Origin of the sequence: Nocardioides sp. Bht2 (assembly GCF_047308515.1) — a bacterium.
Lineage (GTDB): Bacteria > Actinomycetota > Actinomycetes > Propionibacteriales > Nocardioidaceae > Nocardioides.
Map to the genome: position 1 here is coordinate 110,987 of NZ_JBLBWI010000008.1, position 41,055 is coordinate 152,041.

The 41,055-nt window shown below is 69.3% G+C and carries 46 protein-coding genes and 1 riboswitch (1 of these 47 running past the window's edge); of the genes, 41 read left to right on the plus strand and 5 right to left on the minus strand.

The genetic code is table 11. The annotated features are described in order from the left end of the window. The 16 genes from ACLM5J_RS12305 to rpe form a co-directional block, all read left to right on the plus strand. Nucleotides 1-249: the end of a quinone-dependent dihydroorotate dehydrogenase gene (locus ACLM5J_RS12305; RefSeq protein WP_413656703.1), read on the plus strand. It extends 834 nt beyond the left edge of the window; only the last 249 of its 1,083 coding nucleotides appear in the window; the start codon falls outside the window, past its left edge; it ends in the stop codon at nucleotides 247-249. After that, nucleotides 246-1,058, plus strand: coding sequence for a hypothetical protein (locus ACLM5J_RS12310; protein WP_413656704.1), 813 nt, complete (start codon nucleotides 246-248; stop codon nucleotides 1,056-1,058). The genes ACLM5J_RS12305 and ACLM5J_RS12310 overlap by 4 nt, the downstream gene beginning before the upstream one ends. Continuing rightward, nucleotides 1,055-1,852 carry a tRNA-dihydrouridine synthase gene (locus tag ACLM5J_RS12315; protein WP_413656705.1) on the plus strand — a complete coding sequence of 266 codons (798 nt, stop codon included), beginning with the start codon at nucleotides 1,055-1,057 and terminating at the stop codon, nucleotides 1,850-1,852. Before ACLM5J_RS12310 ends, ACLM5J_RS12315 begins: the two co-directional genes overlap by 4 nt. Next, nucleotides 1,849-2,676: an orotidine-5'-phosphate decarboxylase gene (gene pyrF / locus ACLM5J_RS12320; protein ID WP_413656706.1), complete on the plus strand. Its 828-nt coding sequence runs from the start codon at nucleotides 1,849-1,851 to the stop codon at nucleotides 2,674-2,676. The genes ACLM5J_RS12315 and pyrF overlap by 4 nt, the downstream gene beginning before the upstream one ends. 6 nt (nucleotides 2,677-2,682) lie before the next feature. After that, entirely contained in the window at nucleotides 2,683-3,123 is a 441-nt protein-coding gene (locus ACLM5J_RS12325; RefSeq protein ID WP_413656707.1) for a hypothetical protein, read from the plus strand. Nucleotides 3,124-3,217: 94 nt separating this feature from the next. Further along, the gene (gene mihF, locus ACLM5J_RS12330; protein ID WP_413656708.1) at nucleotides 3,218-3,538 is read left to right on the plus strand and encodes an integration host factor, actinobacterial type; all 321 of its coding nucleotides are present in this window, start codon (nucleotides 3,218-3,220) and stop codon (nucleotides 3,536-3,538) included. A 22-nt stretch (nucleotides 3,539-3,560) separates the two neighbouring features. Beyond that, the gene (gene gmk, locus ACLM5J_RS12335) at nucleotides 3,561-4,115 is read left to right on the plus strand and encodes a guanylate kinase (protein WP_413656709.1); all 555 of its coding nucleotides are present in this window, start codon (nucleotides 3,561-3,563) and stop codon (nucleotides 4,113-4,115) included. A 40-nt stretch (nucleotides 4,116-4,155) separates the two neighbouring features. Then, nucleotides 4,156-4,503 carry a DNA-directed RNA polymerase subunit omega gene (gene rpoZ, locus ACLM5J_RS12340; protein ID WP_413656710.1) on the plus strand — a complete coding sequence of 116 codons (348 nt, stop codon included), beginning with the start codon at nucleotides 4,156-4,158 and terminating at the stop codon, nucleotides 4,501-4,503. A 16-nt stretch (nucleotides 4,504-4,519) separates the two neighbouring features. Next, nucleotides 4,520-5,749 (plus strand): bifunctional phosphopantothenoylcysteine decarboxylase/phosphopantothenate--cysteine ligase CoaBC, encoded by a 1,230-nt coding sequence (coaBC, locus tag ACLM5J_RS12345; protein WP_413656711.1) that lies wholly within the window; start codon nucleotides 4,520-4,522, stop codon nucleotides 5,747-5,749. A 59-nt stretch (nucleotides 5,750-5,808) separates the two neighbouring features. After that, nucleotides 5,809-7,011, plus strand: a complete 1,203-nt coding sequence (metK, locus tag ACLM5J_RS12350) for a methionine adenosyltransferase (RefSeq protein ID WP_413656712.1) — start codon at nucleotides 5,809-5,811, stop codon at nucleotides 7,009-7,011. A 151-nt stretch (nucleotides 7,012-7,162) separates the two neighbouring features. Next, nucleotides 7,163-9,178, plus strand: a complete 2,016-nt coding sequence (locus ACLM5J_RS12355; protein WP_413656713.1) for a primosomal protein N' — start codon at nucleotides 7,163-7,165, stop codon at nucleotides 9,176-9,178. A gap of 63 nt (nucleotides 9,179-9,241) precedes the next feature. After that, complete coding sequence (gene def, locus ACLM5J_RS12360; protein WP_413656714.1) at nucleotides 9,242-9,787, plus strand: peptide deformylase; 546 nt, start codon at nucleotides 9,242-9,244, stop codon at nucleotides 9,785-9,787. Then, a complete protein-coding gene (gene fmt, locus ACLM5J_RS12365) occupies nucleotides 9,787-10,719 on the plus strand; it encodes a methionyl-tRNA formyltransferase (RefSeq protein ID WP_413656715.1) in 933 nt (310 codons plus the stop codon). The genes def and fmt overlap by 1 nt, the downstream gene beginning before the upstream one ends. Before the next feature lie 3 nt (nucleotides 10,720-10,722). Then, nucleotides 10,723-12,117 carry an RsmB/NOP family class I SAM-dependent RNA methyltransferase gene (locus ACLM5J_RS12370; protein ID WP_413656716.1) on the plus strand — a complete coding sequence of 465 codons (1,395 nt, stop codon included), beginning with the start codon at nucleotides 10,723-10,725 and terminating at the stop codon, nucleotides 12,115-12,117. Between the two features lie 103 nt (nucleotides 12,118-12,220). Beyond that, nucleotides 12,221-13,186 carry a non-homologous end-joining DNA ligase gene (gene ligD / locus ACLM5J_RS12375; RefSeq protein WP_413656717.1) on the plus strand — a complete coding sequence of 322 codons (966 nt, stop codon included), beginning with the start codon at nucleotides 12,221-12,223 and terminating at the stop codon, nucleotides 13,184-13,186. Between the two features lie 20 nt (nucleotides 13,187-13,206). Beyond that, nucleotides 13,207-13,866 carry a ribulose-phosphate 3-epimerase gene (rpe, locus tag ACLM5J_RS12380; RefSeq protein WP_413656747.1) on the plus strand — a complete coding sequence of 220 codons (660 nt, stop codon included), beginning with the start codon at nucleotides 13,207-13,209 and terminating at the stop codon, nucleotides 13,864-13,866. Here the strand turns inward: rpe and ACLM5J_RS12385 are convergent. After that, nucleotides 13,863-14,999: an MBL fold metallo-hydrolase gene (locus ACLM5J_RS12385; protein WP_413656718.1), complete on the minus strand. Its 1,137-nt coding sequence runs from the start codon at nucleotides 14,997-14,999 to the stop codon at nucleotides 13,863-13,865. The two genes, rpe and ACLM5J_RS12385, sit on opposite strands and share 4 nt — an antisense overlap. Nucleotides 15,000-15,115: 116 nt before the next feature. After that, nucleotides 15,116-15,246, plus strand: a riboswitch (FMN riboswitch). Between the two features lie 107 nt (nucleotides 15,247-15,353). On the opposite strand from ACLM5J_RS12385, the gene ribD reads away from it, so the two are divergent. The 7 genes from ribD to ACLM5J_RS12420 all read left to right on the plus strand — a co-directional run bounded on the left by ribD (nucleotide 15,354) and on the right by ACLM5J_RS12420 (nucleotide 20,352). Beyond that, the gene (gene ribD / locus ACLM5J_RS12390) at nucleotides 15,354-16,370 is read left to right on the plus strand and encodes a bifunctional diaminohydroxyphosphoribosylaminopyrimidine deaminase/5-amino-6-(5-phosphoribosylamino)uracil reductase RibD (RefSeq protein WP_413656748.1); all 1,017 of its coding nucleotides are present in this window, start codon (nucleotides 15,354-15,356) and stop codon (nucleotides 16,368-16,370) included. A gap of 1 nt (nucleotide 16,371) precedes the next feature. After that, nucleotides 16,372-16,986, plus strand: a complete 615-nt coding sequence (locus ACLM5J_RS12395) for a riboflavin synthase (protein WP_413656719.1) — start codon at nucleotides 16,372-16,374, stop codon at nucleotides 16,984-16,986. Then, nucleotides 16,983-18,254: a bifunctional 3,4-dihydroxy-2-butanone-4-phosphate synthase/GTP cyclohydrolase II gene (locus tag ACLM5J_RS12400; protein WP_413656720.1), complete on the plus strand. Its 1,272-nt coding sequence runs from the start codon at nucleotides 16,983-16,985 to the stop codon at nucleotides 18,252-18,254. The genes ACLM5J_RS12395 and ACLM5J_RS12400 overlap by 4 nt, the downstream gene beginning before the upstream one ends. Then, nucleotides 18,251-18,736, plus strand: coding sequence for a 6,7-dimethyl-8-ribityllumazine synthase (gene ribH / locus ACLM5J_RS12405; protein WP_413656721.1), 486 nt, complete (start codon nucleotides 18,251-18,253; stop codon nucleotides 18,734-18,736). The genes ACLM5J_RS12400 and ribH overlap by 4 nt, the downstream gene beginning before the upstream one ends. Before the next feature lie 70 nt (nucleotides 18,737-18,806). Then, a complete protein-coding gene (locus tag ACLM5J_RS12410; protein WP_343992439.1) occupies nucleotides 18,807-19,070 on the plus strand; it encodes a phosphoribosyl-ATP diphosphatase in 264 nt (87 codons plus the stop codon). 12 nt (nucleotides 19,071-19,082) lie between these two features. After that, the gene (gene hisG, locus ACLM5J_RS12415; protein WP_413656722.1) at nucleotides 19,083-19,943 is read left to right on the plus strand and encodes an ATP phosphoribosyltransferase; all 861 of its coding nucleotides are present in this window, start codon (nucleotides 19,083-19,085) and stop codon (nucleotides 19,941-19,943) included. Further along, nucleotides 19,927-20,352: a PH domain-containing protein gene (locus ACLM5J_RS12420; protein WP_413656723.1), complete on the plus strand. Its 426-nt coding sequence runs from the start codon at nucleotides 19,927-19,929 to the stop codon at nucleotides 20,350-20,352. The genes hisG and ACLM5J_RS12420 overlap by 17 nt, the downstream gene beginning before the upstream one ends. Here the strand turns inward: ACLM5J_RS12420 and ACLM5J_RS12425 are convergent. Genes ACLM5J_RS12425 through ACLM5J_RS12435 form a run of 3 tightly spaced genes read right to left on the minus strand, consistent with a single transcriptional unit; the run spans nucleotide 20,345 to nucleotide 22,588 of the window. Beyond that, nucleotides 20,345-20,941, minus strand: a complete 597-nt coding sequence (locus ACLM5J_RS12425) for a 4-amino-4-deoxy-L-arabinose transferase (protein WP_413656724.1) — start codon at nucleotides 20,939-20,941, stop codon at nucleotides 20,345-20,347. The two genes, ACLM5J_RS12420 and ACLM5J_RS12425, sit on opposite strands and share 8 nt — an antisense overlap. A gap of 7 nt (nucleotides 20,942-20,948) precedes the next feature. Further along, entirely contained in the window at nucleotides 20,949-22,166 is a 1,218-nt protein-coding gene (locus tag ACLM5J_RS12430; RefSeq protein WP_413656725.1) for an amino acid deaminase/aldolase, read from the minus strand. Continuing rightward, a complete protein-coding gene (locus ACLM5J_RS12435; protein WP_413656726.1) occupies nucleotides 22,163-22,588 on the minus strand; it encodes a hypothetical protein in 426 nt (141 codons plus the stop codon). Before ACLM5J_RS12435 ends, ACLM5J_RS12430 begins: the two co-directional genes overlap by 4 nt. 51 nt (nucleotides 22,589-22,639) lie before the next feature. Between ACLM5J_RS12435 and ACLM5J_RS12440 the strand changes: the two genes are divergently transcribed. The 8 genes from ACLM5J_RS12440 to pheT all read left to right on the plus strand — a co-directional run bounded on the left by ACLM5J_RS12440 (nucleotide 22,640) and on the right by pheT (nucleotide 30,364). Further along, nucleotides 22,640-23,176: an SseB family protein gene (locus tag ACLM5J_RS12440; RefSeq protein WP_413656727.1), complete on the plus strand. Its 537-nt coding sequence runs from the start codon at nucleotides 22,640-22,642 to the stop codon at nucleotides 23,174-23,176. Nucleotides 23,177-23,456: 280 nt separating this feature from the next. Beyond that, a complete protein-coding gene (infC, locus tag ACLM5J_RS12445; protein WP_413656728.1) occupies nucleotides 23,457-24,125 on the plus strand; it encodes a translation initiation factor IF-3 in 669 nt (222 codons plus the stop codon). Nucleotides 24,126-24,174: 49 nt separating this feature from the next. Continuing rightward, nucleotides 24,175-24,369 carry a 50S ribosomal protein L35 gene (gene rpmI, locus ACLM5J_RS12450; protein ID WP_413656729.1) on the plus strand — a complete coding sequence of 65 codons (195 nt, stop codon included), beginning with the start codon at nucleotides 24,175-24,177 and terminating at the stop codon, nucleotides 24,367-24,369. 37 nt (nucleotides 24,370-24,406) lie between these two features. Further along, entirely contained in the window at nucleotides 24,407-24,799 is a 393-nt protein-coding gene (rplT, locus tag ACLM5J_RS12455; protein WP_413656730.1) for a 50S ribosomal protein L20, read from the plus strand. Nucleotides 24,800-24,859: 60 nt separating this feature from the next. Beyond that, entirely contained in the window at nucleotides 24,860-25,654 is a 795-nt protein-coding gene (locus ACLM5J_RS12460; protein ID WP_413656731.1) for a TrmH family RNA methyltransferase, read from the plus strand. A 10-nt stretch (nucleotides 25,655-25,664) separates the two neighbouring features. Next, complete coding sequence (locus tag ACLM5J_RS12465; protein WP_413656732.1) at nucleotides 25,665-26,672, plus strand: sensor histidine kinase; 1,008 nt, start codon at nucleotides 25,665-25,667, stop codon at nucleotides 26,670-26,672. A gap of 84 nt (nucleotides 26,673-26,756) precedes the next feature. Beyond that, complete coding sequence (gene pheS / locus ACLM5J_RS12470) at nucleotides 26,757-27,854, plus strand: phenylalanine--tRNA ligase subunit alpha (RefSeq protein WP_413656749.1); 1,098 nt, start codon at nucleotides 26,757-26,759, stop codon at nucleotides 27,852-27,854. Between the two features lie 14 nt (nucleotides 27,855-27,868). Continuing rightward, nucleotides 27,869-30,364, plus strand: coding sequence for a phenylalanine--tRNA ligase subunit beta (gene pheT / locus ACLM5J_RS12475; protein ID WP_413656733.1), 2,496 nt, complete (start codon nucleotides 27,869-27,871; stop codon nucleotides 30,362-30,364). A 4-nt stretch (nucleotides 30,365-30,368) separates the two neighbouring features. On the opposite strand, the gene ACLM5J_RS12480 is transcribed toward pheT, so the two are convergent. Continuing rightward, complete coding sequence (locus tag ACLM5J_RS12480; protein ID WP_413656734.1) at nucleotides 30,369-31,178, minus strand: maleylpyruvate isomerase family mycothiol-dependent enzyme; 810 nt, start codon at nucleotides 31,176-31,178, stop codon at nucleotides 30,369-30,371. Nucleotides 31,179-31,249: 71 nt separating this feature from the next. On the opposite strand from ACLM5J_RS12480, the gene argC reads away from it, so the two are divergent. The 10 genes from argC to tyrS all read left to right on the plus strand — a co-directional run bounded on the left by argC (nucleotide 31,250) and on the right by tyrS (nucleotide 40,814). Beyond that, complete coding sequence (gene argC, locus ACLM5J_RS12485; RefSeq protein WP_413656735.1) at nucleotides 31,250-32,290, plus strand: N-acetyl-gamma-glutamyl-phosphate reductase; 1,041 nt, start codon at nucleotides 31,250-31,252, stop codon at nucleotides 32,288-32,290. Beyond that, nucleotides 32,287-32,700: an ACT domain-containing protein gene (locus ACLM5J_RS12490; protein ID WP_413656736.1), complete on the plus strand. Its 414-nt coding sequence runs from the start codon at nucleotides 32,287-32,289 to the stop codon at nucleotides 32,698-32,700. The genes argC and ACLM5J_RS12490 overlap by 4 nt, the downstream gene beginning before the upstream one ends. Continuing rightward, nucleotides 32,697-33,848: a bifunctional glutamate N-acetyltransferase/amino-acid acetyltransferase ArgJ gene (gene argJ / locus ACLM5J_RS12495; protein WP_413656737.1), complete on the plus strand. Its 1,152-nt coding sequence runs from the start codon at nucleotides 32,697-32,699 to the stop codon at nucleotides 33,846-33,848. Before ACLM5J_RS12490 ends, argJ begins: the two co-directional genes overlap by 4 nt. Continuing rightward, nucleotides 33,845-34,786 (plus strand): acetylglutamate kinase, encoded by a 942-nt coding sequence (argB, locus tag ACLM5J_RS12500; protein WP_413656738.1) that lies wholly within the window; start codon nucleotides 33,845-33,847, stop codon nucleotides 34,784-34,786. Before argJ ends, argB begins: the two co-directional genes overlap by 4 nt. After that, nucleotides 34,783-35,967: an acetylornithine transaminase gene (locus tag ACLM5J_RS12505; RefSeq protein WP_413656739.1), complete on the plus strand. Its 1,185-nt coding sequence runs from the start codon at nucleotides 34,783-34,785 to the stop codon at nucleotides 35,965-35,967. Before argB ends, ACLM5J_RS12505 begins: the two co-directional genes overlap by 4 nt. After that, entirely contained in the window at nucleotides 35,967-36,890 is a 924-nt protein-coding gene (gene argF / locus ACLM5J_RS12510) for an ornithine carbamoyltransferase (RefSeq protein WP_413656740.1), read from the plus strand. Before ACLM5J_RS12505 ends, argF begins: the two co-directional genes overlap by 1 nt. A gap of 13 nt (nucleotides 36,891-36,903) precedes the next feature. Continuing rightward, nucleotides 36,904-37,431: an arginine repressor gene (locus ACLM5J_RS12515; protein WP_413656741.1), complete on the plus strand. Its 528-nt coding sequence runs from the start codon at nucleotides 36,904-36,906 to the stop codon at nucleotides 37,429-37,431. Continuing rightward, nucleotides 37,406-38,875 carry an argininosuccinate lyase gene (gene argH, locus ACLM5J_RS12520; protein WP_413656742.1) on the plus strand — a complete coding sequence of 490 codons (1,470 nt, stop codon included), beginning with the start codon at nucleotides 37,406-37,408 and terminating at the stop codon, nucleotides 38,873-38,875. Before ACLM5J_RS12515 ends, argH begins: the two co-directional genes overlap by 26 nt. Then, nucleotides 38,859-39,467, plus strand: coding sequence for a DNA-3-methyladenine glycosylase (locus ACLM5J_RS12525; protein ID WP_413656743.1), 609 nt, complete (start codon nucleotides 38,859-38,861; stop codon nucleotides 39,465-39,467). Before argH ends, ACLM5J_RS12525 begins: the two co-directional genes overlap by 17 nt. Nucleotides 39,468-39,542: 75 nt before the next feature. After that, nucleotides 39,543-40,814, plus strand: a complete 1,272-nt coding sequence (gene tyrS, locus ACLM5J_RS12530; protein ID WP_413656744.1) for a tyrosine--tRNA ligase — start codon at nucleotides 39,543-39,545, stop codon at nucleotides 40,812-40,814. Nucleotides 40,815-41,055 lie beyond the last annotated feature (241 nt).

Sequence of the window (41,055 nt, forward strand, 5' to 3'; positions counted from 1 at the left end):
GTCGAGGCGACGGGCGCCGGCGGGCTTTCGGGGGCGCCGCTCACCGAGCGGTCGCTCGAGGTGCTGCGCCAGCTCAAGGCCGTGGTCGGCGATCAGTTGACGCTGGTCTCGGTCGGTGGCATCACCACGCCGGCCGACGCGGTAGCGCGGATCGACGCAGGCGCGACCCTGATCCAGGGCTACACCGCTTTCATCTACGAGGGCGCGCTGTGGCCGCGCCGGATCCTCAAGGGGATCGCCGGACGATGACCGCCACCGACCCGATCCAGCTCGTCGCCGAGGTCGTCTCGGTGAAGCGGGTCGGGGCGTTGCGGCAACTCACGTTGACCGCGCCGGGACTGCCTGAGCGGTTCCGGCCGGGCAACGTGGTCTCGATCGCGCTACCCGGCGGTACCAGCCTGGCGCGGCGCAGCTACTGGATCCACAAAGTCAGCCCGGTCGGGCCGCGGGGCGCCAACCTCGAGTTGATCGTCGAGCCGCAGGGCACCTCCGGGAGCTGGCTCGGCGGCGTCGAGCCAGGCGCTCGGATCGACCTGATCGGGCCGCTGGGACGACCGTTCGCGCAACCTCGCGACCCGGTGACCTGCCTGCTGGTGGGCGAGGGTGTCGACGCCGCCGCGTTGATCCCGCTCGCCGAACGGCTCCGCGAACGTGGCTGCGTGGTCCATGTCCTGCTGACGGCGGCCACCGAGTCCGAACTGGCCGGGGTCCTCGACGTCCGTCGGTACGCCCGCGCGGTCCATGTGGCGACCCGTGACGGATCGCTGGGTGCCACCGGAGGGATCGCCGACGTCCTGGGCGACCTGCTCACCCGGACCGAGGCGGACGTCGTCTACGCGGCGGGGCCGCCCGCCGCGATGCACCAGGTGGCCCGGTTGGCCGAGGATGCCGGCGTGTGGAGCCAGGTCGGGGTCCGGGTCGATCAGCCGTGCGGCACCGGCCTCTGCAACGGCTGCCCCGTACCGGTAGCCGGTGAGGACGGCGCCGCCCGCGTGGTGCGGGCCTGCATCGAGGGCCCGATCTTCCGCGGCGACCGGGTCCGGTGGGCAGAGCTGTGAGCCTGGAGTTCGCCACCCCGATCCTGGTTGCCGCGGGCTGCGGCGGAACCGGTCGCGAGCTCGCTCGTTTCGGTGGCTTGGACGGCGTCGGTGGCTTCGTGACGCGCACCATCACCCTGACCGCGCGCCTCGGTGCGCCGATGCCACGCTTCGAGGAGTCGCCTGCCGGCTGGGTCCATGCGGTCGGCCTGGCCAACCCCGGCCTCGATCAGTTCCTCGCCCTTGAGCTGCCCTGGTTGGTCGCACGCGGGACGCCCACGGTGGTCTCGATCGCAGCCTCCACGACGAGTGAACTCAGCGAGTTGGCTCGTCGGGTCGGCCAGGCGCCGGGAGTACGCGCGGTCGAGGTGAACCTGATCTCCGGACTCGGCGCACCCGCCACTGGCCGGTCTGCCACCGACCAGATGGCGACGGTCCTCGACCAACTCCCGGCCGGCGTGCCCGCGGTGGCGAAGGTCGGAATCGGTACCGACGCCGTCGAGCTCGCGGTCGGTGCCGCCGGCGCTGGTGTCGATGCGATCACCGTCGGCGGCTCCGCACGCGCTGCCCTCCGGGACGGACGCTGGGCAGAGCTGAGTGGCCCGGCGCTGGGACCGATCGCCCTGGGGGCGCTGGCCCAGGTACGTGCCGCGTTGCCGGATACTCCCTTGCTGGCAGGTGGTGGTGTGCTCACCATCGATGATCTTCGGCTCCGGCTCGCTGCCGGCGCCAGTGCGGTGCAGATCGGTGCCGCGCTCCTCCACGACCCCACCACAGCGGCCAGGTTGGCCGTTCAGATCGGAGAACCACGATGACCTCCTTCGGTGCCCGGCTCCACCAGGCGATGCAGGCCCGCGGTCCTCTCTGCGTGGGTATCGACCCGCACGCCTCGCTGTTGGCCGGGTGGGGCCTGGGCGACGACATCGCCGGACTGGAGACCTTCGCCCGGGTGGCGGGCGAGGCGCTGGGTCCGGAGGTCTCGGTGGTCAAGCCGCAGTCCGCCTTCTTCGAGCGGTTCGGTAGCCGTGGTCTCGCGGTCCTCGAACAGCTGTGCGCCGACCTTCGCGCCGCCGGCACGTTGGTCCTTCTCGACGTCAAGCGTGGCGACATCGGCTCGACGTCGCAGGCCTACGCCGATGCCTACTTCGGCGCCACCTCGACGCTCGCAGTCGATGCGATCACGGTCAGCCCCTACCTCGGATTCGGCTCGATCCAGCCGATGATCGACACCGCGCTGGCGAACAACGCCGGCCTCTTCGTGCTAGCGATGACCAGTAACCCCGAAGGCCCCCAGTTTCAGCTGGCCCGGACCGAGAGCGGCCGCACCGTCGGCGGCACCGTCCTCGACGAGCTGGCCGCCCTGAACGCGGATGCCGCGCCGCTCGGATCGCTCGGCGCGGTGGTCGGTGCCACCCTGGCCGACACGGGGGAGTCCTTCGACTTCAACGGCCCGATCCTGGCGCCCGGCGTCGGCGCCCAGGGCGGCACCCCGGCCGATGTGCGGCGGATCTTCGGCGCCGCTGCCGCGAACGTGCTGCCGAGTAGCTCGCGTGACATCCTGCGCGCCGGTCCCGACGTCGCCGCACTCCGGGAGGCGGCCCGTCGGGTCAACGGTGCCTTCGCCGAAGCCCTGAGCTGACCTGGCATGCGGTTGCTCAGCCTCGTCCTGGTGGCGGCCCTCGGCGTCTCCGGCTGCTCCGAGCCGACCAAGGAGCAGCAGCGCGCGGAGTACTGCGGGATGGTCAAGGACGCCTCCGGCGAGCTGACCCGGATCGCCGACGAAGGCGGGACCGGTGCCTTCCTCGACGCACTACCGACCCTGCGCAAGCTGGCCGACGCCGCCCCGGCGGATCTCGCCGACGAGTGGGCGAGCTACCTCGGTGCGCTGGAGGGGCTTGACCGGGCCCTGGACCGGGCCGGCCTGGCGCCGTCCGCGCTGGCTGCGCCGTTCGGTGCCGACGTCAGCGAGAAGGACCGGGCGGCGATCACTGACGCCGTCCGGACCATCGGTTCCGCCGAGGTTCGCGGCGCTGCCACCGGGATCACCCAGCAGGCGTTGGACGTCTGCAACACCCAGATCCTGTAGCCGTCTCACCCCTGCGTTGCCCTCGGCGACGGGGTGTGGCTAGATTGGCCCGACACCCGCCCACCCGCGACGGAAACGACGAGGACCCGCACCCGTGGCACTGCCCCCGCTTACTCCCGAGCAACGCCAGGCCGCCCTGGACAAGGCCGCTGCCTCCCGACGGGAACGTGCCGAGGTCAAGAACCGCCTGAAGAACTCGGGTGCCCAGTTGATCGACGTGGTCCACGAGGGTCAGAGCAACGAGGTGATCGGCAAGATGCGGGTCATCGACCTGCTGCAGTCGGTGCCCGGCCTGGGCAAGGTCCGTGCCCGTCAGGTGATGGAGCGTCTCGGCATCGCCGAGAGCCGGCGGGTCCGTGGTTTGGGTATCAAGCAGGTCGCGGCCCTCGAGGCCGAGTTCGCCTCGCGCGGCTGACCGGCAAAGGGAGATTTCTGGAATGGCGTCACGCCTTGTTGTGCTCGCAGGACCGACCGCGGTCGGTAAGGGCACTGTCGCTGCGGTGATCCGCGAGGAACACCCCGACGTATGGATCTCGGTCTCTGCCACGACGCGGGCTCCGCGTCCGGGCGAGGTCAACGGGGTCCACTACTGGTTCGTCTCCGACGAGGAGTTCGACACCATGATCGCCGAGAACGACCTGCTCGAGTGGGCCGTGGTGCACAAGGCAGCCCGTTACGGGACGCCGCGCCGCGCCGTCGAAGAGGCGTTGGCAGCAGGGCGCCCGGCACTGTTGGAGATCGACCTCCAGGGTGCCCGCCAGGTGAAGACCACCATGCCGGAGGCGCTCTTCGTCTTTCTCAAGCCACCGTCCTGGGAAGAATTGGTCCGACGCCTGGTCGGTCGGGGGACCGAGGACGAGGCGGAACGTGAGCGGCGTTTGGAGACTGCGCGGGTCGAATTGGACGCCGAGTCCGAGTTCGATGTGAGCATCGTCAACCACGAAGTTCACGATGCCGCTCAGGAGTTGGTAAACTTGATGAGGCCCGAGTGAACCCTGCCCAAGTGGCGTGCTCGGCCCTTCCTAACCATCGATGATCGTGAGGCCTGTCCAAGTGTCTGCTCCTACCGGTGAGGGTGTTACCCACCCGTCGATCGACGAACTGCTCACCAAGACGGACTCCAAGTACAAGCTGGTCCTCTACAGCGCCAAGCGTGCGCGTCAGATCAACGCCTACTACTCCCAGCTCGGCGAAGGCCTGCTGGAGTACGTCGGTCCGTTGGTCGACACCCACGTGCAGGAGAAGCCGCTGTCGATCGCGCTGCGCGAGATCAACCAGGACCTGCTGACCTGCGAGGACGTCGACCCCGCCGAGCTGGCTGCCGAAGAGGCCGCTGCCAAGGCTGCCGCGGCTGACGCTGCGCTCGCCGCTTCCGAGTGATCCGGCTCGGCGCCTGATGAAGGTCGTCCTCGGCGTCGCTGGCGGCATCGCCGCCTACAAGGCCTGTGAGCTGCTGCGCCGATTCACCGAGTCGGGGCACGACGTCACCGTCGTGCCCACGGCTTCGGCGTTGCAGTTCGTCGGCGCCCCCACCTGGGCCGCCCTCTCCGGAAAGCCGGTCTCGGCCGAGGTCTGGGACGGCGTCCACCAGGTGCCACACGTCCGGATCGGCCAGGAGGCAGATCTGGTCGTGGTCGCTCCGGCCACCGCCGATCTGATGGCGAAGGCCGCCCACGGCCTGGCCGATGATCTGCTCACCAACACGTTGCTCACCGCACGCTGCCCGGTCGTCTTCGCTCCGGCGATGCACACCGAGATGTGGGAGCACCCCGCGACGGTGGCGAATGTGGCCACGCTCCGTTCGCGCGGAATCGTCGTGATCGAGCCTGCCGAAGGGCGGCTCACCGGCAAGGACACCGGTAAGGGCCGGCTCCCGGAGCCCGCTGAGATCTTCGCCGCGGCGATCGATCTCTTCGCTACCGGTGGCCCGCGCCACGACCTCAGCGGACGGCGCGTCGTCGTCTCCGCCGGTGGCACTCGCGAGTACCTCGACCCGGTCCGGTTCCTGGGCAACCGCTCGTCGGGGCGCCAGGGCTACGCGTTGGCCCGTGCTGCGCTCGCCCGCGGCGCAGAGGTCACCCTGGTCGCGGCCAACGTCGAGTTGCCCGACCCGGCGGGCGTCAAGGTCGTCCACGTCTCCACTACCGCCGAGCTCCGCTCGGCAGTCGTAGAAGCATCGGCATGGGCCGACGCGGTGGTGATGGCCGCAGCGCCGGCCGATTTCCGGCCGACCGCGGTGGCCGAGACCAAGATCAAGAAGGCCGACGACGGATCGGCTCCGCCGATCACGTTGGCGCAGAACCCCGACATCCTGAAGGAGATCGCGCACTCGCGTGCGCGCTCCGGTCAGGTGGTTGTCGGATTCGCTGCCGAGACCGGCGACGCTACCGGTAGCGTTCTGGATCTCGGGCGAGCCAAGTTGGCTCGCAAGGGCTGTGACCTCCTGGTCGTCAACGACGTCAGTGGGGGAGCGGTCTTCGGGAGCAACGACAACGAAGCCGTGATCGTGGCGGCGGATGGTGCCGAAGTTCCGGTGGCGCGTGGTTCGAAGACCCTGTTGGCACATGCCATCTGGGATCAGGTCGTTCCGCGCCTCGCTTTGGCGTCTGAGACGCCTGTTACGTAACTGTTGTCGCTCGATATCGTTGCCCATCACACACCAACCGACTGGGAGTGAGTACGAACGTGGCTGGACGCCTTTTCACCTCGGAGTCTGTAACTGAGGGTCACCCGGACAAGATCGCTGATCAGATCAGCGACACCGTTCTGGACTACCTGCTTGCCAACGACCCGAACACCGAGAATCTGCGCGTCGCCGTGGAGACGCTGCTGACCACCGGCCTCGTCGTGGTCGCCGGTGAGGTCCGGACCGAGGCCTACGCCCCGGTCGCCGAACTGGTCCGTAAGAAGATCATCGAGATCGGCTACGACCACTCCGACAAGGGCTTCGACGGCCTGACCTGCGGTGTGCAGGTGGCGATCGGCGCTCAGTCCGCCGACATCGCTGCCGGTGTCGACCAGGGCCACGAGGCCCGGGTCGGTTCGTCGGATGACGACCTCGACAAGCGCGGCGCCGGCGACCAGGGCCTGATGTTCGGGTACGCCTGTGACGACACCCCCGAGCTCTTCCCGCTGCCGATCAAGATCGCGCAGAGCCTTGCCGAGCGGCTCACCGCGGTGCGTAAGGACGGCACGCTGCCGTACCTGCGTCCCGACGGTAAGACCCAGGTCACCATCGAGTACGACAACGACGACCGCCCGGTGCGGATCGACACCGTCGTCCTGTCGACCCAGCACGCTGAAGAGGTCGAGCACGGCACCCTCGAGGCGGACATCAAGAAGCACGTCATCGACGCCGTCCTCGACAGCTTCGAGATCCCGTCCGAGGGCTACCGCCTGTTGGTCAACCCGACCGGCAAATTCGTCGTCGGTGGCCCGATGGGTGACGCCGGTCTGACCGGTCGCAAGATCATCGTCGACACCTACGGCGGCATGGCGCGCCACGGTGGCGGTGCATTCTCCGGCAAGGACCCGTCGAAGGTGGACCGTTCGGCTGCGTACGCGATGCGTTGGGTCGCCAAGAACATCGTTGCTGCGGGCCTCGCCCGGCGCGCCGAGGTTCAGGTCGCCTACGCGATCGGCAAGGCCGCTCCGGTCGGTGTCTTCGTGGAGACCTTCGGCACTGGTGTGATCTCGGACGAGGAGATCCAGAAGGCAGTGCTCCAGGTCTTCGACCTGCGCCCCGCCGCGATCATCCGCGACCTCGATCTGCTCCGCCCGATCTACGCGCAGACCGCTGCCTACGGCCACTTCGGCCGTGAGCTCCCGGACTTCACCTGGGAGCGCACCGACCGCGCCGACGCCCTCAAGGCTGCCGCCGGCCGCTGACGCGCCTGGGAGATAGTCCCTGACGAAAAGCCCCCGAAAACTTCGTTTTCGGGGGCTTTTCGTTCGTCAGCGTGGCGAACCTGACGCGAACCGGCGACTTCGTGACCCGGTGGGGTCGAGGGTGTCGGCGGGTGCTGGTACAAATGCCTCCATGACGACGTCCGGGAGCAGCGAGCAGGCAGAGCTGCTGCCTGGCATGGCCCGGGCAAGCGTCAGGAAGGGCCCGGCGGCCAAGAAGAACGAGCCGGTCGCCGAGGTGGATCCGGTGGCTCAGGTGCTGTTGGAGCTTCCGCTCGCCCACCTGGACCGCCTCTTCGACTACGCGGTTCCCGCCTCGATGGCGGAGAAGGCCGTCGTCGGCGCCCGGGTCAAGGTCCGCTTCGGTGGTCAGGATGTCGACGGTTTCGTCGTCGCCCGGCAGGCCGCGAGTGCTCATGACGGTGTCCTGCAGCCGCTGCGCCGTGCGGTCAGCGCCGAGCCGGTGCTCTCACCGGTGGTCGCTGAGCTGGCAGGGCTGGTCGCCGAGCGGTACGCGGGCACCCGCGCCGACGTGTTGCGGCTGGCGGTGCCCCCGCGCCATGCGACCACCGAACGCGAAGTCTCATCACCAGCCCCTGAGCTCCCCACCCCGGGACCGAGCCTGTGGGCCGGGCAGCCGAACGGCTCCGACTACCTCACCGCGCTCGCACAGGGACGGGCTCCGAAGGCGGTCTGGAACGCCCCGCCCGCTGCGGCCTGGATCGACTACCTGGCCGAGGCGGCTGAGGTGGCGCTGCGGGCCGGCCAGGGCTCCGTGCTCTGCGTGCCGGACGCCCGCGACGCGCATCGCCTCGGTGCCGCGATCGAACGGCGCGTCGGCCCCGATCAACACGTGGTGCTGGTGGCCGAGTCCGGTCCAGCAGCTCGCTACCGGGACTTCCTCGCCGTCAGCCGTGGTACCCGCCGGATCGTGGTGGGCAACCGGGCCGCTGCCTTCGCGCCGGTCCACGATCTGGGCCTGGTCGCGATCTGGGACGACGGCGACGAACTGCATGCCGAACCCCGGGCGCCCTACCCGCATGCGCGCGAGGTGCTGCTGCTCCGGGCCCGGGCCGAGCAGACCGCGGTGCTGGTCGCTGGCTTCACCCGCACGGTCGAGTCGGAGTACCTGGTCCGCACCGGCTGGGCGCAGCCCCTGGTGCCGGACCGCGCACAGCTTCGCGAGCTCGTGCAGGTGGCGGTTGCGGGGGCAACCGATACCGCGCGCGCGCGTGACCCGTTCGCAGCGAGCGCCCGGATCCCGGCGGAGGCGTTCGCGCTGATCCGTAGCGCGGTGCAGAACGGCCCGGTCCTGGTCCACACCCCGCGGACCGGTTACGCGGCCACCCTGGCCTGTGAACGGTGCCGCACCCCGGCGCGTTGCGGGCACTGTGAAGGCCCGCTCCGCCAGCCCGGCCCCGCCGAGCCGTTGGCGTGTGCCTGGTGCGGTCAGCAGTACCCCTCCTGGGCGTGCGGCGCCTGTGGGCACCGCGGGCTCCGATCCCCGGTGGTAGGCGACGCACGGACCGCCGAGGAGTTGGGCCGGGCCTTCCCTGGCGTCCGGGTCCGCAGCTCATCGGGCGACCGAGTCCTCGACCGGGTCGCCGCCCAGCCGGCGATCGTGGTCGCGACGCCCGGTGCCGAGCCTCCGGCTGACGGCGGTTATGCCGCGGTCCTCCTCCTCGACACCTGGCTCGCGGTGAGCCGGCTGGATCTCCGTGCGCCAGAGGAGGCACTGCGGCGGTTCCTCAACGCTGCCGGCCTGGTCGCACCGGGTGGCAAGGTCCTGGCGATGGGTGATCCGGCCGAGCCGGTGCTGCAGGCGCTGGTCCGCTGGGATCCGGCCGGGTTCGCCGAGCGTGAGCTCGCGGAGCGCCAATCCGCCCATCTCACTCCGGCCAGCCGGATGGCGACGCTGACCGGCTCGGTCGGCGCGCTCTCGGACGTGATGGTGCTCCTGGATCTGCCACCGCACGCCGACGTACTGGGGCCGGTACCCGTGCCGGGCAGCGACGACGAACGCCTGGTGCTCCGGGTGCCACGCGCCGACGGCGCCGGGCTGAGCCGAGCTCTGGGGGAGATGCAGCGGCTCCGTTCCGCGCGCAAGCTGGACCCGGTACGGGTGCAGGTGGATCCGGTGCAGCTGTGAGCGGAGGTCGGGGCGCCAACCGGGGGCACTAGACTCGCCGCTGGCCCCGAGATGAGGAGAACAGTGGCAATTCAGCCGATCCGCTTGTTCGGCGACCCGATCCTGCGCACCCGCGCGTTGGAGGTCGTCACGTTCGACAAGGAATTGCGCAAGCTGGTGCAGGACCTTACCGACACCATGCTCGAGGCCCCGGGTGCCGGCTTGGCCGCGCCCCAGATCGGCGTCGGCCTGCGGGTCTTCACCTGGAACGTGGATGGCGAGGTCGGCCACCTGATCAACCCGACGCTGGACCTCTCGGACGAGGAGCAGGACGGCCCCGAAGGGTGCCTCTCCCTCCCTGAGCTCACCTACGACTGCAAGCGGGCGCTCTCGGTGGTGGCCGCCGGCTTCAACATGCACGGCGAACCGGTCCGGATCGAAGGCTCCCAGCTGTTGGCGCGAGCGATCCAGCATGAGACGGACCACCTTGACGGCGTCCTCTTCATCGACCGCCTCGACAGCGAGGCACGGAAGGCAGCAATGCGCGAGATTCGACAGTCCGAGTGGTTCGCCACCGAGCAGCCGGTGATCAAGACGTCGCCGCACGCGACGCGGGGGTTCGGTTTCTGATGCGCGTCGTCTTCGCCGGTACCCCCGAGGTCGCCCTCCCCGCGCTGCGGGCGATCGCCGACTCCGGCCACGAGCTGGTCGGCGTCGTCACCCGTCCGGACGCGCCGGCAGGTCGCGGCCGCAAGCTGGTCGCCTCTCCGGTCGCCCAGGCTGCTGAGGAGCTCGGCGTCCCGGTGCTGAAGCCCGAGCATCCGCGCGACCCCGAGTTCCAGGCCGCCCTGCGGGCCTTGGAGCCGGACTGCTGCCCGGTTGTCGCCTACGGCGCTCTGCTGCCGCAGTCCGCTCTCGACATTCCCAAGCACGGCTGGGTGAACCTGCATTTCTCGTTGCTCCCCGCCTGGCGTGGTGCCGCCCCGGTGCAGCACTCGATCTGGGCCGGTGACGAGTTCACCGGTGCCACCACCTTCCGGATCGTCAAGGAGCTCGACGCCGGGCCGACCTTCGGCGTGATGACGGAGCGGATCCGCCCCACCGATACCGCCGGTGACCTGCTGGGTCGTCTCGCGGACGGCGGCGCGCACCTGCTGGTGGCGACCCTGGACGGGATCGACGACGGTTCGATGGATGCCCGCGAGCAGCCTGCGGACGGTATCTCGATCGCGCCGAAGATCCTGGTCGACGACGCGAAGGTGAACTGGAAGGACCCGGCCACGGCGATCGATCGTCAGATCCGGGCCTGCTCGCCGTTCCCCGGCGCCTGGTCGACCCTCGACGGTGAGCGGATCAAGATCGGCCCGCTGACCCTCGACCCTGACGAGGAGGCGTTGGCCCCCGGCGAGCTGCGGATCTCCAAGAAGGCGGTCCACGTCGGCACCGGGACTGTGCCGGTCCGCCTCGGCGAGGTGAAGGCGTTCGGCAAGAAGCAGATGAACGCCGCCGATTGGGCGCGCGGGGCACAGCTCCCGGCCGACGCACTGCTCGGCGACGACTGATCCATGCCGTCCCGCCCGCAGCGTAAGACCGGCGGCGCTCCGAAGCGCCGTCGGGTGGATCTTCCCCGTCAGGCAGCTCTGGAGGTGCTTGTCGCCGTCCGTGCCGACGACGCCTACACCAACCTGGTCCTGCCGGCGACCCTGGCCCGCCACGGGTTGAGCGGTCGTGACGCGGGCTTCGTGACCGAGCTCGCCAGCGGAACGATCCGGCGTCAGGGCACCTACGACGCGATCATCGCGGCCTGTAGCGACCGACCGCTGGTTAAGGTGCAGGCCAAGGTCCTCGACGTGCTCCGCCTCGGTACGCACCAGCTGCTGGCGATGCGGGTGCCGGACCACGCCGCGATCAGCGCGACGGTCGACCTCGCTCGGGACCGTGTCGGTGCCGGGGCCGCCGGCTTCGTCAACGCGGTGTTGCGCAAGGTGGCAGCGCACGACCTCGACTCCTGGATCCGTCGGGTCAGCACGGAGGCGACCTTCTCTTCGGTGGCGCATTCGCATCCGGCCTGGGTGGTCGAGAAGCTCGCTGAGGCGCTCGGCGAGGCTGCCCCCACCGAGCTGGATGCTCTGCTGGCCGCCGACAACGTCTCGCCGAAGGTCACCCTGGTCGCTCGACCCGGACTCTGTGAGCGCGACGAGCTGGTCGCCGCCGGTGCCGAGGAACTGCCCTACTCGCCGTACGCAGCGGCGCTGGACGGCGGCAACCCCGGCGAGGTCGCAGCCGTGGCCGAGGGCCGGGCCGGTGTCCAGGACGAGGGCTCGCAGTTGGTCGCGCTCGGCCTGGCCCAGGCTGCGCTCGGTGGTCCCGACCTCAACTGGCTCGACCTCTGTGCCGGGCCGGGGGGCAAGGCCGCGCTGTTGGCGGCGTTGGCCGCGAGCCGTGGCGCTCGGGTCCTCGCGGTCGAACGACAGCCGCACCGTGCGGGTCTGGTGGCCCGTGCGACGGCGGCCTCCCAGGCCGGACTCCGTGGCGTGCTCTGTGCGGACGGCACCAGGCCGGCCTGGCCGAGCGGCTACTTCGATCGGGTCCTGGTCGACGCACCCTGTTCCGGTCTGGGGGCGCTGCGGCGTCGTCCGGAGGCGCGGTGGCGGCGCAAGCCGTCCGACCTCGAGGCTCTGGTCCCGTTGCAGCAGGCGTTGCTGGACTCGGCGATCGAGGCGGTCCGTCCGGGTGGGTTGGTGCTCTACGCGACCTGTTCGCCCGTGCTCGCCGAGACCGCTGACGTCGTCCAGACAGCGTTGCAGCGTCATCCCGAGATGGTCCTGGAGGACCTTTCCAACTCGGGTGCCTTGGCCGCGATCCCCGATGCCGCCGGTCCGTTGCCGGGAACGATCCAACTGTGGCCGCATCGCCACGGCACCGACGCCATGTTCCTGGCGTTGCTGCGCCGTCCCTGATCGGCAAACGTCATACGTTGCGTGGCCCGCTTCCTCACAACGGATGACGTCGTGGAGGTTCGGAAGCACGGAGTTCGGCGCCGGCTGCCACTAGGCTCAGCGCATGGCGAGTCCCGCGGTGGAGATCGAGGTCGACAACCGGGTGGTCCGGGTCAGCAATCCTGACCGGGTCTACTTCCCCGAGATCGGCCTCACCAAGCTCGACCTGGTCGAGTACTACCTGGCGGTGGGCCCCGGCATCGTCAACGCCTTGTGGGAGCGGCCGTGCATGTTGCACCGGTTCCCGAAGGGCCTTGCCGGCCCGAAGGTGCACCAGAAGCGCCTGCCAGCAGGGGCGCCCCCGTGGGTGGAGACGGTGCAGTTGCACTTTCCGCGCTGGAACCGGACGGCCGACGAACTCTGTGTCACCGAGCTGGGTGCGGTGATCTGGGCGGTGCAGATGTCGACGGTCGAGTTCCATCCCTGGAACAGCCGCCGCGGCGCGGTCGAAGAGCCCGACGAGTGGCGGATCGATCTCGACCCCGGCCCCGACTGTGACCGGCGCACGGTGCGGGAGGTAGCCGCGGCTACCCGTGGGGTCCTCGACGAACTGGGCGCCGTGGGCTACCCGAAGACCAGCGGCGGCTCAGGGCTGCACATCTACGTCCGGATCGCCCCCGACCACGGACATGCTGAGGTCCGGCGCGCGGCGCTGGCCTTCGCCCGTGAGGTGGAGCGCCGGGTGCCTCACCTCGTTACCACCCAGTGGTGGCGTAAGGACCGCGACCCGGCCCATCTCTTCATCGACTACAACCAGAACGCCCGTGACCACACGATCGCCGCCGCCTACTCGGTACGTGGAGTGCCCGACGCCACTGTTTCGGCGCCGCTGCACTGGCATGAGATCGCTGACGCCGAGCCCCGTGATTTCACGATCCGTACGATGCCGGCGCGGTTCGCTGAGATCGGCGATCTGCACCATGACATCGACGATCACGTCTTCGATCTGGCGCCACTACTGGGCTGGGCGGATCGCGACGAAGGCAACGGCGCCGAGACTCCGCCCGAGCAGAAGCAGCCGAGCGACTAGGCTTGTCGTCCGTGGGCCACATCCAAATCACTCCCAGCATCCTCAACGCCGATCTGGCGAACCTGGCGGGGGAGGTGGCCCGGATCGGTAGCGCCGACTGGGTGCACGTCGACGTCATGGACAACCACTTCGTGCCGAACCTGACCTTGGGCCTTCCGGTGGTCGAGTCATTGGCGAAGAGCACCGCGCTGCCGATGGACGCGCACCTGATGATCGCGGACCCGGACCGATGGGCTCCGGCCTACGCCGAGGCCGGCTGCGGTTCGGTGACCTTCCACGTCGAGGCCGCGGCAGCGCCGGTCCGGTTGGCGCGGGAGATCCGGGCTCAGGGTGCCCGGGCCAGCATGGCGCTCAAGCCGGCGACGCCGATCGAGCCGTACGAGGACCTCCTCGGTGAGCTGGACATGCTGCTGATCATGACGGTCGAGCCGGGCTTCGGCGGCCAGAAGTTCCTCGACCTCTGCCTGCCCAAGATCCGCCGCGCCCGAGCGCTGATGGACAAGCACGGCGTCGAGACCTGGCTCCAGGTCGACGGTGGCGTCTCGCTGGAGACGATCGAGCGATGTGCCGAGGCGGGCGCCGACGTCTTCGTGGCGGGCTCCGCGGTCTACTCCGCAGCCGACCCGGACAAGATGGTCGCCGAACTCAAGGCCAAGGCCGAAGCGGCCAGCGCCCGTTAGATCCGGAAGGTGAGCCGCTCAGGACGCAGGTAGTCCTCGGGGTCCGTCATCCAGCGCAGCTTCGGACGGCGTCGGGCCGGGATCTTCGCGAGCTCCTCCTCCAACGGCGTGCGGTACGGCGAGGCCTGGGTGGCGATCACCGGCACGCCCCAGTCGTCGTGGTGTCCGGGCACAAGAAGTCGGGCCCGGGCCGCGGCGGCGTAGGTGCCGACGTCGCGCATCCCGTTGGTTATCTGACCGAAGCCCTGGATCGCGCAGAGGTGGACGTCGCTTCGTGGCAGGGCGGCGATCGCCGTCGGCACGCTCGGCGCCAGCTCTTTGACGGGGCCGATGGAGTTGTTCCACAGCAGCCGGAAGCCGCGGTACCGGAACTGGTACAGCAGCGCGCCGCCCTCAGGGTCGTTGGCGTGGCCCAGGGTGTCGAAGATCGTGCCCAGCGACGTGGGGTGGCTGAGCGCCGCGCTGAGGTCGGGCAACGGCAGCAGTGGCAGGTGGGGATCGCTCAGATCTGGCATCCGGGGGCTGGAGTGCGGGTGCCGGATCGCGGTGACGTTGAGACCGACGGTCCGGAACCGATGCACGGTGCCGAGCGGATCCGCCTCGGCTCCCAGAGCTCGGGTCCGGATCGGTACGCCCGCCAACTCCTGTGCCAGCGCACAGTGCTCCTTGGTGCCCACCACAGTCGCACCGGATAGCCGGGCCAGGTCGCCGACGTCGCGGGCATGGTCGAAGTGGCCGTGGCCCACGAAGATCGCGGACGGCGCCAGCGCGGCGACCTCGGTGACCGCGGTCGGGACCCGGCCCTCGTGAGCGCCGCGGGGCAGCCAGGCGTCGAGAAGCAGGACCCGGCCGCCGAACGCGACCGCATAGGTGGTGCAGCCCAGCCAGCTGACGACCAGGCGGTCGGCGCTGAGCGCTCCGGTGCGGGGGTTGACCATCCTGGTGCCGAAGAACCGTTGCCGGGCCCGGATCATCCGCCGACGACGAGCGGAGGGTGCCGCCGAGCCGAGCGGCGCAGCCTGGGCCGCGCGACCGGTGCTGACGATCGCAGCGGCGACGCCGACGGCGCCTGCGGTGCCCCGGAGCAGCACTCGGCGGGAGATCGCGGGAGGGACGGCGGCGGGCGTGCTCATGAGCTGAGAACGAGTGCGGGCCGGGCCCGGTTACGTGGCTGGCGCTCGGCGAGTGAGACACCTCACTGCGCCGGGTTCAGCCCGCTATGGCAGGATTGCCTGTGACGAGTGAAAACTCGCGTGCTCTGGGGTCGGTGTAATTCCGAGCCGGCGGTAATAGTCCGCGACCCGTTCGCAGCCAGTGAACGGTTGATCAGGTGAAATTCCTGGACCGACGGTTAAAGTCCGGATGGGAAGCAGCACGCAGTGGCCTCGCACCGACGTGCGAGCCCACGGCCCTGGCCCAATCTCCCGGAGTCCGCGACAGGACCCGAGGAAGCCGCCGTGAAGCAGAGCCCCGCCGAGTACGACGCGATGCGTCGTGCGCTGGTGATTGCGGCCACGCCGGGTGTGCCCTTGGGGCCCAATCCTCGCGTCGGCTGCGTGATCCTCTCCGCTGACGGCGAGCTCCTGGTCGAAGGCTTCCACCGCGGCGCAGGTACACCGCACGCCGAGGCCGCCGCGTTGAACGCCGCGCGGGAGCAGGGGATCGACGTCCGTGGCGCGACCGCCATCGTCACCCTGGAGCCGTGCAACCACACCGGGCGGACCGGCCCGTGCGCCCGCGCTCTGGTCGATGCAGGCGTCGCCCGCGTGGTCTTCGCTCAGAGCGACCCCAACCCCGAGGCGGCAGGCGGCGCTGAGACGTTGCGCGCTGCCGGCATCGAGGTGGAGTCCGGGCTCCTCGCCGACGAGGCGCATGAGGTCAACCGGGTCTGGAGCTTCGCCCTGGCCCATCAGCGCCCCTTCGTGACCTGGAAGTTCGCCACCACGCTGGACGGCCGCAGCGCCGCCGCCGACGGCACCAGTAAGTGGATCTCATCGCGGGCCGCGCGGCTCGACACCCATCGGCTCCGCGCACTCTGTGACGTGATGCTGGTCGGCACCAATACCGTCGCCGTCGACAACCCGCGGCTCACCGTCCGCGACGAGACGGACCAGCCGCTCGCGGTGCAGCCGCTGCGTGCGGTGATGGGCGAGCGTGACCTCGACCCCGCCAGCGTCATCTTCGACGACGCCGCACCCACGGTGCAGCTCCGTACCCGGGACCCACGGACCGCGTTGGCGGAACTGCACACGCTGGAACGCCGTCACGTCTTCTTGGAGGGCGGGCCGACGTTGGCCGCCGCGTTCCTCGACGCCGGTCTGGTCGACGAGGTCGTCGTCTACCTGGCCCCGATGCTGTTGGGGGCCGGACGCAACGCCGTCGGCGACCTCGGGATCGACACCATCGCGGACGCGGTGCACTTCGCCATCGGCGACGTCACCGTGCTGCCGCCCGAAGCCGGTGAGGATGCGAACGTGCGCCTCACCTTGACCAGGAAGGTCTGAGATGTTCACTGGAATCGTGGAAGAGCTCGGCACCGTAGCCGGGATCGAGCCGCAGGGCGACGCGATGCGGCTCTCGATCCGTACCGAGAACCTGCTCGAGGATGTCCACCTCGGCGACTCGATCGCGGTCAACGGGTGTTGCCTCACCGTCGCGGAGTTCTCCGGTGACGTCTGGACCGCCGACGTCATGCAGGAGACGCTCGACAAGACCTCGTTGGCCGGGATCGCCGCAGGCGACCGGGTCAACCTGGAGCGCGCGATGCGCGCCGACAAGCGGCTCGGTGGACATATCGTCCAGGGCCACGTCGACGGCGTCGGCACCGTGCTCAAGCGAACCCCCAGCGAGCACTGGGAGGTCGTCGAGTTCGCCCTGCCGGCGAACCTGGCGCGCTACCTGGTCGACAAGGGTTCGATCACCATCGACGGCACGTCGTTGACAGTCGTCGAAGCCGGCCCCGAGTCGTTCACGGTCAGCTTGATCCCCGAGACGCTGGCCCGGACCACGCTCGGCTTCCGGGAACCGGGCGACCGGGTGAACCTCGAGGTCGACGTGATCGCCAAATACGTGGAGAAATTGGTGGCCCCGCATCGGGCCGTTCAGGAGGAGCAGAAGTGAGCAGCGTCGAACAGCACGGGGGAGTCCGGCTGGACTCGGTCGAGCAGGCCATCGCCGACATCGCAGCCGGTAAGGCCGTCGTCGTGGTCGACGACGAGGGTCGCGAGAACGAGGGCGACATCATCTTCGCCGCCGCCAAGGCGACGCCGGAGCTGATGGCGTTCACCATCCGGCACTCCAGCGGCGTGATCTGCGTGCCGATGCCGGCACCGATGCTGGACCGCCTCGAGATCCCGCTGATGACCCCGCACAACCGCGACAAGCTACGGACGGCCTACACGATCTCCGTCGACGCTCGTGACGGCGTCAGCACCGGCATCTCGGCTGCCGACCGGGCGCACACCGCCCGAGTTCTCGCGGACTCCGCGACCGAGCCGTGGGAGCTGACCCGCCCGGGTCACGTCTTCCCGCTCCGTTACCGTGAGGGTGGCGTTCTGGTCCGTCGCGGTCACACCGAGGCGGCTGTCGACCTGGCACGCCTGGCCGGCCTGACCCCGGCCGGCGTCCTGGTCGAGGTGGTCAACGACGACGGCACCATGAAGCGCGCCCCCGAGCTGCGTGAGTTCGCCGACGAGCACGGCCTGACCATGATCTCGATCGAGGATCTGGTCCGCTACCGGCGCCGCACCGAGGTGCTCATCGAGCGGGTCGCGGAGACCACGCTGCCGACCAAGTTCGGCCCGTTCACCGCCTTCGGCTACCAGGTGACCACGGACCGCAGCGAGCACATCGCGCTGGTCCACGGTGACATCTCCGGTGACGAGCCGGTGCTCACCCGGGTGCACTCCGAGTGCCTGACCGGCGACGTCTTCGGCAGCAGCCGGTGCGACTGTGGTCCGCAGCTCGACGAGGCGATGGAGCGGATCGTCGAGGCCGGCCGCGGCGTCGTCATCTACCTGCGCGGCCACGAGGGCCGGGGGATCGGTCTGGTCGCCAAGCTGCAGGCCTACCAGCTCCAGGACGGCGGCCGCGACACCGTGGACGCCAACCTCGACCTCGGTCTGCCGGCCGACGCTCGTCACTACGGCGCCGCGACCCAGATCCTGCGCGACCTCAAGGTCGACTCGGTCCGGTTGCTGACCAATAACCCGGACAAGGTGACCAGCATCGAGGACTACGGTGTCAAGGTCGCGGAGCGGGTCCCGCTGACTCCGCACCCCAACGACCACAACCTCGCTTACCTGATGACCAAGCGTGACCGGATGGGCCACCACCTGCCCGACCTCGCGCTGGCCGATATCGACAACACCGAAGGAGCAGAGCAGTGAGTGGAGCCGGAGCCCCGACCGACAAGCCGATCGACTGCCACGACCTGCGGGTCGCAGTGATCGCCGCCAGTTGGCACGACCAGGTGATGGACGGCCTGCTGGCGGGTGCTGAGCGTTGCCTCAAGGCCTACAAGGTCGAGGCGCCGGTGATCGTCCGCGTGCCGGGTGCCTTCGAGCTCCCGGTGGTGGCGGCGTCGCTGGCTCCGACCTACGACGCGGTGATCGCGTTGGGTGTGGTGATCCGGGGTGGCACCCCGCACTTCGACTATGTCTGCAACGCCGCTACCGACGGGTTGAACCGGGTCGCATTGGACACCCTCACCCCGATCGGCTTCGGTCTGCTCACCTGTGACAACGAGCAGCAGGCGTTGGACCGGGCCGGCCTGCCCGACTCGATCGAGGACAAGGGTTGGGAAGCGACCAGCGCCGCGCTGGTCACCGCCACCACGCTGCGCAAGATGCGCCGCGGCTTCGTGGAGTGACCCCTGTGTCCGAAGTGCGAAGTGAGACCGGTTCCGGCCTCAACGCCCTGACGCCGTAGGCTAATCCACCGTGAAGACGTTCGAAGAGCTGTGGGCCGAACTCAACGAGAAGGCACGTACCCGGCCGGAGGGTTCCGGCACCGTTGCGCAGCTCGACGCCGGGGTCCATGCGATCGGCAAGAAGCTGGTTGAGGAGGCGGCCGAGTCCTGGATGGCCGCCGAGCACGAGGGCAAGGACGCAGCGGCTGAGGAGATCAGCCAGCTGCTCTACCACGCTCAGGTGCTGATGCTGGCTACCGGTCTGACCCTCGACGACGTCTACGCACACCTGTAAGGAACCTCGTACATGAGCACCGACAAGCTCCTGCGGATCGCCGTCCCGAACAAGGGATCGCTCTCCGTGGCCGCCTCCGAGATCCTGCGTGAGTCCGGCTACCGGCAGCGCAGCGACTCCAAGGAGCTGGCCCTGACCGACACCGAGAACGGTGTCGAGTTCTTCTACCTGCGCCCGCGCGACATCGCGCTCTACGTCGGCGAGGGCACCCTCGACGTCGGCATCACGGGTCGCGACCTGCTCCGTGACTCCGGCGCCCAGGCCGATGAGGTCACCTCGCTCGGCTTCGGCCGCTCGCGGTTCCACTTCGCCGGCCCGGCCGGACGGTACAGCTCGCTGGACGAGCTGGCCGGACTGCGGATCGCCACCTCCTACACCGGTGTGGTCCGGCAGTTCCTCGAGGAGCGCGGCATCGACGCCACGGTGACCCGTCTCGATGGAGCCGTCGAGACCAGCATCCAGCTCGGCGTCGCCGACGTGATCGCCGATGTGGTCGAGACCGGAAGCACCTTGCGGTACGCCGGACTGGCCACCTTCGGTGAGGTCATCTTGGAGTCGGAGGCGGTGTTGATCACCCGAGCCGGCGCTGAGAAGCCCGCTGGCTACGAGACCTTCCTGCGCCGCCTGGACGGCGTCCTGGTGGCGCGCTCCTACGTGATGATGGACTACGACATCAAGAGCGAGCAGGTCTCCTCGGCCGTCGCGCTCACCCCGGGCATCGAGAGCCCGACGGTCTCCCCGTTGCATCGTGAAGGCTGGGTCGCGGTGCGGGCGATGGTCCCGCGCGACGGCGCCCAGCGGTTGATGGACGCCCTCTACGACCTGGGTGCCCGCGGCATCCTGCTCACCGATATCCATGCCTGCCGCCTCTGAGCAGACCTGGCGCCCCTTGGGGGTGCGGATGGTCGGCATCGCTGGAGGACTCTTCCTGCTCGGTGCCTTCGTCGCGCTCTGGTTGCTGCTTCCGGCCTCGGTCCGCGCCGACTTCGACCTCTTCCAGCGGCTGACGGCGATCACCCTCGGGATCCTGATCGCCGTCGCCTGGTGGGCACTGGTCCGCTGCCGGGTGACTGCCAGCGACGAGGGCCTGGTGGTGGTCAACGGATACAAGGTCTATGAGTACGAGTGGGCGCAGATCATCTCGATCAAGCTGCTCCGTGGTGCTCCCTGGGCGGTGCTGGACCTCTCCGACGGAACGACGCGCTCGGTGATCGCGTTGCAGGCCACCGACGGCCAGCGGGCGATCGACGCGGTCCGGGCGATCCGCCGCCACCTCAGCTGACTCGGTCCACTCCCGAAGCAAGCGGCTCCGTGCCGTCCTGCTCGACGACGACATCGGCGCGCGGCGAAGGGTACTGAGCGAGCAGATGCTCCTCCTGAGCCGCCCATGCGTCCCAGTGCCGGGCGAAGTCGATGCCGTCACGTGCCAGCGACCTCGGTTTACGTGCCGACGCCGGAACCTCCAGCCAGACCGTCAGGCTGGCGAACGCAGCCAGCTCGGGTGACGCTGCGCCGACTCCCTCCAGGATCGCCAGGGGGGTCGGTTGCTGGGTCTGGAACCCACCCCACCCCTCGGCATGCCAGTCCCAGGTCCGGAAGTGGGCCTGCCGGCCGGCGGCCAGTGGCTCCAGGATCTGGTTGACCGCGCGCTGGGGTGCGCTGAGGAGACCGTCCCAGCCCTCGTAGAGGCTCTCCAACTCGAGCAGGGGAGCACCGCTCGCGGCGGCGATCCGGCGGGCCAGGGTCGACTTGCCCGAGCCGGACCGACCGTCCAGGCAGAGCAACCGGCCCGTCCCCAGGCGCGGCGGGCGCGCTGTGACCAGGTCGAGGAACCAACCGGGCGTCGGGAGCGTGTCGAGATGGAGCGTCATTGCGAGGTCAGAAGGAGTTGCCGGTACCGCGATAACTCGGCACCGTCTCCGCGAAGCTGCTGCCGCTGAGCAGGTGGACCTGGTTCGTGTGTTCGAAGAGCTCCCCGGACTTGGCGTGCCGGAACCAGACCAGGTCGCCGATCTCCAAGGTGGCGGCGGCCCGTCCGGTGAGCGGGCTCTGCACCTCGCCGGCGCCCTCCAAGCCGGTCAGCTCCAAGCCCACGGGGAGCCAGGGGACCGGCACCCGATCCTTGCCGGGTGGGCCGGAGGCGATGAAGCCGCCACCGGCAACGGTCGCGATCTGAGGTGTCGGGCGACGGACCACGGGGACGCCGAAGAAGGCGGCCGGGCGGGGCCGGAACGACTGGTAGTGGTCGAAGAGGCCCGGCACCAGGAGTCCGGAGCCGGCGGCGACCTCGGTGACCACCGGGTCGGCGGCCGACGACTCGATCGAGCCGGAGCCCCCGGCGTTCCAGAACTCCAACTCGACCAGGTGCGCCAGGGCGGTATTGATGGCGGCGCGGCGTTCGGCGAGTTGGTCGATCGAGGCCGCCTTGAGCCGACGGACCACCAGCGACTTGGCACGTTGGTGCGGGACGGCGTCCGGGACGCCAGCGACCTGCCCCTCGTACGTCATCACGCCGACCAGGGTGAATCCCGGACGCCGGGTGATCTCTTCGGCCAGCGCGGTGACCCCGGCGACGTCGTGCAGCGGGGATCGCTTCGGCCCTACGTGCTGGCTGGCCAGCCGCAGCCCGGCGTCGACGTCGATCGCGATCCGGATCGGGACGGCCTTGGAGGAGCGGACCGAGTCGACCACGTCGAGGTGGGCGGCGTCGTCGACCATCAGAGTGATCGCAGCCGCGGCCGACGGCGAGCTGACCAGTCGGGCGAGGGCAGCCCGATCGACGCTGGGGTAGCCCATCACCAGGTCATCCAGACCTCGTTCCTGGTGCAACCAGAGCGCTTCGCGCAGGGAGTAGGCGAGCACCCCGGCGAAGCCCGGCATGGCGAGCGCGCGATCGATCAGGGCCGGCACCCGCAACGACTTGGAGGCGACCCGGATCGGGGTACCGCCAGCGCGGCGCAGCAGATCCGCGGCGTTGGCGTCGAAGGCGTCGAGGTCGACCACCATTGCCGGGGTCTGCAACGGGGTGGGGGCAGCCGCGACGGCGGCGCTGAGTCGGGGGGCTAGCCGGTGCCGCTCGATCTCGGCGTCGATCACGTGATACCCCGCTTCTTGAGAAGTGCTTCGATTTCGGAGAGGTCGTCGTCGATCGCCGGGGCACCGCGGCCACCAGGGCTGATCGGGGGCGCGCTCCTGGTGCCGTCCTTGGTGGGGGAGTCACCACCACGCCGGTCCAGCCAGCCGGCGAGGACCAGCAGTAGCGCAGCGAGCCCCGCCAGCAGCACACCCAGCCAGACCACGGGGCTGAAGACGAGCCCGCTCGCCCAGTCGGCGACGGCGGAGGCCATCTCGCCGGCCATCTCCAGCGTGCCGGTGAAGAGCGCGGCCGGGGCGAGCAGCGTGAGCCCGGCGCCGCGCACGGTGGCGGCTGCGCCCCTGGTGCGCGCGGCATAGAAGGTCCATGCGCCGCCGAGGAGCGTGAGTGCCGCGGCGAGCGCTTGCCAACCGAGATCGTTCATAGGTACAGGCTTTCACACCTTTGGTGGCGGCTCGCCTAGGCTGGAGCCATCATGGTGAACCTCAACCCCGATCGCTTCGCCGGTGCCAAGCTCATCGAAAGCTCTTTCCCCGACGATCGCGGAGACCGGCCGGCGGTGCTGGTCGAGGCGATGACGGCCTGGGCGCAGGACCGTAGCCGCAGCGCGGCGGTGCTCCGGGCGCTGCAAGAGGTGAGGCTGTTGGTTCCGGTGGTGGCGCTCCTCGGTGAGGTCGAGTACGACGAGGCGGGCCTGGCCCACGACAAGTCGAGTGACATGGCCGCCGTGCTGATGCAGGGCCGCGACGGCCGTCTGGCGCTGCTCGCCTTCTCCGGCGTGGAGACCCTCACCGCCTGGAACCCCGAAGCGCGCCCGGTCGCCGTGCCGGCTCAGGTGGCGGCGCAGTCGGCACTCCAGGACGACGCGGTCGCGCTGGTGATCGACGTCGCCGGTCCGATCAACTTCGTCGTCCAAGGTGACGACCTGGTCGGTCTGGCCTCGGGATGGACCCTGGTCGAGGTCGACGGTCAGTCCGGTTGGCTCCAGCCCGCCGCTGACGACGTCGATTAGCACCGCGCCGGTCCGCCGGTGTAGTCTCATTCCTCGACCGATGGAAACGGTTGCGCACGGTGCGGCTGACTCCATCTTCCAAGCGGAGGTTTCGACTTCCCACCCGCATCGACCCTAGGTCGTCGGGTCCGGTCCGCAGAACTGCTGGCGTGGTGAAACGCGGCTGTGGTTGGTGCGATTAGGTTCCTCCGGGCACCTGAAGACTGGCTTTCGCTTGGTGAGCGGAAGCCTTTTTCGCTCTTCAGACAATCTGGCCCCAGGAGGACACATCAGCACGGAGTTGCGCATCAACGATCGGATCCGGGTTCCCGAGGTCCGCCTCGTTGGACCCAACGGCGAGACGGTCGGCATCGTTCCTACGGGCGATGCACTGCGACTGGCTCAGGAGGCTGACCTCGACCTGGTCGAGATCGCACCCCAGGGCAAGCCGCCTGTCTGCAAGCTCATGGACTACGGGAAGTTCAAGTACGAGAACGCCCAGAAGGCCCGTGAAGCCCGTCGGAATCAGACGAACGTCATCATCAAGGAGATGAAGCTTCGTCCGAAGATCGACGCCCACGACTACGAGACCAAGAAGGGTCACGTCGTGCGGTTCCTCAAGGCTGGCGACAAGGTCAAGATCACGATCATGTTCCGTGGTCGTGAGCAACACCGTCCTGAACTCGGTTTCCGGTTGCTGCAGCGCCTGGCTGAAGACGTCTCGGAGCTGGGCTTCGTGGAGTCCTCGCCGAAGCAGGACGGCCGCAACATGATCATGGTCCTCGGCCCGCACAAGAAGAAGGCCGACGCCAAGCTTGAGGTCAAGGCCGCCAAGGTGAGCGCCGCCGAGGAGCGCGCCGCCGAGCAGGCTGAGGTCGACGCCGAGCGTAAGGCCGCGCAGACCGGTCCGGTCGCCCAGAAGAAAGAGCGCAAGCGCTCCGAGAATCTTGACCCGGATATCGACCTCTGAGTCACAGCACTAACCACCACGCAGTACGCGAGTAGAGAGCAGCATTTCCATGCCGAAGAACAAGACGCACTCCGGTGCCAAGAAGCGGTTCAAGGTGACCGGCTCGGGCAAGATCCTGCGCGAGAAGGCCGGCAAGCGCCACAACCTCGAGAAGAAGGCGTCGAAGGTCACCCGTCGGATGACCGGCACCGTCGAGCTGGCGAAGGCCGACGTCAAGCCCGCGAAGAAGCTGCTGGGTCTCTGACCCGCCCTGACCTTTTCAAGCATCAAGGAGTAATGAAGTGGCACGCGTCAAGCGGGCGGTAAACGCCCAGAAGAAGCGCCGGGTAGTCCTCGAGCGGGCCAGCGGTTACCGCGGCCAGCGGTCGCGCCTGTACCGCAAGGCCAAGGAGCAGGTCACCCACTCGCTGGTCTACAACTACCGTGACCGCAAGGCCAAGAAGGGCGAGTTCCGCAAGCTCTGGATCCAGCGCATCAACGCTGCGGCCCGCGCGGAGGGTATGACCTACAACCGCTTCATCCAGGGCCTCAAGGCCGCTGAGATCGAGGTCGACCGCAAGATCCTCGCTGACCTCGCCGTCAACGACGCTCCGGCGTTCTCCGCTCTGGTGGCGCTGGCCAAGGCCGCTCTGCCCGAGGACGTCAACGCTCCTCGCGAAGAGGCCACCGCCTGATTTCAGGTTCTCCTGATCTCAAGCTGTTTTTCCGACGTGGCGAGTTTCCGCACTGACCAGGTGCCGCTGACCAGCGGCAACAGCCGGGTCAAGAACGCGCGGAAGCTCGCCCGTCGTGCATTTCGGGACGAGGCCGGACAGTTCCTCGCCGACGGTCCCAAGGCGGTCGAGGGCGCACTTGCCCGGCCGGGCCGCGTGCTGGAGGTCTTCGCCACCCCCGCCGCCGCCGAACAGTTCAGCTCGCTGATCACCGACGAGGTGCCGTGGACGCTGGTCGACGACCGGGCGCTCGCCTCCCTGTCGGACTCCGCCACGCCGGCCGGTGTGGTCGCGGTCTGCCGAAGCCTCGACGTCGATGTCGATACCTGGCTCCCGGGTACCCGTCTGGTCGCCATCTGCGCCGACGTCCGGGACCCGGGCAACGCCGGCACGGTGATCCGGACCGCTGACGCCGCGGGCGCAGCCGGGGTCATCCTGGCCGGTCACTCGGTCGACCCGCACCATCCGCGCACCGTCCGCGCCAGCGTGGGCAGTATCTTCCACCTCCCGCTCAGCAAGGTCGCCGACCAGGCAGCCGCCGTCGCGCAGGCGCAAGCTGCGGGCCTCCAGGTGCTGGCGGCCGACGGAGCCGGCGAGGTCGACCTCGACGACGCCGCCGACACGGATCTACTGAGTCGTCCAACGGCGTGGCTCTTCGGCAACGAGGCCTGGGGTCTTCCCGACGAGCTCGCCGCGCTCGCCGACCACCGGGTCCGGATTCCGATCCACGGTCGAGCGGAGAGTCTGAACCTGGCCACCGCCGCCGCGCTCTGCCTCTACGCCAGCGCCCGCGCGCAACGTCCGCTTTCTCGCTAGGTTTCTCCTTGTGATCGACCTCCTCCCTGACGGCGTGGTGGTCAGCGACGGCGACGGCGTCGTCGTGGCCATCAATACCGCCGCCCGCGCGATGCTCGGTGGGGGAACGGTGGGGGAGCCACTCGTCGACGTGCTGCGCCTTCAGGACCATCGAGGGCGTGGCTGGGTGCAGCGCAACCAGCCGTTCGCCGGGCTGAGTACCCGTAGCGGTGTTCCGGAACAGTCCTGGTTGCTCCCCGACGGCGCCGAGGTCCTGGTCAGCGCCCGGATCTCGCGGACCGCGCCCGGGGAGCGGATCGACCATGTCGGCATCGTGCTCCGCTCGGGCCGAGGCCGGGCCCGCCTGGACCGGGAACGGTCCGACCTGGTGGCCACGGTGGCCCATGAGCTGCGCTCGCCGCTGACCGGGGTGAAGGGGTTCGTCCAGGTCCTGCTGAACCGTTGGGACAAGCTCAACGACGATCAGAAGAAGCTGATGTTGACCACGGTGCACTCCGACAGTGACCGGTTGGCGCGGCTGATCGCGGAGCTGCTCGACGTGGCGCGGATCGACACCGGCCGTCTCTCGCTCTACCCGCGTCCCAGTGACCTCGGCGTCCTGGTCGAGCGCGCGGTCGAGTCGGTGCGGGCCGGGACCGCCCGCCCGATCCGGGTCGCCATCGAGGCGGGGCTGCCCGAGGTCGAGGTCGATCCGGACAAGTTCACCCAGATCGTGGTCAACCTGGTGGAGAACGGCGTCCGGCACGGTGACGACGAGGTCCGGGTCGAGCTCAGTGCGTTGGACGTGCATCGGGTGCGGCTCGACATCGAGGACGACGGAACCGGCGTGGCTCCGCAGATCCGGGGCCGGGTCTTCACGAAGTTCTGGAAGCACGGCGAGCGGGGCGGCAGTGGTCTCGGCCTCTACATCGTGGGTGCCCTGGTCCGTGCTCACGGTGGAACCGTCAGCGTCGGCGATGCCAGCTCGGGTGGGGCCCGGATCAGGATCGAGCTCCCGGTCTCCGGCCCACGCGGGTAACCGGTTGGCCGGTTCGGCACAGGGGTTCCTAAACTAGGCCGGTGGGCGCAGCCGCGCCCCCATCGTCGAACCATGAAGGCAGTCATGTCGGGACCTAACACCGATTACGACCCCGTCGAGGTCACGCCGTTGCGTGCCGATGAGGTCGAGGCCATGCGCGAGGCCGCACTCGCGGCGATCGCCACCGCTGGCGACCTCGCCGAGCTCAAGCAGGTGCGCCTCGACCACGCGGGTGACCGTTCCCCGTTGGCGCTGGCCAACCGCGAGATCGGTGCCCTGCCGCCGCAGGCGCGCAAGGAGGCAGGTGCCCGCGTCGGCCAGGCCCGCGGCGCGGTCAACAAGGCTCTGGCCGCCCGTCAGGAGGTCCTGGAGGCTGAGCACGAGGAGCGGATGCTGGCCACCGAGACGGTCGACGTCACGCTGCCCACGGAGCGCCGTCGCCACGGTGCGCGGCATCCGATCACCCTGCAGTCCGAGACGATCGCCGACATCTTCGTGGCGATGGGCTGGGAGATCGCCGAGGGGCCGATGGTGGAGGCGGAGTGGCTGAACTTCGACGCCCTGAACCTCGGTCCGGACCATCCGGCGCGGACCATGCAGGACACCTTCTGGACCACCCCGGCCGAGAACAACGTGGTGCTCCGCACGCACACCTCGCCGGTCCAGGCCCGGACCATGCTGACCCGCAAGCCGCCGATCTACGTGGCCTGCCCGGGACGGGTCTTCCGCACCGACGAGTACGACGCCACGCACAGCCCGATGTTCCACCAGGTCGAAGGCCTGGTGGTCGACGAGGGCATCACCATGGCGCACCTCAAGGGGTCGCTGGACCACCTCGCCGCCCAGCTCTACGGCGATGGCATCGTGACCCGCTTCCGCCCCTCCTACTTCCCGTTCACCGAGCCGAGCGCCGAGGTCGATCTGCTCTGCTTCGTCTGCCGTAACGAGAACCCGGAGTCCTGCCGTACCTGCCGCGGCGAGGGTTGGATCGAATGGGGCGGCTGCGGCGTCGTCAATCCGCGGGTGCTGATCGCCGCCGGCATCGATCCGGAGGTCTACTCCGGCTTCGCGTTCGGCTTCGGCATCGACCGGACCTTCATGTTCCGGCACAACCTGAACGACCTACGGCCCCTGTTCGAGGGCGACGTCCGCTTCAGCGCCGCCTTCGGCACCGAGATCTGAGAGGAGAGACAACGATGAAGACCGCACTCTCCTGGATCAAGGAGTACGTAGACGTCCCCGTGGAGGTCACCACCGAGGAGCTGACCCGTCGGCTCACCATGACCGGCCTCAAGCTGGAGGCGATCACCAGCCCCGGCGCGGAGATCACCGGTCCGCTGGTGATCGGCACCGTCCTCACCCAGGACAAGGAGCCGCAGAAGAACGGCAAGGTGATCAACTGGTGCACCGTCGACGTCGGCGACGCCAACGGCACCGGTGAGCCGCAGGGGATCATCTGTGGTGCACACAACTTCGGCCCCGGCGACAAGGTCGTGGTCGTGCTGCCCGGCGGCGTGCTGCCCGGTGGCTTCGCGATCTCGGAGCGGAAGACCTACGGGCACCTCTCGGCGGGAATGATCTGCTCGGCCGCCGAGCTCGGCCTCGACGGCACCGTCTGGGACGCCGGCGACGGCATCATCGTGCTCGACCCGGACGCCGGCGAGCCCGGCACCGACGTGCGCTCGATCCTCGGCCTGGACGAGGAGATCATCGAGTTCGAGGTCAACCCGGACCGTGCCTACGGCCTGAGCCTGCGCGGGATCGCCCGCGATGTGCTGGTCTCGGTCGACGGCGCGACCAACTACCGCGACCCGGCGCTGCGCGAGACGCCGGCGGCGAACGGTTCGGGCCATCCGGTCCGGGTCGAGGACGCCACCGGCTGCCCGGTCTTCGTGGCGCGTACCGTCACGGGCTTCGACCCGACCGCACCGACCCCCGGTTTCATCGCCGCGCGGATCTCCAGCGCCGGGATGCGTTCGGTCTCGCTGGCCGTCGACATCACCAACTACGTGATGCTGGAGACCGGCCGTCCGATCCACGGCTACGACGCCGACAAGGTGCAGGGTGCTCTGGTCGTCCGCCGCGCGGTGGCGGGGGAGAAGCTGACCACGCTCGACGGCACCGCTCGTGCGTTGAGCACCGAGGACCTGGTCGTCGTCGACGACTCCGGGATCATCGGGCTCGGTGGTGTGATGGGCGGCGAGACCACGGAGATGGGCGAAGCCACCACGTCGATCCTCATCGAAGCCGCGCACTGGGACGCCGTCTCGATGTTCCGTACCGGTAAGCGCCACAAGATCTCGTCGGAGGCCGGAAAGCGCAACGAGCGCGGCGTCGACCCGACGATCTGCGAGGCCGCGGCCGACCGGGTCGTCGAACTCCTCCTCGCGCACGGCGGCGGGACCGCCGGCGAGGGGGTGACCGTGGTCGGCACGCCGCCCGTGATCGCGCCGATCACGGTCGCCGGTGACAAGGCCGCCAAGGTCTCCGGCATGGAGATCTCCGAGGAGACCGCCATCGAGGCGCTGCGTGCCGTCGGCTGCGAGGTCACCGGCTCCGGTCAGCTCTCCGTGACGCCGCCGCCGTGGCGCCCGGACATGACCGACCCGCAGGACACCACCGAAGAGGTGATCCGGCTCGTCGGTTACGACAAGGTGCCGTCGGTGCTACCGGTCCCACCCGCCGGGCGCGGCCTCACCGTCGCCCAGCAGTTGCGCCGTCGTTTCGGCCGGACCATCGCGGGCGAGGGTTTCGTCGAGGTGATCACCTTCCCGTTCGTCGGCGCCGCCGACTTCGACGTGCTCGGTATCCCTGCCGACGACGAGCGCCGCAACGCGCTCCGTCTGGAGAACCCGCTGAGTAGTGAAGCTCCGCTGATGACCACCACGGTCCTGCCGGGCCTGCTGCGGACGGCGGCGCGCAACGTCGGTTACGGCAACGGTTCGTTCGGCATCTTCGAGACGGCGTCGGTGACGCTGCCGACCGGTGGCGCAGCCCCGATCCTGCCGGTCGACCGTCGGCCGAGCGATGAGGAGTTCGCCGCCCTGAACGCCGCGATCCCGCACCAGCCACTGCGGTTGGCGCTGGTCGCTGTGGGCGAGGCCGAGCTCTCCGGCTGGTGGGGCGAGGGGCGCCAGGTCAGCTGGTCCGATGCTGTCGACGCGGTCCGTGCGGTCGCCGACTCGGTCGGTCTCGCGGTCTCGGCCCGGGGCGTCGAGTACGCACCGTGGCACCCGGGCCGCTGCGCGGAGCTGAGTGTGGCCGGCGTGGTCATCGGTCACGCCGGTGAACTGCACCCGAAGGTCTGCACCGCGCTCGGCCTGCCGCGCGGAAGCGTCGCCGCCGAGATCGATCTGGATGTGCTGATCGAGAACGCCGTGCTGTTGCGCCCGGCCTCGGTGGTCTCCACCCAGCCGGTCGCGAAGGAGGACGTCGCCCTGGTCGTCGACGACGAGACCCCGGCGATCGCGGTCGAGGAGGCGCTGCGCGAGGGCGCGGGTGAGCTGCTGGAGTCGATCCGGCTCTTCGACGTCTTCACCGGCGAGCAGGTGGGCGAGGGCAAGAAGTCGCTCGCCTTCGCGCTCCGGTTCCGGGCCGCCGATCGCACCCTCAAGGAGGGCGAGGCAGGCGCTGCCCGCGACGCAGCGGTCGCGTTGGCGACCGAGCGGACCGGAGCCGTCCAGCGGGCCTAGCGGCTCAGTCCAACGGTTGGGCGAGCACGGCGCGGAAGCGCTCGACCGCCTCGGTGTCGCCGGTGAGGGAGAGTGCTGACTCATCGGACCGGTGCCACAGCCAGGAGTCGATGTCGGCGGCCCGGCCAGCGAGAACCGCGCTGGCCGGGCCGCCGTCGTTCGTTTCGGTGGCCATCGCGATGTCGTCCTCATCGTGCTCGACGCCGTCCGGACTCACCCCGGTGAACCGGCCGAGCTGGACCAGAAGCTCGTGGCCGGTGTCGGTCAGCTCCACCCGGACCGTGTGTGGCGCAGGGGTGAAGGTGCCCCACTCGGGTGCGCCGGCGAACATCACCGCCAGCGCTTCGTGGACACCGTCTGCGCTGAGCTGCGGATCGAGGGTGCCGGCCTTCCCCGTGGTCTGTTCGGCGTCGAGACGGTGGATCAGCGCCTCGTGAGCCTGGCGGCGCAGGATGAAGCCGACGGTCTGATCGTCGGCCCAGGTCCAGGCGGCGTCCGTGGGCGCCGCGGTCGCCAGGGCATCCTGGAGCTCGGCGGACGATGCGTCGAAGAAGGCGAGCAGCCCGGCGCGGTCCTTGGCGAAGTCGGGCTCGCCCCAGCCCGTCTCCGGATCGGGTGCCGTCGGCCGGCGGCGCAGGGTCTGCGCCCAGAACCACTGCACCTCGCCGAGGTGGAGCAGGAGGTCATCACTGTTCCAGTCGGGGCAGGACGGGACCGAGGCCGACGGATCGGCGTCGGCCAGGACCTCGCGGAAGCGGGCGGAGTCGGCCTTGATGTGGGCTAGGTAGGCTTCAGGAGTGAGGCTGGTGTCCATGGCTCGACGTTAGTCCGAACGCCCGACACGCGATACCGCGAGTGCGAGATCATGCAAAGCTCTGTATAGTCATGCATATGACGACGAGGTACTCCGTAGCGGTTGCCGGTGCGAGTGGATATGCCGGGGGCGAAGTCCTGCGGCTCCTGCTCGGGCACCCGGAAGTAGAGATCGGCGCGCTCACCGGCGGGTCCAACGCAGGGGAGAAGCTTGGCGTCCTGCAGCCGCACCTGGTGCCGCTCGCGGAGCGGGTCCTGGCGCCGACCGACCTGGAGAACCTGGCCGGACACGACGTCGTCTTCCTCGGCCTGCCGCACGGCCAGTCGGCCGCGATCGCCGAACAACTCGGCGACGACGTCGTGGTCATCGACTGTGGCGCGGACTTCCGGCTCACCGACGCCGCAGCGTGGGAGAAGTTCTACGGCAGCCCGCATGCCGGCTCCTGGCCCTACGGCCTCCCCGAGCTGCTCGGCCAGCGGGCCAAGCTCAGCGGCGCCCGGCGGATCGCCGTCCCGGGGTGCTACCCGACGATCTCGACCCTCGCCGCTGCCCCGGCGGTGACCGCCGGCATCGTCGAGCCCGACATCGTGGTGGTCGCCGCCTCCGGCACCAGCGGTGCCGGTAAGGCGGCCAAGACCAACCTGCTCGGCAGTGAAGTGATGGGCAACGCCAGCGCCTACGGCGTCGGCGGAGTCCACCGGCACACGCCCGAGATCGTGCAGAACCTGATCGCCGCCGGCGGTCAGGGCGTCAAGGTCAGCTTCACGCCGCTTCTGGTGCCGATGCCGCGCGGCATCCTCGCTACCGTGAGCGCCCCGCTCGCCTCGCCGATCAGCACCGAGGAGGCGTACGAGATCTACCGGGCCGCCTACGCGGACGAGCCGTTCATCCACCTGTTGCCTGCCGGCCAGTGGCCGCAGACGAAATCGGTGACCGGCTCCAACGCTGTGCACCTGCAGGTCGCCGTCGACGAGACCGCGAACCGGTTGGTCATCGTCGGCGCCGTCGACAACCTTGCCAAGGGCACCGCCGGTGCCGCCGTCCAATGCATGAACCTGGCTCTCGGAATCGACGAGAAGACCGGCCTTTCCACCGTGGGAGTCGCACCATGAGCACGCTGTCGCAGTACCCCGAGAAGCTGGCCATCGTCCGGTTCGGACCGGGTGCCGAGATCCCTGCCTGGGCGGAGTCGGCGAGCCTCTTCGGCATCATCGCCACCGCCAAGGAGACAGCGGTCATCTGCGCCACCCGCTCGGTGCCGAACAAGGTGGTCAGTCTCAAGCCGCTGACCGGTTTCCTGATCGAGGGTCAGCGTGACGTCGACGACGCCACGACCCTCGTGGACCTGTTGAACCCGCTGGCCGAGGCCGGTATCCCGGCGCGCGTGGTGACCACCTACTCCAACGAATGGCTGCTGGTGCCGCAGAGCAAGGCTGAGGCAGCGGTGGAGGAATGGCGACGACGAGGGCACACCGTAGCCCCCGCCGTTCCCGTCACTCCCTCCCGAAAGGGCACTTCATGAGCATCACCGCACCAGCCGGCTTCATCGCCGCCGGCGTCGCCGCCGGCCTCAAGTCGACCGGCGCCAAGGATCTCGCTCTGGTCGTCAACCAGGGTCCGACCTTCGACGCCGCCAACGTCTTCACCGCCAACCGGTGCAAGGCCAACCCCGTCCTGTGGAGCCAGGAGGTCGCCAAGGACGGCGTGGTCCGTGCCGTCGTGCTGAACTCCGGTGGCGCCAACTGCTACACCGGCGCCGAAGGTTTCCAGACCACGCACGCCGTCGCCGAGAAGGTGGCCGAGAAGGTCGGCGTGGGCGCGATCGACGTCGTCGTCTGCTCGACCGGCCTGATCGGCCTGGCCAACTCGCGTGACGACCTGCTCGCCGGTGTCGAGGCAGCTGCCGCCTCGCTCGCCGCAGAAGGCGGCGGGGACGCCGCTGCCGCGATCATGACCACCGACACGGTGAGCAAGCAGGTCGTTGTCGAAGGAGCCGGCTGGAAGATCGGCGGGATGGCCAAGGGCGCCGGCATGCTGGCGCCGGCGCTGGCCACGATGCTGGTCGTGATCACCACCGACGCTGTGGTGCCTGCCGCCGACCTGGACACGGCGCTGCGCGCTGCGACTCGGGTCAGCTTCGATCGGCTCGACTCCGACGGCTGCATGTCGACCAACGACACGGTCACCCTGCTGGCCAGCGGCGCCAGCGGGATCACGCCGCCACTCGCCGACTTCACCGAGGCGCTGACCCAGGTCTGCACCGATCTGGCCATGCAGTTGCTCAAGGACGCCGAGGGCGCCGATCACGAGATCGCGATCACCGTGCTCAATGCGGTCAGCGAGGACGAGGCCGTCGAGGTGGGCCGGAGCGTCGCCCGGTCCAACCTGTTCAAGGCAGCCGTCTTCGGCAAGGACCCGAACTGGGGCCGGGTGCTGGCCAGTGTCGGGACCACCCAGGCCGCCTTCGACCCGGCCAACCTCGACGTCGCGATGAACGGGGTCTGGGTCTGCCGCAACTCCACGCCCGACGAGGACCCAGCACTGGTGGATCTCACCGCCAGGGAGGTCTCGGTGACGATCGACCTCAAGGCAGGTACCGAGCGTGCCACCGTCTGGACCAACGACCTCACCCACGCCTACGTCCACGAGAACAGTGCCTACTCCTCATGACTACCTATAACGGTCCCGACCCCGCGAAGGCTGCCGTCCTGGCCGAGGCGTTGCCCTGGCTGATGCAGTACCACGGTCAGATCATCGTGGTGAAGTACGGCGGCAACGCGATGACCGACGACTCCTTGAAGAAGGCGTTCGCCGAAGATATCGCCTTCCTCCGTTACGCCGGTTTCAAGCCGGTCGTGGTCCACGGCGGCGGTCCGCAGATCTCACAGATGCTCGACAAGCTCGGCATCGAGTCCGAGTTCCGCGGCGGTCTCCGGGTCACCACACCCGAAGCGATGGACGTCGTCCGGATGGTCCTGGTCGGCCAGGTCCAGCGTGAGCTGGTCGGCCTGATCAACCAGCACGGTCACATCGCGGTCGGCCTCTCCGGCGAGGACGCGGGCCTCTTCACGGCGGAACCCGCCAGCACGATCGTCGACGGCGAAGAGGTCGACCTCGGCCTGGTCGGCGAGGTCGCCCGGGTCCGGCCCGAAGCTGTCCTGGACCTGGTCGAGGCCGGCCGGATCCCGGTTATCTCCAGCGTCGCCCCCGATACCGAAGGCACCGTTTACAACGTCAACGCCGACACCGCTGCCGCTGCCCTGGCGGTGGCGTTGGGCGCCGCCAAACTCCTCGTCCTCACCGATGTCGAAGGCCTCTACCGGGACTGGCCGCACAGCGACGACGTGATCCAGGAGATCAGCCCTGAGTCGCTCGCGGCGCTGATGCCCTCGCTGGCGTCGGGCATGGTGCCGAAGATGGCCGCCTGTCTGAAGGCGGTCACCGAGGGAGTGCCGAAGGCGACCGTCGTCGACGGCCGTCAGGCCCATGCCGTGTTGTTGGAGATCTTCACCGCGGAAGGTGTCGGCACCCAGGTGCTGCCTGGCGTGGAGACCAAGCTCCGTAAGGCGCGCACCGCCGCGCACGACAAGTCCGGAGGGACCGCATGAGCACCTGGCAGGAGCGTTACAGCGCCTCGGTGATGAACACCTTCGGCGTGCCCAAGCTGATGCTCGCGCGCGGCGTGGGTGCCCATGTCTGGGACACCGATGGCCGTGAGTACATCGACCTGCTCGGCGGGATCGCGGTGAACGCACTCGGCCACGGCCACCCGGCACTCGTCAACGCCGTCACCGAGCAGCTGAACACGCTGGGTCACGTCTCGAACCTCTTCGCCAGCCAGCCGCAGGTCGCATTGGCGGAGCGGTTGGTCGCCCTGCTGGGCACCGATGCACGGGTCTTCTTCTCCAACTCGGGCACCGAGGCCAATGAGGCTGCCTTCAAGGTCACCCGGCGGACCGGCCGCACCAAGATCGTGGCCACCGAGGACGCCTTCCACGGCCGAACGATGGGCGCTCTGGCGTTGACCGCCACCGAGGCCTACCGGACGCCCTTCGAGCCGTTGCCCGGCGACGTCGTCTGGGTGCCGTTCGGTGATGCCGACGCCTTGGCTGCTGCGGTCGACGACCAGACCGCCGCCGTCATCGTCGAGCCGGTCCAAGGCGAGGCCGGTGTCAATGTGGCACCCCGCGACTACCTGCTCCGGATCCGCGAGATCACCCAGCAGCACGGTGCCTTGATGTGGCTCGATGAGATCCAGACCGGGATCGGACGCACCGGTACCTGGTTCGCGCACCAGAACCCCGCCCTCTTCGACGGCGACGTGGTGCCGGACCTGATCACCCTCGCCAAGGGTCTTGGTGGCGGTGTGCCGATCGGTGCCACCCTCGCCACCGGCGCGGCGGCAGCCCTGCTGGTGCCGGGCAATCACGGCACCACCTTCGGCGGCAACCCCCTGGCGACCGCGGCGGCGCTTGCGGTGCTCGACACCATCGAGGGTGACGACCTGCTCACCCACGCTGAGGAGGTCGGTGCCTTGCTGCGCAAGGGGCTGGCTGCCGAGCCGCGGGTCACGGAGGTCCGGGGGAGCGGCCTGATGATCGGCCTCACCCTGGCCGACAGCGTGGACACCACGAAGATTCTCGACGCTGCTTTCGCTGCTGGCTTCATCATCAACGTGCCTCGGGCCTCTCGGATCAGGCTGGTGCCGCCGCTCGTGCTGACGGTGGACGACGCAGAGAAGTTCTTGGCTGCTTTCCCGGCCATCCTCGACGCGGCGGAGGCCTCCTGATGACCCGGCATTTCCTGGCAGACGACGACTTCACGCCGGTGGAGCAGGCGGAGGTCCTGGCCCTCGCCGCACGGATGAAGGCGGCGCCGTTCGCGGCCAAGCCCCTCGAGGGCCCGGTCACCGTGGCGATGATCTTCGACAAGCCGACCCTGCGCACGCAGGCCTCCTTCGCCGCGGGCATCGCGGAACTCGGCGGCCACCCGACGCTGGTCGACGGGGCACTGGCCGGGATCGGCAAGCGCGAGTCGGTGGCGGACGTGGCGCGGGTGCTCGGACGCCAAGCGGGCCAGATCGTCTGGCGTACCTACGCGCAGCGCGCGATCGAGGAGATGGCGGCCCACTCCGGCGTCCCGGTGATCAATGCGCTCACCGACGAGTTCCACCCCTGCCAGCTCCTCGCCGACCTGCTGACCATCACCGAGCACAAGGGCACGCTGGCCGGATTGAAGGCGGTCTTCCTCGGCGACGCTGCCTGCAATATGGGCAACTCCTGGGCGCTGGCCGGAGCCTCGGCCGGGATGCACGTGGTGCTCAGTGGGCCGTTGGGCTATCAGCCCGAGGAGTCGATGGTTGAGCGGGCGCGGGCGATCGCGGTCGTCACCGGCGGTTCGGTGAGCATCGAGGTCGACCCGCGCGCCGCGGTCGCTGACGCCGACGTGGTGATCACCGACACCTGGGTCTCGATGGGCAAGGAGGACGAGTCCGCGGCACGCCTTGCGGATCTGGCCCCCTATCAGCTCAACGCGGAGCTCCTCGCCGTCGCGAAGGACGACGCCATCGTGATGCACTGCCTGCCGGCCTATCGTGGCAAGGAGATCACCGCAGAGGTTCTCGACGGCCCGCGCAGCGTGATCTGGGACGAGGCCGAGAACCGTCGTCACGCGCAGAAGGCCGTGATGGCCTGGCTGCAGGATCGACGATGAGCAGGCGCCCGCGATGAACGACCAAGCGTTGACGCCGCTGACCAAGAACGCGCGCCAGCAGATGGTGATCGAGCTGCTGGAACACGGTGAGGTCAAGAGCCAGGTCGAGCTCGCCGAGCTGTTGGCCGCCCGTGGCCTTCAGGTCACGCAGGCCACGCTCTCGCGCGACCTGCTGGAGCTGGACGCCGTCAAGGTGCGCAGCGCCTCCGGTTCGCTGGTCTACGCGGTCCCCGGTGAAGGTGGCGACCGCACCCCGACCCCGGTCCGCGAGAGCGGTGCGGCCCAGGCTCGGCTGAGCCGGCTCTGCGGCGAACTGCTGGTCAGCGCTGAGGCGAGTGCGAACCTGGTGGTGCTCCGTACTCCGCCCGGTGCCGCGCAGTTCTTGGCGAGCGCTTTCGACCGCGCCGAGATCGGCGACGTGCTGGGCACCATCGCGGGCGACGACACCGTCCTGGTGATCGGGCGCGACCCCCTTGGCGGCGAGGAACTGGCCCGCCGCTTCACCGCTTTGGCCAATGGGGCCGAGCGGAACGACTCCTGAGTTTGAGAGAGTGCGACACGTGAGCGACGCAGGAACCACGAATACCGGAAAGCTGTGGGGCGGACGGTTCGCAGGCGGCCCGAGCCCTGAGCTCGATGCGCTGTCGCGGTCCACCCACTTCGACTGGCGGCTGACGCCGTACGACCTGGCTGGATCGGCCGCCCATGCGCGGGCGCTGCACACCGCCGGTCTACTCAGCGACGCAGACCACACCGAACTGCAGCGCGGGCTGACCGTGCTGGGCGAGCGGTTCGCCGCCGGCGACCTGCACCCCGACCCGAGCGACGAGGATGTGCATGGCGCTCTGGAGCGTCTGCTCCTCGACGAGGTGGGCACCGACGTCGGCGGTCGGCTCCGCGCCGGGCGTTCCCGCAACGACCAGGTCGCCACCCTCTTCAAGGCGTTCCTGCGCGACCACGGCCGCACCATCACGGTTCAGGTACTGGACCTGGTGGACGCGATCGCCGATCAGGCGACGGCACTCGGCGATGCCGTGATGCCGGGTCGCACCCACCTCCAGCACGCCCAGCCGGTCCTGGTCGCCCACCACCTGATGGCCCACGCCTGGCCGCTGCTGCGTGACGTGGCTCGGTTGGCCGACTGGGACGCACGGGTAGCGGCCGAGTCGCCCTACGGCTCCGGCGCCCTGGCCGGCTCCACCCTCGGTCTGGACCCGGAGCAGGTCGCCGCCGACCTCGGGTTCAGTGGCTCGGTGGCCAACTCCATCGACGGGACCGCTGCGCGCGACTTCGTCGCCGAGTTCGCCTTCGTGACGTCGATGATCGGCGTCGACGTCAGCCGGCTGGCCGAGGAGGTCATCCTCTGGACGACCCGGGAGTTCGACTTCGCCACGCTGCACGACTCGTGGTCGACGGGCTCCAGCATCATGCCGCAGAAGAAGAACCCCGACATCGCGGAACTGGCACGCGGGAAGGCGGGGCGTCTGATCGGGAACCTCTCCGGTCTGCTGGCCACCTTGAAGGGGCTCCCGCTGGCCTACAACCGGGACCTGCAGGAGGACAAGGAGCCGGTCTTCGACTCGGTCGACACCTTGGAGGTACTGCTGCCCGCCTTCACCGGCATGGTCGCCACGTTGACGTTCAACACCGAGCGGATGGCCGAGTTGGCGCCGCAGGGGTTCTCGCTGGCCACCGACATCGCGGAGTGGCTGGTACGGGAGGGTGTTCCGTTCCGGATCGCCCACGAGGTCGCGGGCGCCTGCGTCCGGGCGTGTGAGCAGCGGGGGATCGAGCTCCACGAGCTCAGCGACGCCGAGTTCGCCGAGATCTCCGAGCACCTGACGCCGCAGGTCCGCGAGGTGCTCACAGTCGAAGGCTCGGTAGCCGCGCGCACGGGTCGTGGCGGGACCGCACCGGTCCGCGTCGCCGAGCAGTTGGGCGAGCTCCGCGCGACGGTGGCGAGCCACCGTGGTCGGCTCGGCTGACTTCGACTTCCTGAGCCGTGGCGCTGTCGAGGCAGCGCCACGGTTGCTTGGTTGTCTGCTGGTCCACGACACCGCTGACGGGACGGTGGCGCTCCGGATCACGGAGGTCGAGGCCTACGCCGGCACCGACGATCCGGCGTCGCACTCCTTCCGGGGACCCCGGCCCAGCAACCTGGTCATGTTCGGACCGCCCGGCCATCTCTACGTCTACCGTTCGCACGGCATCCACTGGTGCGGCAACGTGGTCGCCGACCTGGACGGCGTCGCTTCGGGTCTGTTGCTCCGCGCCGGCGAGATCGTCGAGGGCCGCGACATCGCCCAGCGCCGCCGTGGCGAACGGGTCACCGAGCGCGACCTCGCCCGTGGCCCCGGTCGCTTGGGCCAAGCGCTCGGGATCACCGGCGCCGATGGCGGTACCCCGTTGACCACCGGCGGTCCGCTCCGTCTTGAGCTGGGCACCCCGGTGCGCCCGACCCGGGTACGGCGCGGCCCGCGGGTCGGCGTCTCCCGTGCTGCCGACGTCCCCTGGCGGTTCTGGATCGACGCCGAACCTTCGGTCTCCGCCTACCGCCGCAGCCCTCGAGCCGAGTAACCGGTTGCTCATGGTGGTGGGGGATGCGGCAGGCTAGGACTCGAACATCCTGTTCATTCATCGAAAGGTAGAACGTTGTCTGTCGACCCCACCCTCCTCGACGACCTCGAGTGGCGCGGCCTGATCGCCCACTCGACGGACCTCGACGCCCTGCGCGACGAGCTCTCCGCGGGGAGCGTCAAGTTCTATGTGGGCTTCGACCCGACGGCGCCGAGCCTGCACATGGGCCACCTGGTCCAGATCCTCACCGCGCGTCGGCTGCAGTTGGCCGGCCACACGCCGTACGCCCTGGTCGGTGGCGCCACCGGCAGCATCGGTGACCCCAAGGAGTCCGGCGAGCGCGTGATGAACTCGCTCGAGACGGTGGGGGAGTGGACCGCGCGGGTCCGGGCCCAGATCGAGCCGTTCCTCTCCTTCGAGGGAGAGAACGCCGCCACGATGGTGAACAACTACGACTGGACCGCCTCGATGTCGGCGATCGACTTCCTGCGCGACGTCGGAAAGCACTTCCCGGTCAACCGGATGCTGGCCCGCGACGTCGTGAAGTCGCGGCTCGAATCCGGTATCAGCTTCACCGAGTTCGCCTACGTGCTGCTCCAGTCCAACGACTTCCTGACGTTGTTCCGCGAGCATGAGGTCCGTCTGCAGTTCGGGGGCTCGGACCAGTGGGGCAACCTCACGGCCGGTGTCGACCTGATCCGGCGTTCGCTCGGCGGCAAGGCCCACGCGATCGCCACGCCATTGCTGACCAAGTCCGATGGCACCAAGTACGGCAAGACCGAGGGCGGCGCACTGTGGCTCGACCCCGAGTTGCTCTCGCCGTACGCCTTCTACCAGTTCTGGCTCAACGTCGAGGACGAGAAGGTCGGCGAGTTGCTCCGCGTCTTCACCTTCCTGTCGCGCGCCGAGATTGAGGAGCTGGAGGAGCAGACCCGGGAGAAGCCGTTCCTACGCGCTGGTCAGAAGACTCTCGCTGAGCAGGTGACCACCCTGGTCCACGGTGCCGAGGAGACCGAGCGGATCAAGGCGGCGTCGGCCGCACTCTTCGGTGGCGGCGACATGCACGCGCTCAGCGCCGACACCTTGGGCGCCGCGCTCCGGGAAGCGGGCTCTGCGTCGTACGACAAGTCGGAGCCGACGCCGGACATCGTGGCCCTCCTGGTGCTGAGCGGTCTGGCCAGCAGCAACGGCGAGGCGCGACGCACCATCAAGGAGGGTGGCGCCTACCTGAACAACCAGCGCATCGAGGACCCGGAGTTCGTGCCATCCGAGGTGGACCTCATCGGTGGCAGCTGGCTGGTGTTGCGCCGTGGCAAGAAGAAGTTCGCCGGCGTCGAGGCCCGCTGACAGCGGCTCGACAAGCGTGGATCTGGACCACCCGCACCCCGGATTTGTCAACGGGGTGCGGGTGGTCTAATGTTTTCTCTGTCGCCGCGAGCGGCAGAGAGGTACGGCCCCCAAGGGGTGTGGATCGCTCAGCTCGCAGGTGGCCGGGTCGAAGCCGAGAACCCCGGTTTGGAAACAAAACGGAGTTCGGGTAAGTTTGGTCAGGTTGCGCCGAGGGAACTTCGCCGGTTTGGTGGGGGGA

What these genes read in the sequence shown, in the direction of transcription:
- ACLM5J_RS12325 (WP_413656707.1), top strand. Translation starts at nt 2,683, where the DNA reads ATGCGGTTGCTCAGCCTCGTCCTGGTGGCGGCCCTCGGCGTCTCCGGC.
- ACLM5J_RS12395 (WP_413656719.1), top strand. Translation starts at nt 16,372, where the DNA reads ATGTTCACTGGAATCGTGGAAGAGCTCGGCACCGTAGCCGGGATCGAG.
- ACLM5J_RS12425 (WP_413656724.1), bottom strand. Translation starts at nt 20,941, where the DNA reads ATGACGCTCCATCTCGACACGCTCCCGACGCCCGGTTGGTTCCTCGAC.
- ribD (WP_413656748.1), top strand. Translation starts at nt 15,354, where the DNA reads ATGCGTCGTGCGCTGGTGATTGCGGCCACGCCGGGTGTGCCCTTGGGG.
- ACLM5J_RS12440 (WP_413656727.1), top strand. Translation starts at nt 22,640, where the DNA reads ATGGTGAACCTCAACCCCGATCGCTTCGCCGGTGCCAAGCTCATCGAA.
- fmt (WP_413656715.1), top strand. Translation starts at nt 9,787, where the DNA reads ATGCGCGTCGTCTTCGCCGGTACCCCCGAGGTCGCCCTCCCCGCGCTG.
- coaBC (WP_413656711.1), top strand. Translation starts at nt 4,520, where the DNA reads ATGAAGGTCGTCCTCGGCGTCGCTGGCGGCATCGCCGCCTACAAGGCC.
- gmk (WP_413656709.1), top strand. Translation starts at nt 3,561, where the DNA reads ATGGCGTCACGCCTTGTTGTGCTCGCAGGACCGACCGCGGTCGGTAAG.
- argH (WP_413656742.1), top strand. Translation starts at nt 37,406, where the DNA reads ATGGGGCCGAGCGGAACGACTCCTGAGTTTGAGAGAGTGCGACACGTG.
- ACLM5J_RS12505 (WP_413656739.1), top strand. Translation starts at nt 34,783, where the DNA reads ATGAGCACCTGGCAGGAGCGTTACAGCGCCTCGGTGATGAACACCTTC.
- pheS (WP_413656749.1), top strand. Translation starts at nt 26,757, where the DNA reads ATGTCGGGACCTAACACCGATTACGACCCCGTCGAGGTCACGCCGTTG.
- ACLM5J_RS12435 (WP_413656726.1), bottom strand. Translation starts at nt 22,588, where the DNA reads ATGAACGATCTCGGTTGGCAAGCGCTCGCCGCGGCACTCACGCTCCTC.
- ACLM5J_RS12480 (WP_413656734.1), bottom strand. Translation starts at nt 31,178, where the DNA reads ATGGACACCAGCCTCACTCCTGAAGCCTACCTAGCCCACATCAAGGCC.
- ACLM5J_RS12490 (WP_413656736.1), top strand. Translation starts at nt 32,287, where the DNA reads ATGAGCACGCTGTCGCAGTACCCCGAGAAGCTGGCCATCGTCCGGTTC.
- ACLM5J_RS12370 (WP_413656716.1), top strand. Translation starts at nt 10,723, where the DNA reads ATGCCGTCCCGCCCGCAGCGTAAGACCGGCGGCGCTCCGAAGCGCCGT.
- ligD (WP_413656717.1), top strand. Translation starts at nt 12,221, where the DNA reads ATGGCGAGTCCCGCGGTGGAGATCGAGGTCGACAACCGGGTGGTCCGG.
- ACLM5J_RS12310 (WP_413656704.1), top strand. Translation starts at nt 246, where the DNA reads ATGACCGCCACCGACCCGATCCAGCTCGTCGCCGAGGTCGTCTCGGTG.
- ACLM5J_RS12385 (WP_413656718.1), bottom strand. Translation starts at nt 14,999, where the DNA reads ATGAGCACGCCCGCCGCCGTCCCTCCCGCGATCTCCCGCCGAGTGCTG.
- pheT (WP_413656733.1), top strand. Translation starts at nt 27,869, where the DNA reads ATGAAGACCGCACTCTCCTGGATCAAGGAGTACGTAGACGTCCCCGTG.
- argF (WP_413656740.1), top strand. Translation starts at nt 35,967, where the DNA reads ATGACCCGGCATTTCCTGGCAGACGACGACTTCACGCCGGTGGAGCAG.
- argC (WP_413656735.1), top strand. Translation starts at nt 31,250, where the DNA reads ATGCATATGACGACGAGGTACTCCGTAGCGGTTGCCGGTGCGAGTGGA.
- argB (WP_413656738.1), top strand. Translation starts at nt 33,845, where the DNA reads ATGACTACCTATAACGGTCCCGACCCCGCGAAGGCTGCCGTCCTGGCC.
- rpoZ (WP_413656710.1), top strand. Translation starts at nt 4,156, where the DNA reads ATGATCGTGAGGCCTGTCCAAGTGTCTGCTCCTACCGGTGAGGGTGTT.
- ACLM5J_RS12420 (WP_413656723.1), top strand. Translation starts at nt 19,927, where the DNA reads ATGCCTGCCGCCTCTGAGCAGACCTGGCGCCCCTTGGGGGTGCGGATG.
- ACLM5J_RS12515 (WP_413656741.1), top strand. Translation starts at nt 36,904, where the DNA reads ATGAACGACCAAGCGTTGACGCCGCTGACCAAGAACGCGCGCCAGCAG.
- hisG (WP_413656722.1), top strand. Translation starts at nt 19,083, where the DNA reads ATGAGCACCGACAAGCTCCTGCGGATCGCCGTCCCGAACAAGGGATCG.
- argJ (WP_413656737.1), top strand. Translation starts at nt 32,697, where the DNA reads ATGAGCATCACCGCACCAGCCGGCTTCATCGCCGCCGGCGTCGCCGCC.
- rpmI (WP_413656729.1), top strand. Translation starts at nt 24,175, where the DNA reads ATGCCGAAGAACAAGACGCACTCCGGTGCCAAGAAGCGGTTCAAGGTG.
- ACLM5J_RS12355 (WP_413656713.1), top strand. Translation starts at nt 7,163, where the DNA reads ATGACGACGTCCGGGAGCAGCGAGCAGGCAGAGCTGCTGCCTGGCATG.
- pyrF (WP_413656706.1), top strand. Translation starts at nt 1,849, where the DNA reads ATGACCTCCTTCGGTGCCCGGCTCCACCAGGCGATGCAGGCCCGCGGT.